56 protein-coding genes (2 of these 56 only partly in view) are annotated in these 56,776 nt (G+C 67.9%); 23 read left to right on the forward strand and 33 right to left on the reverse strand.

The window, feature by feature from the left end:
- Positions 1 to 459: the 3' portion of a hypothetical protein gene (locus tag EV643_RS45930; RefSeq protein ID WP_238165832.1), read on the forward strand. The gene continues 168 nt to the left of window position 1, outside the view; only the last 459 of its 627 coding nucleotides appear in the window; its start codon lies beyond the left edge, outside the window; its stop codon occupies positions 457 to 459.
- Here the strand turns inward: EV643_RS45930 and EV643_RS27080 are convergent.
- Positions 456 to 1,478 carry a 4-hydroxy-3-methylbut-2-enyl diphosphate reductase gene (locus EV643_RS27080; protein WP_133802966.1) on the reverse strand — a complete coding sequence of 341 codons (1,023 nt, stop codon included), beginning with the start codon at positions 1,476 to 1,478 and terminating at the stop codon, positions 456 to 458. The two genes, EV643_RS45930 and EV643_RS27080, sit on opposite strands and share 4 nt — an antisense overlap.
- Positions 1,479 to 1,860: 382 nt before the next feature.
- On the opposite strand from EV643_RS27080, the gene EV643_RS27085 reads away from it, so the two are divergent.
- The 3 genes from EV643_RS27085 to EV643_RS27095 all read left to right on the forward strand — a co-directional run bounded on the left by EV643_RS27085 (position 1,861) and on the right by EV643_RS27095 (position 6,548).
- A complete protein-coding gene (locus tag EV643_RS27085; protein WP_133802967.1) occupies positions 1,861 to 4,974 on the forward strand; it encodes a M14 family metallopeptidase in 3,114 nt (1,037 codons plus the stop codon).
- A gap of 132 nt (positions 4,975 to 5,106) precedes the next feature.
- Positions 5,107 to 6,327, forward strand: coding sequence for an exodeoxyribonuclease VII large subunit (xseA, locus tag EV643_RS27090; RefSeq protein WP_133802968.1), 1,221 nt, complete (start codon positions 5,107 to 5,109; stop codon positions 6,325 to 6,327).
- Positions 6,324 to 6,548, forward strand: a complete 225-nt coding sequence (locus EV643_RS27095) for an exodeoxyribonuclease VII small subunit (protein ID WP_133802969.1) — start codon at positions 6,324 to 6,326, stop codon at positions 6,546 to 6,548. Before xseA ends, EV643_RS27095 begins: the two co-directional genes overlap by 4 nt.
- A gap of 28 nt (positions 6,549 to 6,576) precedes the next feature.
- On the opposite strand, the gene EV643_RS27100 is transcribed toward EV643_RS27095, so the two are convergent.
- The 5 genes from EV643_RS27100 to EV643_RS27120 form a co-directional block, all read right to left on the reverse strand.
- On the reverse strand, positions 6,577 to 7,455 hold the full coding sequence (locus EV643_RS27100; protein ID WP_133802970.1) for a carbohydrate ABC transporter permease: 879 nt from the start codon (positions 7,453 to 7,455) through the stop codon (positions 6,577 to 6,579).
- Entirely contained in the window at positions 7,452 to 8,435 is a 984-nt protein-coding gene (locus tag EV643_RS27105; protein ID WP_133802971.1) for a carbohydrate ABC transporter permease, read from the reverse strand. The genes EV643_RS27100 and EV643_RS27105 overlap by 4 nt, the downstream gene beginning before the upstream one ends.
- Positions 8,432 to 9,505, reverse strand: coding sequence for an ABC transporter ATP-binding protein (locus EV643_RS27110; RefSeq protein WP_133802972.1), 1,074 nt, complete (start codon positions 9,503 to 9,505; stop codon positions 8,432 to 8,434). The genes EV643_RS27105 and EV643_RS27110 overlap by 4 nt, the downstream gene beginning before the upstream one ends.
- A gap of 10 nt (positions 9,506 to 9,515) precedes the next feature.
- Positions 9,516 to 10,916, reverse strand: coding sequence for an ABC transporter substrate-binding protein (locus EV643_RS27115; protein ID WP_133802973.1), 1,401 nt, complete (start codon positions 10,914 to 10,916; stop codon positions 9,516 to 9,518).
- Between the two features lie 104 nt (positions 10,917 to 11,020).
- Positions 11,021 to 11,644: a TetR/AcrR family transcriptional regulator gene (locus tag EV643_RS27120; protein ID WP_133802974.1), complete on the reverse strand. Its 624-nt coding sequence runs from the start codon at positions 11,642 to 11,644 to the stop codon at positions 11,021 to 11,023.
- A 38-nt stretch (positions 11,645 to 11,682) separates the two neighbouring features.
- Between EV643_RS27120 and EV643_RS27125 the strand changes: the two genes are divergently transcribed.
- The gene (locus tag EV643_RS27125) at positions 11,683 to 12,282 is read left to right on the forward strand and encodes a flavodoxin family protein (RefSeq protein WP_133802975.1); all 600 of its coding nucleotides are present in this window, start codon (positions 11,683 to 11,685) and stop codon (positions 12,280 to 12,282) included.
- Positions 12,282 to 12,602: a DMT family transporter gene (locus EV643_RS27130; protein WP_133802976.1), complete on the forward strand. Its 321-nt coding sequence runs from the start codon at positions 12,282 to 12,284 to the stop codon at positions 12,600 to 12,602. The genes EV643_RS27125 and EV643_RS27130 overlap by 1 nt, the downstream gene beginning before the upstream one ends.
- A gap of 24 nt (positions 12,603 to 12,626) precedes the next feature.
- Here EV643_RS27130 and EV643_RS27135 read toward each other — a convergent pair whose 3' ends face one another.
- Positions 12,627 to 13,286: a nucleotidyltransferase family protein gene (locus tag EV643_RS27135; protein ID WP_133802977.1), complete on the reverse strand. Its 660-nt coding sequence runs from the start codon at positions 13,284 to 13,286 to the stop codon at positions 12,627 to 12,629.
- A 146-nt stretch (positions 13,287 to 13,432) separates the two neighbouring features.
- Positions 13,433 to 14,266 (reverse strand): DUF4245 domain-containing protein, encoded by an 834-nt coding sequence (locus EV643_RS27140; protein ID WP_133802978.1) that lies wholly within the window; start codon positions 14,264 to 14,266, stop codon positions 13,433 to 13,435.
- Between the two features lie 68 nt (positions 14,267 to 14,334).
- Between EV643_RS27140 and glpX the strand changes: the two genes are divergently transcribed.
- The 5 genes from glpX (at position 14,335) to EV643_RS27165 (ending at position 17,973) form a co-directional block, all read left to right on the forward strand.
- Positions 14,335 to 15,369: a class II fructose-bisphosphatase gene (gene glpX, locus EV643_RS27145; protein WP_133802979.1), complete on the forward strand. Its 1,035-nt coding sequence runs from the start codon at positions 14,335 to 14,337 to the stop codon at positions 15,367 to 15,369.
- Complete coding sequence (locus tag EV643_RS27150) at positions 15,366 to 16,397, forward strand: carbohydrate kinase family protein (protein ID WP_133802980.1); 1,032 nt, start codon at positions 15,366 to 15,368, stop codon at positions 16,395 to 16,397. The genes glpX and EV643_RS27150 overlap by 4 nt, the downstream gene beginning before the upstream one ends.
- 2 nt (positions 16,398 to 16,399) lie before the next feature.
- Complete coding sequence (locus EV643_RS27155; RefSeq protein WP_133802981.1) at positions 16,400 to 16,891, forward strand: hypothetical protein; 492 nt, start codon at positions 16,400 to 16,402, stop codon at positions 16,889 to 16,891.
- A 92-nt stretch (positions 16,892 to 16,983) separates the two neighbouring features.
- Complete coding sequence (locus EV643_RS27160; protein ID WP_133802982.1) at positions 16,984 to 17,409, forward strand: hypothetical protein; 426 nt, start codon at positions 16,984 to 16,986, stop codon at positions 17,407 to 17,409.
- A 60-nt stretch (positions 17,410 to 17,469) separates the two neighbouring features.
- Positions 17,470 to 17,973, forward strand: a complete 504-nt coding sequence (locus EV643_RS27165) for a hypothetical protein (protein ID WP_133802983.1) — start codon at positions 17,470 to 17,472, stop codon at positions 17,971 to 17,973.
- A 12-nt stretch (positions 17,974 to 17,985) separates the two neighbouring features.
- Here the strand turns inward: EV643_RS27165 and EV643_RS27170 are convergent, their stop codons facing one another.
- Complete coding sequence (locus EV643_RS27170) at positions 17,986 to 18,807, reverse strand: DUF1707 SHOCT-like domain-containing protein (RefSeq protein ID WP_238165833.1); 822 nt, start codon at positions 18,805 to 18,807, stop codon at positions 17,986 to 17,988.
- A gap of 784 nt (positions 18,808 to 19,591) precedes the next feature.
- Here EV643_RS27170 and EV643_RS27175 point away from each other — a divergent pair.
- Positions 19,592 to 21,256, forward strand: a complete 1,665-nt coding sequence (locus EV643_RS27175; RefSeq protein WP_133802984.1) for a fumarate hydratase — start codon at positions 19,592 to 19,594, stop codon at positions 21,254 to 21,256.
- Between the two features lie 6 nt (positions 21,257 to 21,262).
- Positions 21,263 to 21,790, forward strand: a complete 528-nt coding sequence (locus EV643_RS27180) for a hypothetical protein (protein WP_133802985.1) — start codon at positions 21,263 to 21,265, stop codon at positions 21,788 to 21,790.
- A 31-nt stretch (positions 21,791 to 21,821) separates the two neighbouring features.
- Here the strand turns inward: EV643_RS27180 and EV643_RS44300 are convergent, their stop codons facing one another.
- The 7 genes from EV643_RS44300 to EV643_RS27210 all read right to left on the reverse strand — a co-directional run bounded on the left by EV643_RS44300 (position 21,822) and on the right by EV643_RS27210 (position 28,313).
- The gene (locus EV643_RS44300) at positions 21,822 to 21,977 is read right to left on the reverse strand and encodes a hypothetical protein (protein WP_166665594.1); all 156 of its coding nucleotides are present in this window, start codon (positions 21,975 to 21,977) and stop codon (positions 21,822 to 21,824) included.
- A gap of 120 nt (positions 21,978 to 22,097) precedes the next feature.
- Positions 22,098 to 22,799: a ribonuclease FAU-1 family protein gene (locus tag EV643_RS27185; RefSeq protein WP_133802986.1), complete on the reverse strand. Its 702-nt coding sequence runs from the start codon at positions 22,797 to 22,799 to the stop codon at positions 22,098 to 22,100.
- The gene (locus EV643_RS27190) at positions 22,796 to 24,199 is read right to left on the reverse strand and encodes a class II fumarate hydratase (RefSeq protein ID WP_133802987.1); all 1,404 of its coding nucleotides are present in this window, start codon (positions 24,197 to 24,199) and stop codon (positions 22,796 to 22,798) included. The genes EV643_RS27185 and EV643_RS27190 overlap by 4 nt, the downstream gene beginning before the upstream one ends.
- A gap of 71 nt (positions 24,200 to 24,270) precedes the next feature.
- Positions 24,271 to 24,918, reverse strand: a complete 648-nt coding sequence (locus tag EV643_RS27195; RefSeq protein WP_133802988.1) for a spermidine synthase — start codon at positions 24,916 to 24,918, stop codon at positions 24,271 to 24,273.
- A 7-nt stretch (positions 24,919 to 24,925) separates the two neighbouring features.
- Positions 24,926 to 25,621, reverse strand: a complete 696-nt coding sequence (locus tag EV643_RS27200) for an aggregation-promoting factor C-terminal-like domain-containing protein (protein ID WP_133802989.1) — start codon at positions 25,619 to 25,621, stop codon at positions 24,926 to 24,928.
- A 161-nt stretch (positions 25,622 to 25,782) separates the two neighbouring features.
- On the reverse strand, positions 25,783 to 27,117 hold the full coding sequence (gene phoH2 / locus EV643_RS27205; RefSeq protein ID WP_133802990.1) for an RNA 5'-3' helicase PhoH2: 1,335 nt from the start codon (positions 27,115 to 27,117) through the stop codon (positions 25,783 to 25,785).
- A gap of 416 nt (positions 27,118 to 27,533) precedes the next feature.
- On the reverse strand, positions 27,534 to 28,313 hold the full coding sequence (locus EV643_RS27210) for an isoprenyl transferase (RefSeq protein ID WP_133802991.1): 780 nt from the start codon (positions 28,311 to 28,313) through the stop codon (positions 27,534 to 27,536).
- Positions 28,314 to 28,625: 312 nt separating this feature from the next.
- On the opposite strand from EV643_RS27210, the gene trhA reads away from it, so the two are divergent.
- On the forward strand, positions 28,626 to 29,345 hold the full coding sequence (trhA, locus tag EV643_RS27215) for a PAQR family membrane homeostasis protein TrhA (protein ID WP_202869777.1): 720 nt from the start codon (positions 28,626 to 28,628) through the stop codon (positions 29,343 to 29,345).
- A 97-nt stretch (positions 29,346 to 29,442) separates the two neighbouring features.
- Positions 29,443 to 30,639 carry a phosphotransferase gene (locus EV643_RS27220; RefSeq protein ID WP_133802992.1) on the forward strand — a complete coding sequence of 399 codons (1,197 nt, stop codon included), beginning with the start codon at positions 29,443 to 29,445 and terminating at the stop codon, positions 30,637 to 30,639.
- Here EV643_RS27220 and EV643_RS27225 read toward each other — a convergent pair whose 3' ends face one another.
- Entirely contained in the window at positions 30,640 to 31,110 is a 471-nt protein-coding gene (locus EV643_RS27225; RefSeq protein ID WP_133802993.1) for a nitroreductase/quinone reductase family protein, read from the reverse strand.
- 44 nt (positions 31,111 to 31,154) lie between these two features.
- Between EV643_RS27225 and EV643_RS27230 the strand changes: the two genes are divergently transcribed.
- Entirely contained in the window at positions 31,155 to 31,643 is a 489-nt protein-coding gene (locus EV643_RS27230) for a hypothetical protein (RefSeq protein ID WP_238165834.1), read from the forward strand.
- 9 nt (positions 31,644 to 31,652) lie between these two features.
- On the opposite strand, the gene EV643_RS27235 is transcribed toward EV643_RS27230, so the two are convergent.
- The 6 genes from EV643_RS27235 to mca form a co-directional block, all read right to left on the reverse strand.
- Entirely contained in the window at positions 31,653 to 33,071 is a 1,419-nt protein-coding gene (locus tag EV643_RS27235; protein WP_133802995.1) for a M28 family peptidase, read from the reverse strand.
- Positions 33,072 to 33,167: 96 nt separating this feature from the next.
- Positions 33,168 to 35,243: a M4 family metallopeptidase gene (locus tag EV643_RS27240; protein ID WP_238165835.1), complete on the reverse strand. Its 2,076-nt coding sequence runs from the start codon at positions 35,241 to 35,243 to the stop codon at positions 33,168 to 33,170.
- A gap of 224 nt (positions 35,244 to 35,467) precedes the next feature.
- Complete coding sequence (locus EV643_RS27245; RefSeq protein ID WP_133802996.1) at positions 35,468 to 37,447, reverse strand: thioredoxin domain-containing protein; 1,980 nt, start codon at positions 37,445 to 37,447, stop codon at positions 35,468 to 35,470.
- A 47-nt stretch (positions 37,448 to 37,494) separates the two neighbouring features.
- On the reverse strand, positions 37,495 to 38,523 hold the full coding sequence (locus EV643_RS27250) for a CopD family protein (RefSeq protein WP_133802997.1): 1,029 nt from the start codon (positions 38,521 to 38,523) through the stop codon (positions 37,495 to 37,497).
- 239 nt (positions 38,524 to 38,762) lie between these two features.
- On the reverse strand, positions 38,763 to 39,122 hold the full coding sequence (locus tag EV643_RS27255; RefSeq protein WP_133802998.1) for a hypothetical protein: 360 nt from the start codon (positions 39,120 to 39,122) through the stop codon (positions 38,763 to 38,765).
- A gap of 40 nt (positions 39,123 to 39,162) precedes the next feature.
- Complete coding sequence (mca, locus tag EV643_RS27260) at positions 39,163 to 40,074, reverse strand: mycothiol conjugate amidase Mca (protein WP_202869778.1); 912 nt, start codon at positions 40,072 to 40,074, stop codon at positions 39,163 to 39,165.
- Here mca and EV643_RS27265 point away from each other — a divergent pair.
- Together EV643_RS27265 and greA are read left to right on the forward strand one after the other, a co-directional pair.
- Positions 40,062 to 40,478 (forward strand): DUF4307 domain-containing protein, encoded by a 417-nt coding sequence (locus EV643_RS27265; protein WP_133803000.1) that lies wholly within the window; start codon positions 40,062 to 40,064, stop codon positions 40,476 to 40,478. The two genes, mca and EV643_RS27265, sit on opposite strands and share 13 nt — an antisense overlap.
- 382 nt (positions 40,479 to 40,860) lie before the next feature.
- The gene (gene greA, locus EV643_RS27270) at positions 40,861 to 41,370 is read left to right on the forward strand and encodes a transcription elongation factor GreA (protein ID WP_133803001.1); all 510 of its coding nucleotides are present in this window, start codon (positions 40,861 to 40,863) and stop codon (positions 41,368 to 41,370) included.
- Positions 41,371 to 41,437: 67 nt separating this feature from the next.
- Here the strand turns inward: greA and EV643_RS27275 are convergent, their stop codons facing one another.
- Positions 41,438 to 42,277 carry an ABC transporter permease gene (locus tag EV643_RS27275; RefSeq protein ID WP_133803002.1) on the reverse strand — a complete coding sequence of 280 codons (840 nt, stop codon included), beginning with the start codon at positions 42,275 to 42,277 and terminating at the stop codon, positions 41,438 to 41,440.
- Positions 42,274 to 43,311, reverse strand: coding sequence for an ATP-binding cassette domain-containing protein (locus EV643_RS27280; RefSeq protein ID WP_133803003.1), 1,038 nt, complete (start codon positions 43,309 to 43,311; stop codon positions 42,274 to 42,276). The genes EV643_RS27275 and EV643_RS27280 overlap by 4 nt, the downstream gene beginning before the upstream one ends.
- A gap of 207 nt (positions 43,312 to 43,518) precedes the next feature.
- Here EV643_RS27280 and EV643_RS27285 point away from each other — a divergent pair, with 207 nt between their 5' ends.
- Positions 43,519 to 44,775 carry an MFS transporter gene (locus EV643_RS27285; protein WP_133803004.1) on the forward strand — a complete coding sequence of 419 codons (1,257 nt, stop codon included), beginning with the start codon at positions 43,519 to 43,521 and terminating at the stop codon, positions 44,773 to 44,775.
- Between the two features lie 99 nt (positions 44,776 to 44,874).
- Here EV643_RS27285 and EV643_RS27290 read toward each other — a convergent pair whose 3' ends face one another.
- The gene (locus EV643_RS27290; RefSeq protein ID WP_133803005.1) at positions 44,875 to 46,158 is read right to left on the reverse strand and encodes a hypothetical protein; all 1,284 of its coding nucleotides are present in this window, start codon (positions 46,156 to 46,158) and stop codon (positions 44,875 to 44,877) included.
- Positions 46,159 to 46,385: 227 nt separating this feature from the next.
- Positions 46,386 to 47,885 (reverse strand): MFS transporter, encoded by a 1,500-nt coding sequence (locus tag EV643_RS27295; protein ID WP_202869779.1) that lies wholly within the window; start codon positions 47,883 to 47,885, stop codon positions 46,386 to 46,388.
- 88 nt (positions 47,886 to 47,973) lie between these two features.
- Here EV643_RS27295 and EV643_RS27300 point away from each other — a divergent pair, with 88 nt between their 5' ends.
- Positions 47,974 to 48,405 carry a MarR family winged helix-turn-helix transcriptional regulator gene (locus tag EV643_RS27300; protein ID WP_238165836.1) on the forward strand — a complete coding sequence of 144 codons (432 nt, stop codon included), beginning with the start codon at positions 47,974 to 47,976 and terminating at the stop codon, positions 48,403 to 48,405.
- 69 nt (positions 48,406 to 48,474) lie between these two features.
- Here the strand turns inward: EV643_RS27300 and ilvA are convergent, their stop codons facing one another.
- The 5 genes from ilvA to EV643_RS27325 form a co-directional block, all read right to left on the reverse strand.
- Positions 48,475 to 49,677 carry a threonine ammonia-lyase gene (ilvA, locus tag EV643_RS27305; RefSeq protein ID WP_133803007.1) on the reverse strand — a complete coding sequence of 401 codons (1,203 nt, stop codon included), beginning with the start codon at positions 49,675 to 49,677 and terminating at the stop codon, positions 48,475 to 48,477.
- Positions 49,678 to 49,723: 46 nt separating this feature from the next.
- On the reverse strand, positions 49,724 to 50,527 hold the full coding sequence (locus EV643_RS27310; RefSeq protein WP_133803008.1) for an ABC transporter permease: 804 nt from the start codon (positions 50,525 to 50,527) through the stop codon (positions 49,724 to 49,726).
- The gene (locus EV643_RS27315) at positions 50,527 to 51,309 is read right to left on the reverse strand and encodes an ABC transporter permease (protein ID WP_133803009.1); all 783 of its coding nucleotides are present in this window, start codon (positions 51,307 to 51,309) and stop codon (positions 50,527 to 50,529) included. The genes EV643_RS27310 and EV643_RS27315 overlap by 1 nt, the downstream gene beginning before the upstream one ends.
- Positions 51,309 to 52,256, reverse strand: a complete 948-nt coding sequence (locus EV643_RS27320; RefSeq protein ID WP_133803010.1) for an ABC transporter ATP-binding protein — start codon at positions 52,254 to 52,256, stop codon at positions 51,309 to 51,311. Before EV643_RS27320 ends, EV643_RS27315 begins: the two co-directional genes overlap by 1 nt.
- A gap of 89 nt (positions 52,257 to 52,345) precedes the next feature.
- A complete protein-coding gene (locus EV643_RS27325) occupies positions 52,346 to 53,074 on the reverse strand; it encodes an SDR family oxidoreductase (RefSeq protein ID WP_133803011.1) in 729 nt (242 codons plus the stop codon).
- 161 nt (positions 53,075 to 53,235) lie between these two features.
- Between EV643_RS27325 and EV643_RS27330 the strand changes: the two genes are divergently transcribed.
- Together EV643_RS27330 and EV643_RS27335 are read left to right on the forward strand one after the other, a co-directional pair.
- Positions 53,236 to 53,790 carry a MarR family winged helix-turn-helix transcriptional regulator gene (locus tag EV643_RS27330; protein WP_133803012.1) on the forward strand — a complete coding sequence of 185 codons (555 nt, stop codon included), beginning with the start codon at positions 53,236 to 53,238 and terminating at the stop codon, positions 53,788 to 53,790.
- Entirely contained in the window at positions 53,787 to 55,388 is a 1,602-nt protein-coding gene (locus EV643_RS27335) for an MDR family MFS transporter (protein ID WP_133803013.1), read from the forward strand. Before EV643_RS27330 ends, EV643_RS27335 begins: the two co-directional genes overlap by 4 nt.
- Before the next feature lie 95 nt (positions 55,389 to 55,483).
- Here the strand turns inward: EV643_RS27335 and EV643_RS27340 are convergent, their stop codons facing one another.
- Positions 55,484 to 56,284, reverse strand: coding sequence for an oxygen-binding di-iron domain-containing protein (locus EV643_RS27340; RefSeq protein ID WP_133803014.1), 801 nt, complete (start codon positions 56,282 to 56,284; stop codon positions 55,484 to 55,486).
- 93 nt (positions 56,285 to 56,377) lie between these two features.
- Here EV643_RS27340 and EV643_RS27345 point away from each other — a divergent pair, with 93 nt between their 5' ends.
- Positions 56,378 to 56,776: the 5' portion of a TetR/AcrR family transcriptional regulator gene (locus tag EV643_RS27345; protein ID WP_202869780.1), read on the forward strand. The gene runs 198 nt beyond the window's last position; 399 of the gene's 597 nt are visible here — the first part of the coding sequence; it begins with the start codon at positions 56,378 to 56,380; the stop codon falls past the right edge of the window.

Here is a 56,776-nt window from a genome sequence, read left to right on the forward strand (position 1 = left end):
ATCGAAACCAGCACGGACACTCCGCCCCCGCCCCCGCCCCCGAGCGACACGCCTCCGCCAGCCGTGGAGCCGGTCAACGTGAGCCTGCAGCTGAAACCGACGATCAACCGCCTCACCGTGACGATGCAGTTCGCGGAATCAGGCTCCATGCTGGTGCCGATCATCGAGCGGACAGGCGAGTCGAAGCCGGCCGACAGTTGGCGGAACAACGTGTACATGACCGGATACACGTGGGGCGACGGCTCGCCGGGCGCAGGCGCGAACGCCGGCCTGCTGACCTGCAAGGGCGCCCACGAGCGGGTCAGCGGCAGCGGGACGGGCACGGCCAGGGAACCCCACACCTACGCCACCGGAGGCACCTACACCTTCACTTACACCTTCTACTACTGCGGGCCCGACGGAATCGAAAAGTCCACCAAGACCATGAAGCTGACGGTCAGTAGGGCAGACGTACCTTAGGCGTGGTCGGAGGTGCCGGTGGTGGGGAGGCCGGCGGCCTTGAGATCGGCGCGGAGTTCGCGAGGAAGCGCGAACGTGAGGCTCTCCTCGGCCGTGGTGACCTCCTCGACCTCGCCGTACCCGCGCTCGGCCAGCCACGAGATCACGTCGCGGACCAGGATCTCCGGCACGCTCGCACCACTGGTGAGGCCGACCGAGTCGACCCCGTCCAGCCAGGCCTCGTCGATCTCGGCCGCGAAGTCGACCAGGTACCCGGCCTTCGCGCCGTGCTCGACGGCGACCTCGACCAGGCGGACCGAGTTCGAGGAGTTGCGGGAGCCTACGACGATCATCAGGTCGGCTTCCGGCGCGAGCTTCTTCACCGCGGCCTGGCGGTTCTGGGTCGCGTAGCAGATGTCGTCGCTCGGCGGGTCCTGCAGACTCGGGAACCGCTCGCGCAACCGGCGTACGGTCTCCATCGTCTCGTCCACCGAGAGCGTGGTCTGGGAGAGCCAGACGACCTTCTCGGGGTCGCGGACGACGACGTTCGGCACGTCGCCCGGACCGTCTACCAGGTGGATGTGGTCGGGGGCCTCGCCGCTGGTGCCGACGACCTCCTCGTGCCCCTCGTGACCGATCAGCAGGATGTCGTAGTCGGTCGCCGCGAACCGCTTCGCCTCGTGGTGCACCTTGGTGACCAGCGGGCAGGTCGCGTCGATCGTCTTCAACTGCCGCGCGGCCGCCTCCTGGTGCACCACTGGGGAGACGCCGTGCGCGGAGAAGATCACGGTCTCGCCCTCGGGCACCTCGTCGGTCTCGTCGACGAAGATCGCGCCGCGCGCCTGCAGGGTCTGGACGACGTGCTTGTTGTGCACGATCTCCTTGCGCACGTACACCGGCGGCCCGTACAGGTCGAGGGCCTTCTCGACCGCCACCACGGCCCGGTCGACGCCCGCGCAGTACCCGCGAGGCGCGGCAAGCAGCACCCGCTTGGTCTTGAGTGCGGCGTTCGTACCAGAGGTCTCAGGCTGGACAGTCACGCCCCCATCGTACGGGCGCTGTCAGATTGCTGATTCATCGCCTCAGCCTGCCGCGCCGACGGGCCGTCAGATCGTCCCTGGTGTGAGTGGCCCTTGCTTGAAGGTCTCACTCAGGGCACGCAGCTGATTGCTATCGGCAACTATGGCGCCGCAGCGAACAGTTGCCTGAGGCAATTTATTGGCAGATCGAGGAGCCGCCCGCCCTGTCCGGGCGGCTCCTCTCCAGGAGGTGTTCACTGCCTCAAGGATGCGGCCCGACCGCCTTTGCGCGCAAAGGATTTTCCCCGCGCCCGGTGGACCGGTAAAGGGGTGCCCGCTGTTGACTTGGGCAGGAGGCCACTGGACTCTGCACGGAGATGCACTGTTGACCGGGGAGGGCGACATGCGTAGATCTCCTGTGTTCATCGCAGTACTGGCACTTGCCGCGGGGGCGCTGGCGGCGGGTACGTCGGCAACCGCCTCGCCGGCCACACCAGGCCAAGGAGGTGGGGGCGGCCTGGAGGTCTACGTCGGCGAACTGGCCCCAGACCAGCTGCAGAAGCTGGCCGCGCTCGGCCTGGACCACGAGGACGTCTCCACCGGAAAGACCGCGAACGGCAAGGTCCGGGTGGAGGCCATCATTTCCGACCTCCAGGCCGAGAAGCTCCGCAGCGACGGGGTCGAACTGACCGTCAAGCGGGTCAAGGGCAAGAAGGCCTCCGAGGAGGCGAACCGGATCGCGCTGGCCGGGAACACCGTCTACCGCTCGTACAGCGAGGAGGGCGGCATCCGCGACGAGCTGATCGCGACAGCGAACGCGAATCCCGGGCTGGCGAAGCTGGTCAACCTCGGCAAGTCGGTCAACGGCCAGGACATCCTCGCGGTCAAGGTGACCAAGGGTGCCCGCACGCTCAAGGACGGTAAGCGACCGGCGGTTTTGTACGCCGCCGCGCAGCACGCTCGCGAGTGGATCACGCCCGAGATGGTGCGCCGGCTGATGCACCACTACCTGGACGGCTACGGCAGCAACGCCGAGCTCACCGCACTGGTCGACACCACCGAACTGTGGTTCCTGCCGGTGGCCAACCCCGACGGTTACGACTTCACCTTCACCGTGGACAACCGACTGTGGCGCAAGAACCTGCGCGACAACAACGGCGACGGGGCCATCACCGTGGGCGACGGCGTCGACCCGAACCGCAACTTCGCCGTCAAGTGGGGTTACGACAACGAGGGTTCCTCGCCTGATCCGAACAGCGAGACCTTCCGCGGCACCGGCCCGAACTCCGAGCCGGAGACGAAGGCGCTCGACGCGCTCTTCCAGCGAATCGGCTTCGAGCACTTCATCAACTACCACTCCGCGGCCGAGCTGCTGCTGTACGGCATCGGCTGGCAGCAGAGCACCCCGTCACCGGACGACATCATCTACGAGGCGATGGTCGGCGACGACGCGAACCCGGCGGTGCCGGGCTACGACCCCGACATCTCCGCGGAGCTCTACATCACCAACGGCGACACCGACACCCATGCGACGGTCAGCTACGGCACCCTCGGGTTCACCCCGGAGATGACGACCTGCCAGACCGTCTCGGCATCGATCCCCGACGACGAGTGGCTGCCCGAGGACTGCGTCAGCGGCTTCAACTTCCCCGACGACGAGGAACTGATCCAGGCCGAGTTCGCGAAGAACATCCCGTTCGCGCTCTCCGTCGCGAAGTCGACCCACGACCCGGACGACCCGGTCTCGGTGGTCGGTCTCAAGGCGGCAGACCTGGTGGCCGACCCGTTCGCGGTCTCGCACGGCACCACCCAGCCGGTCGCGGTCACGGCCAAGCGCGCACTGCTGGACAAGCGGCTCAACTACCGGATCAACGGGGGCCGCACGGTGAGTACGACGGTCTCGGAGTGGGCCGGAGGTGAGCGGTACGGCGACACCCACGACGACTACTACGCCGAGTACCGCGGCACGGTGCGCGGCACGCGGCCGGGCGACTCGGTCGAGGTCTGGTTCACCGGAGTGAAGCCAGGACAGGGCCCCGCATCAAGTGCGCACTTCACCTACAAGGTCGCGACTGACATCGGCGGGGACGTACTGATCCTGGCCGCCGAGGACGTCACGGGCGCCAGTCCTGCCCAGGGACAGACGAGCGCCAAGTACGCCGACGAGTACGCCGCCGCGCTCACCGCGGCCGGCCGCACCTCTGACGTGTACGACGTCGACGTCAACGGCCGGACGGCACCGCATCACCTCGGCGTGCTGTCGCACTACAGGGCGGTGGTCTGGGAGCACGGCGATGACATCGTCACCCGCGAGCTCGGCCAACCTGGCGGTACTGCGGCCGAACTGGCGCTGGACCTCGAGCTGACAGTCCGGGATTACCTCAATGAAGGCGGCAAACTCCTCTACACGGGCAAGTACGCCGGCTTCGCCAGTGGCGCGGACGGGGTCTACTTCTACAACCCGTTCGAGGAAGAGCAGGGCGAGTGCACCGTCCGGGCGTACCCGTGCCTGCCGCTGCTGAACGACTTCCAGCAGTACTGGCTCGGCGCCTACAACTACGTCGACGACAGCGGCACCGACGCCGACGGCAACCCGTTCGCGGTGTCGGGTGTCGATGGCGCCTTCACCGGGTTCGCCGGCACGTTCAACGGCGCGGATTCGGCGAACAACCAGGACCACACGGCCGCGTTCCTGCTCACCTCGAGCTTCCTGCCACCGGCAGAGTTCCCACAGTTCGCCAGCTCGGCTGCCTTCAAGTGGCAGCGACCGGGTGCGGCGCCGTTCGAGCCGTTCACCGGTGACTGGTATCTCTACAGCCAGCGGGCGGACGTGAGCTACAAGCGGCTGACCCGCACGATCGACCTGACCGGAGCGACCAGCGGCGCGCTCTCCTTCAAGGCGTCGTACGACACCGAGCTCGACTGGGACTACCTGATGGTCGAGGCGCACACCGTCGGGCAGGACGACTGGACGACCCTGCCGGACACCGGTGGGCATACCCAGCAGGACACTGGCCAGAGTTGCCCTGCGGGGTGGGTGGAGGCGCTACACCCACACCTGGCGCACTACCAGAACGCGGCCTGCGAACCGACCGGCAGCAGCGGGTCCTGGAATGCCGCCACCGGCAGGAGCTCCGGCTGGCAGGACTGGAACGTCGACCTGACGGCGTATGCCGGCAAGCAGGTCGAGGTCTCGATCAGCTATGTCAGCGACTGGGCCACGCAGGGTCTCGGAGTCTTCATCGATGACGCCAAGGTGACGGCAAACGGCGTCACCGCGACCGAGACCTCATTCGAGACCGATCTGGGCGGCTGGACGGTATCCGGTGCGGCCGAGGGTTCCGCGGCGAACCCGAACGACTGGACGCGCACGCAGACAGCCTTCGAGGAAGGCGCAGGCGTGACCACACAGGACACGGCGTACGTCGGCTTCGGCGCCGAGGGACTCACGACCCAAGCGATGCGCAACGACCTGATCGGCAGGTCGATGACCCACCTGCTGGGGCCGGTTGGGTAGGCCTTGAGCTGACCAGAAGAGGCGAGGTCCTGCCCTCGCCTCTTCTTGGCCTACTCGTCACCTCATCGGCACCTGGCCGCGACACCCACAGGGGCTTCAAGGTTTGTCGGCGGGTGCCCGTAGAGTCGCCGCGTGGCTTTGGAGACCTCGCCGGATGCGCCCGCGGCCGTTCGCACGATCGCGAACGGGATCGCGAGCTGGATCAACCAGCTCGGCGCGGTGTGGGTCGAGGGGCAGCTGACGGACGTGTCGATCGGGCGCGGGACGACCACCGTGTTCGGCACGCTGCGGGATACCGACGCGGACATCTCGCTGCGGTTCACCTGCAACCGGCGCGTGTTCGAGGCGGTCGACCCACCGGTCACCGACGGGTCACGCGTGGTCGTGAACGCGAAGCCGAACTTCTTCGCCCGGCGCGGCACCCTGGCGCTCGCGGTCAACGAGATCCGGCATGTGGGGATCGGTGAGCTCCTGGCCCGGATCGAGCGCCTGAAGCAGCTACTGGCCGCCGAAGGACTGTTCGCGGCGTACCGGAAAAAGCGTCTGCCCTTCCTGCCGCACACGATCGGGTTGATCTGCGGGCGCGACTCGGCCGCCGAGCGCGACGTACTGGAGAACGCCAAGCGCCGTTGGCCGGCCGTCGCGTTCCGGATCGAGTACGCGTCGGTGCAGGGACCGGCCGCGGCCGGTGAGGTGATGACGGCGCTCCGCAAGCTCGACGCGGACGAATCCGTCGAGGTGATCGTGATCGCGCGCGGCGGCGGTTCGCTGGAGGACCTGCTGCCGTTCTCGGACGAGGGCCTGATCCGAGCTGTCTCACAGGCCCGTACGCCGGTGGTGAGCGCGATCGGGCACGAACCCGACTCGCCGCTGCTCGACCTGGTCGCCGACCTTCGGGCCTCCACGCCGACCGACGCGGCGAAGCGGATCGTGCCCGATGTCCGGGAGGAGCTGGACGGGGTTCGCCAGCTCCGTGAGCGCGGTCTCCGGGCGATCCGGGCCTGGCTGGACCGCGAAACCCATGCGCTCGCGGCGATCCGGAGCCGCCCGTCGCTGGCCGCGCCGACGTCGGATCTGCAGCGACGTTCGGATGAGGTCGCCGCCCTGCTCGACCGAAGCCGCCGTACCCTCACCCACCGACTCGACCGGGCGGGAGACGATCTGGCTCATCGGCTGGCGAGTGTCCGTGCCCTGTCCCCCAAGGCGACCCTCGAGCGCGGGTACTCCGTCCTGCAGTTTGCCGACGGCACCGCAGTACGGGAAGTGGATCAGGTATCACCCGGCGACCTCCTGCATGCCCGGGTGAGCGACGGCCGGTTCGACGTGGAAGTGACCTCGAAGGAGAGCAAGTGAGCGACACCCGACCGGAGATCTCCTACGAGCAGGCCCGCGAGGAACTGGTCGAAGTGGTCCGCAAACTCGAAGCCGGCGGCACCACCCTCGAGGAGTCCCTCGCCCTCTGGGAACGCGGCGAAGAACTGGCCGCCACCTGCCACCACTGGCTGGAAGGCGCCCGCCAACGCCTGGCCGAAGCCCAAGCCGCCCACCACACCGACGAAAAGAAGCCCGACTGACAGATCCGCCTTGTGCTGGAGGGCGGGTTCAGCCCTTGACGGCGCCGTGGGTGAAGCCGGCGATGAAGCGCTCCAGGAAGAGGTTGAAGACGAGCGCGATGGGCACCGCGACCAGGACCGTCGCGGCCTGCAGGGATTGCCAGAAGAAGACGTCACCGCGTACCAGCGCGGTCGGTACTCCGGTGCTGATCGGCTTCTCGGTTGACGGTGACACGAAGGCCAGGGCGTAGATGAACTCGCTCGCGGTGAGGGTGAAGGCGAACACAACCACGGCGACGACGCCCGGAAAGACCAGCGGCACAACGGTCCGGACGAACGCGCCGAGCCGGCTGTACCCGTCGACCATGGCCTGCTCCTCGATGTCCTTCGGGATCGCCCGCAGGAATCCCATCAGCAGCCAGACCGAGACCGGGATCGTGATCGTCGGGTAGACGAGCACCAGCGACCAGGTCCGGTCCTGCAGCCCAGCCGCGACAACCACCCGCGACAGCGACAGGAACAGCAGCGTCGGCGGCACCAGATAGACGAAGAAGATCGCGATAGCCATCGGACCCGACCACGGCCGGTCGAGCCGGGCCAGGCTGTACGCCGCGGGCAGGCCGAGCCCGAGCGTGATCGCGGTGACCAGCAGGCCGACCCAGAGCGTGTTCCAGACGAAGGTCGGGAACTCCGTCTTGGTGAACAGGTACTCGACGTGCTCGGTGGTCGGCGTCAGGTTGAACAGGAACGGGTTGTTGGTGCGCCGATAGAGGTCCCGATTTTGTTTGAAGGCCGTGATCCCGGCCCACAGGAACGGACCGGCCGCACCGAGCGCGGCCAGGACCGCCAACCCGTACACGGTGACCCGGGACGCGACGTGCCGCCGGCGCGCATGCCGCCGCAACTGCTCGACCTCGGCTGCCCTCATGAGACATCCATCCGCCGCACCGCGCGAAGGATCGCGATCGCCGCGGCCAGCAGCAACGGGAACAGGAACAGCGCGATCGCCGCCCCCTGCCCGACGTCACCGCCTTCGATACCGCGGAAGAACGCCCAGCTCGCGAGCACCTGCGTCGAGTTGGTCGGGCCGCCCCGGGTCAGGACGTAGACGACGGCCATGTCGGTGAAGGTCAGCACCGCGCCGAACAGCGCCGCGACCGCGATGATCGGCATCGTCAGCGGAATGGTGATCTCGAACATCCGCCGCCAGAAGCCCGCGCCGTCGACTGAAGCCGCCTCCTGGACGTCCTTCGGGATGGCCACCAGCCCGGCCATCATGATCACCGCCGCGAGCGGGACCAGCCGCCAGACGTGCACCACGATGACCGATCCGATGGCCAGGTCGGGCTTGCCGAGCCAGTACATGTTGACGTCGATCAGCCCCAGCTCACGCAGTACCCAGTCGATCGGCGAGAACACCGAGTCGAGCAGCCACAACCAGGCGATCGTGGACAGCGCGACCGGGGTCGTCCACGGCAGCAGCACCAGGAACCGGACCAGCCACTTGCCGTGGAAGTCGGCGATCAGTATGTTCGCCAGCACCTTGCCGAGCACCACGATCAGCAGCATCGAGACCGCTGTGAAGACGATGGTGTTGCGCAGCGACTGCCAGAAGACCGGATCGTCGAACACATTCTGGTAGTTGCGCAGCCCGGCCCAGTCGAAGCTCGGATCACCGGCCGTCACGTCACTGAAGCTGAACGCGATCGCCAGGAAGAACGGGATCGCCACCAGCGCGACGATGTACACGACGGACGGCAGCAGGAACAGCCACGCGAGCAGGCCGTCCCGATCCGCGAGACGCCGCCGTTCGCGCAGATCAACCGGCGGCGACGCATGCGGTACGCCGGTCACCTCCGGCGGACTCACCGATTGCCCGTGGGTTGGGTACAGAGCTGGATCGGTCATGACCCGGTCCGTACCGACACCGGCTCGGTGCGCTCCCCACTGTCGGCGTCGAAGAACCGGAGCCGATCAGCGTGTACTGCGAACTGGTGCTCCTCCCCCGGTTCGACCGGCGCCGTCACGGTCACGGGCAGCCGGGCGATCACTCTCGTCTCGGCACCGAGACCGCGGACCGTGCCGTACAGATGCCGGTCACCGGACAGGTGCTCGACCCGGTCGACCTGGAACGGAACCACCAATCGGTCGTCGCCGTGCACCAGCGTCTCCGGCAACAGGTGCTCGGGCCGGAAGCCGACCAGTACGCCGTCCCGCGGTACCAGGTTCATCGGCGGCGACCCGAGGAACGTCGCGACGAAGGTGTCCGCCGGATCGTCGTACACCTCGACCGGCGGACCGAGCTGGCGGAGCCGGCCTTCGTACATGACCGCGATCCGATCACCCAAACCCATCGCTTCGACCTGGTCATGGGTGACGTAGATCGTCGTCGTACGGACCCTCCGCTGGAACCGCTTCAGCTCGTCGCGTGCGCTCGCCCGGAGCTTGGCGTCGAGATTGGACAGCGGTTCGTCGAGCAGGAAGACACTCGGCTCGCGGACCAGCGCCCGGGCGAGGGCCACCCGCTGCCGTTCGCCACCGGACAGTTGGCGCGGTCTGCGGTCAAGCAGCGGACCGATACCGAGCAGCTCGGCCGCCCACTCTGTCTTCTTCGCCCGTTCCGTCTTGTCGATGCCCTGTGCCTTGAGCGGGAAGACGATGTTGGCGCGCACCGTCTTGTGCGGGTACAGCGCGTAGCTCTGGAACACCATGGCGACCCGGCGTGCCCGCGGCGGCAACTCGTTGACGACATGCCCGCCGATCCAGATCTCGCCGTCAGTTGGTTGCTCAAGGCCCGCGATCGTTCGGAGCAGGGTCGTCTTGCCGCAGCCGGACGGCCCCAGCAGCACGAGGTACTCGCCCTCCGACGTGGCCAGATCCACACCGTCGACCGCGTTCACCCGGCCGTGGCTGCCGCGACGGCGTGCCCGCCCGCCGTCGAACACCTTCCGCAATCCACGGACCTCGACGACAGCCACCGGAGTACACCTAGGCTCCGCCGACCAGACCGCGGCGCCGCCACTTGTCGAAGATTGGCTTGATCTGCCGCTCGGCATCGGCGACCGCCTGTTCCGGACTCAGCTCACCGCGGGCGGCCTTGGCGAACATGTTCGGGATGACGAACGTCGCGAACACCTCGCCCTCGGCCGTGTTCGCCGGGCCCGGATAGCCGATGTTCGTGCTCCACTCGATCGCGTTCTTGAGCACGGTCAGCTTGTTCGCCGGCTGGGCGCCGAACGGGTCCTTGTCCAGCCAGCTGCTCAGCTGCGGAACCAGCGCGGGGAAGGCCGGCAGGTCGTAGAGCTTCGAGTGGTACGTCGCGGACGCCCAGTTGGCGGTGTAGTGCAGGAGGAACTCCTTGGCCGCGTCGACGTTGCGCGCGTGGCTCGGGACGATCCAGTTGTACATCACGTGCTGGGCCGCGAGCGCTGCCTTCGGCCCCTTCAGCGCGGGCGTGAAGTAGATGTCGTCGGCAACTTCCGGGTTGGCCTCCTGAGCGGTGCGCCAGGCCGAGATCGAGTTCAGGATGTACGACATCTGACCGGCGATCAGCCCCTGGTTGTTCGAGGCCGGGTTCCAGGAGAAGACCTCGTTGGTCATCGTGTCCTTGAACAGCCGCTGCATGAACTCGACCGCGGCGACCGTCTCGGGCGAGTTGATCACCACCTGCTCGTCCTGGTTCTGGATCGACGCACCGTAGGACCACATCAGCGCCCGGCCGGCCATGTTCGAGTCGATCTCCTGGGACATGCCCAGGCCCATCTGGATGTTCTTGCTCTTCTTGATCTCGGCACCGCCGCGGAGCAGGTCCTCCCAGGAGGTCGGGCCGTTGGCCAGGCCGACCGACTCCCACAGGCTCTTGCGGTAGTCGCCGGGATCGGGCACCCAACCAGGCGAGTAGGCGTAGTGCTTGCCGGTCGCCGGGTTCTGGCTGGACTTGACGCACAGTGCCAACTGCTCGCCGTGCCGCTTCCCGGCCTCCTCGGCGACGTCCTTGAGGTCGACCACGCTCGGCTCGAACTGCGACAGCGGTGCGATGTACTGGATCAGGTCGTGACCCTGTCTGGCCTGGATCTCGGCCGCTGTCCTGGCAACGATCTCGGTGTTGTTGATGTGGTCGACGGTGACGTTGACCCCGGCCTGCTGGCCCCAGCTCTTCGCGAACGGGTCGAACCACTCGTCGTGACTCGGCACGAAATGGCTCCAGAGCAGGATCTTCAGGTCACCGGACAACGTCGCGGTCGGATCGGTGAAGGTGGGGCTGGGCGCCGGGACGGTCGCTTCCGGCGGCCCGGCATCGTCGCCGGTGTCACCACAGGCCGCTGCGGCAGCTGCCACTGCGGTCAACCACAACAGACCACGACGGGAGAGATAAGTCGGCTCGTTCATCGCCAACCTCCACAGGGAGGGCGCTCTCCTCACCACAGTAAGACTGTTTTCCGGAATCCGGACCAGTCAGGAACTCGGAAATCCGGAGCCGGTCAGTTCCCCGCTCAGCCCAGCATGGCCGTTGCGACCTGGCGGAGGCCGGTCTTGAGGCGATCCAGGTCGAAGCCTTCGGTGCGGAGGGCATGGTGGAGGTCGGCGGCCAGCGGAGCCAGGATCGTGTGGGCGGCGTAGTCGGCGTCGAGCTCCGGTTTCGCTTGTTCCACCAGCATCGCGATGTGGCGGTGCCAGAGGCGGTAGGAGCCGATTCGGTAGCGCGCGCCGTCTGAGGCGTTCTCACTGTCCATGAAGAGCTCGACGTGGCGGTCGAGGAGCTCGAGGTAGGCGTCGAGGAACGCGACGACGCGATCGACGGCGGGCGCACCCGGACCGAGCGGTGGTGGGCCGGAGAGGATCTTGGCCTGGAGTTCTTGCTCGCGTTGGTCCAGCAGGGCGACAGCGAGGCCGGCGCGATCGCCGAACCGGCGGAACACGGTTCCCTTCCCCACCCCGGCGGCGGCCGCGATCGCGTCCAGCGACACGTTCTTGACGCCCTGTTCGGCGAACAGCCGCTCGGCCGCCTCCAGCACCTTCAGCCGATTCCGGCGCGCGTCGGCACGTTCCGGGCGCGGTTCGCCCAGCAGCGGAAGATCCCGTTGAGAAGCGGACTGCGGTCCGGTACTGTCGTTCATAGAACGGACTGTAGTCCGCTAAACCGCATGGAGGAAGCATGAGCAACACCACCGCCCGGATCGCCGTCGCCTATCACTCGGGCTACGGGCACACCGCGAAGCAGGCAGAAGCTGTCGCGGCCGGGGCGTCCGCAGTACCGGGGGCCCAGGCCGACCTGGTTCCGCTGGATGAGTTGACGGATGAGGTGTGGGAGCGGCTTGCGGCGGCGGATGCGATTGTGTTCGGGGCGCCGACGTACATGGGTAGTCCGAGTGCGGTGTTCAAGGCGTTCGCCGAGGCGAGCGCGAAGGTGTGGGGCGACAACCTCGGCTGGCGGGACAAGATCGCTGCCGGGTTCACCAACTCGAAGGCGATGTCCGGTGACAAGCTGAACAGTCTGGTCGACTTCGCCGTGTTCGCCGCGCAGCACGGGATGATCTGGGTCGGCCTGGACGAGTACCCGGGCTGGGCCGAGTCGACCGCGAGTATCGAGGACCTCAACCGGCTCGGCAGCTGGCTCGGCGCGATGGCGCAGTCCGACGCCGACCTGTCAGCCGAGAAGGCGCCGCCGGAGACCGACCTGAGGACGGCTGCCGCGCTCGGCACCCGAGTCGCGACCGTGACCCTGCGGCACCTGCGCGGTTCGTTGGCAGCCTGATGGCTTGGTTGGTACTGCTCGCGGCCGCGGCGTTCGAAATCGCGTTCGCACTCAGCCTCAAACCCAGCGAGGGGTTCAGCCGATTCTGGCCGACCGTCGGCGTACTGGTCTTCGGCGTGATCTCGGTGGTCCTGCTCTCGAAGACCCTCGACCGCCTCCCCGTCGGTACCGCGTACGCCATCTGGACCGGCCTCGGTTCCGTCGGCGTCGTCACCCTCGGCATCGTCCTCTTCGGCGAACCCCTCACCCCGGCCCGCCTGGCCTGCATCGCCCTCATCGTCACCGGCGTCATCGGCCTCCACCTCGCCGGCAGCCACTAGTCGTGGGGACCGTGAACAAGAGTGCTAGGTGTGGGTGCCGCGGGCAGGGTTGCGGCGAAGGGGACGGGCGCGCGTGGGGACCAGATCGGGGGTGGTGTCGAGCGGGCTGGAGAGGGGATGGCCGAGGAGGGACTGGTAGTCGTCCCAGCTGTCGACGTGGGCGGGGACGTTGCCGATGGCATCTACATCGGTGACGGGGTGCGGGCCGGTGTCGATCAGCGCCCAGATGTCGTCGTCGCTGCGGAGTTCGCGCAGTGAGCCGAACGTTTCGCGGGTGAACCACAGCGGCAGGCTGCGGCCGTTGTCGTAGCGCGCGACGCCGATCGGGGTGGCGGCCTCGGCGACCAGGGACCAGACCGTGGCGGAGCTGACGCCGGGTTGGTCGCCGAGCATCACCACGATGCCGTCGGTACGCCGGTCGATCGCGTCCAGCGCGGGCACGATCGATGAGCTGCCAGTGTCGGCGTGCGGCGACTCGACCACTCGGGTGCCGTCGAGGTCTACCCGTTCGCGGATCTGGTCCGAGGCGATCCCCAGGGTGACCACCAATTGGTCGAAACCGCAGGCGCGGGCGGTATCCAGCGACGCACCCAGCAACGTCCCGCCTTGGTAGGCCAGCAATTGTTTGGGCACGCCGAGTCGCGGCGAACCCTCGGCGGCGAGCACCAGACCGGTGACGAACATCGCCGCATCAACCCCCGACCTGGAATGGACGCATCATTGCCAGGCTCCTTCCGATCCGTCGATAGAACCGCGAAGGCGTACGCCGTGTCAACAGATGCGCATTCTCAACCCTGTAAGGCGAATCCGCTCAAATGAGCACCCGGAATTCAGCGCAGGGTTGCAGCGAGCGTTTCAAGCGCGGGATAGCCGGCATCGCCGACGACGATCGTGGTGACGCCGGAACCGGTCAGCACCAAGGCGGTCTCGTCCTTGCGGTCGAGCAGTTTCTTGCGCTCCCAGACCACGCCCGCCACGGTCGACGTACCGTCGTCCTCGGTTTTCCCAAGTTCGTCGCGCTGGAAGGTGGCGCCGGTGACGTTCGACTGTTCCACGCCGACGTATTTCCGGTCGTTAGTGATGATGCCGAGGTGCCAGGTGATCGGGCTCTGTTCGGGGGTGCGGAATTCCACGCTGGTCGCGGTCCAGCCGGCCGGCATCGGCGCCGGGCCGCGGACCCAGGGGGCGACCTTCTTGGCGTCCTCGAGCTGGGCGGTGTACGGGATCGCGTTGATCTTCTCCTCCTTCGGCCGCCAGGTCACGACAAAGAGGAACGCGACCACGATGAAGCAGGCCAGCAGCGCCCAGAACATGTTGGTCAGCGTCCGCGCCTTGGCCCGGTTCGCCCGGTTCTCCGCCTGGTACGCCGCCGCCTCCGCCCGTACCCGAGCCCGCTCCCGCGCCTCGGGATCCACCGGCACCTCAGCCGAGATGTCCGTACTGCGATCCGCCGAGCCTGACTCGTCCCCGGAGCCCGTACTGCGATCCGCCGCGCCGGCAGTACCCCGATCCGCCGGACCCCCGGCGTCCGCAGTACCGCGATCCGCCGCGCCCGCGCCGTCCGCCGTACTGCGGTCCGTTGCCGGGTCGGCGGAGCCCGTCGGGGAAGCGTTCTCCTCGGCGTCGGGGTTCACGGGGGTCGGCGGCTGACCTGCTGGACTCATGGCACCAGTGTCTCGCGGGCCCGATCTCGCCCGAACACCCCGGTCGGCCGTTGGCTACGATCCGTCCCATGAGCGACCCCAGCACCCCACCAGCCCATCTCGAGGTCGACGCGCACGCGCCGGACCGGAACCTGGCCCTCGAACTGGTCCGGGTGACCGAGGCGGCCGCGATGGCGGCCGGCCGCTGGGTCGGGCGCGGCGACAAGAACGGCGCCGACGGCGCGGCCGTGAACGCGATGCGCACCCTGATCGGCACCGTCGGCATGAACGGCGTGGTGGTGATCGGCGAGGGCGAGAAGGACAACGCCCCGATGCTGTACAACGGCGAGCAGGTCGGTTCCGGCGAGGGCCCGGCCTGTGACGTCGCGGTCGACCCGGTCGACGGCACCACCCTGGTCGCCAAGGGCATGGCCAACGGCATCGCCGTGATGGCGGTCTCGCCGCGGAACACGATGTACGACCCGTCCGCGGTGTTCTACATGGAGAAGCTCGTCGTCGGTCCCGAGGCGGCCGACGTGGTCGACATCCGGCTGCCCGTCGCCGAGAACATCCGCCGCGTCGCGAAGGCGAAGGGCTCCAGCGTCGACGACGTGACCGTGGTCCTGCTGGATCGCCCGCGGCACGAACAGCTCGCGGCCGAGATCCGGGCGAGCGGCGCGCGGATCAAGTTCATCAGCGACGGTGACGTGGCCGGCGCGGTCGAGGCGGCGCGACCGGACACCGGTCTGGACATGCTCATCGGCATCGGCGGCACCCCGGAAGGGATCATCGCCGCCTGCGCGATGAAGTGCGTGGGCGGTCTGATCCAGGGCCGGCTCTGGCCGCGCGACGACGCCGAGCGGCAGCACGCCCTCGACGCCGGCCACGACCTCGACCGGGTGCTGACCACCGACGACCTGGTCGGCGGTGACGACTGCTTCTTCGTCGCCACCGGCATCACCGACGGCGAACTGCTCCGCGGTGTCCGGTACGGCGGATCGACCGCGCGGACCCATTCGCTGGTGATGCGATCGCGCAGCGGCACGATCCGCAGCATCGAGAGCGTGCACCAGCTGGCCAAGCTGCGTGCGTACTCCGCCATCGACTTCGAGCACGCCCGATGACGGCACCCGTCCTCGTCATCGGCGAGGCACTCGTGGACATCGTCGGCACCGCGAACAGCTCCGGCAGCGGCCCGGGCCACGGCTCGGGTGGCGGCTCGGGCAACGGACCGGCCGGCGGATCAGGCAACGGCCCAGCCAACGGTTCCGGCCGGAGCAACGGGAAGAACCACATCAAGGCGACCCCCGGCGGCTCCCCCGCGAACGTCGCGGTCGGCCTGGCCCGCCTCGGCGTCCCGACCGAACTGGTCACCCGCTTCGGCACCGACCCGTACGGCGACCAGCTCGGCGCACACCTGTTCGGCAATGGAGTCCAACTCGCCCCGGGGTCGGTGGATCCCAGTTTCCGGACCAGTACGGCGACCGCGACCCTCGACGCCGCAGGCGTTGCGTCGTACGAGTTCGACATCAGCTGGGAACCGCCGGCGCTGACCCTCTTGCGGGGTTGCCCGGCTGTCCACACCGGTTCGATCGCAACCGTGCTCGAGCCGGGCGCCGAGGCGATCCGGAAGTTCCTCGGCACGCTGGTCGACCAGCCCGTCACCGTGACACTCGACCCGAACGCGCGCCCCACGATCACGCCCGACCCGGAAGCGACCTGGTCCGCAGTAAGGGCCCTTGCCGCGTTGTCCGATCTGGTGAAGCTGAGCGACGAGGACTGCGAGTTCCTCCGGCCTGGGTTGACGCCGGACGAGATCGCGGCCGAACTGCTCTCGGTGGATCGGACCAAGGCAGTCGTGATCACGCTGGGCGGCGAAGGCGCGCTCGGTGTCACTCGGACGGCCCAGGTCGAGGTCACCGCGCCCACGATCGACGTGGTCGACACTGTAGGTGCGGGTGATTCGTTCATGTCCGCGTTGATCGCGGGATTGCACGCGCGCGACCTGCTCGGCGCAGTACGGCTGGATGGTCTCGACGAGGTGGCCCTGCGGGACGCGGTCGACTACGCGGTGAAGGCGGCCGCGATCACCTGCACCCGGCACGGCGCCGACCCGCCGACCGCCGCCGAGCACGCATCGACCTGGGGCTGATGATGAGTACTGCGACCACCTGGACCACCGAGTTCGACACCGCGGGCCAGGTGGTCTTCCCCCAACGCCGCAACCGTCTCCTGGTCCGCCTCGCCATCGGCGTCGTCCTGCTCGGCAACTCGATCTGGTCGAACATCGAGCACATCCGCGACGACGACATGTCCGGCGCGCTGGGCGTACTACGGGTCACGGCGCTGGCCGCGTTCGTGTACATCGTCGGCCTGACTCTCTGGCAGCTGATCACCCGCCGACCTGTCGTCACGGTCGACGCGACCGGTATCAAGGCCGGCCTCACCAGACGCAGCCTCGACTGGCACCAGATCAGCCGCATCGACGACCCGGCCGGCATGTCCCCCTTCACCACAGTCCAGCTCCACCCCACCGACCGCTTGTCCCGCGCCGTCCACATCTCCAAGGACAACGTCCTCGAACTGACCGAACTCTCCCCCTGGCTCCGAACCCTCCAAGCCCGCCACCTAACCCACGACACATGACCCCCGCCAACTGGAACCACGAACTCGATCGAGGCGGCCAGGTCCGCTTCCCCATCCGTCGCCGGGCGCTCCTTCCGCGGCTGGCGGTCCCGGTGATCGGCCTGATCAGCACGACCGGTTCCCTCATCCAGGCGATCCGAGGCGACCGCCCCTGGGGCTGGTGGGAGATCGGCTCCGTCGTCATGGTGCCGATCCTTCTGGCCTTGGGCTACGTGACCGTTTCGAGCTTGATCACCGCCCGCCCCGAGCTGATCGTCGACCGCACGGGCCTCACTATGGACAAGCAATACCTTGCCTGGAACGAGATGACCGCGATCAAGCGAACAGACGGCCTGCGCCATCTGACTCCGTGGGCCATCACCGTCGTCCCGCGCGACAAGCCACGCCGTCGCAGCCTCGGGATTCCTCCCTACAACATCAGCGCCCCGGACATGGTCGCCGACTGGCTGACCTCTCTCCTCGACCAGCACCGGGCAACCGAGTCATCGACGCCGTCCCAAGATGAACCGGGCAGTTGAACACCCACCGCGACTACGATCTGCCCCACGCAATGACGAACTGGGGGCGGGATGGTCGTGATGGGGGATTTGTCCGAGGCCGATTGGGCCGCGGAGTTGGAGGCCAAGGGGCAGGTGGTATTCCGGCAGCGTCGGCGGCCTGTGGTCGTTCGGCTGCTGATTGCGTTCGTGCCGCTGCTATTCACGCTCCCAGGGACCGTGGACAGTTGGTTGGGCGATGCCGGACCCGGCATCCTTGTCTTCCGGTCTATCGCCCCGGCGCTCTACCTGCTCCTGATCGGCGTGTTCGCCTGGCAGTCCATCGCCCAGCGCCCGGTGCTGACTGTCGACCGGGATGGCGTCAGACCGAGAGGGCGCTGGAACGGGCTCCCCTGGACTGAAGTCGGCGGGATCGGGATCCCGTCCGGGCCGAAGGGGTGGCGGACCTTGATGGTGTTCCCGACGAACGTCTGGGGTCGGCAGCTTACGGTGACGCAGGATGCGGTGCGGGACGTCGCGGCGTTCGCCCGGTGGCTCGGCGTACTGCTGGAGGAGCACCGGCGGACTGCACCCGCCGACCGCTGACCCAGGGAGCGGTCAGGTTAGGCGGAGGCGTTTGGAGAGGCGGGGGCCTCGTTTGATCTTGATGTCGCCGAGGATGGCGGTGCCGCGGATGTGGAAGGTCTTGGGTGGGGTGGTCGCCGGGTCGACGACACCGCCGAAGCCGGCTTCCTGTTCGGTGACGGAGCCGAGGATCGGGTTGCTGTCGAGGTGCACGATCGCGTTCTGCGGGACCCGGATCTTCACGTCGGCGAGGATCGACTTCACGTCGATGTACACCACGTCGTACGGGAGCTGCGCCTCGGTGTAGTCCAGCGTCACGTCGCCGAGGACGGCGTTGACCTCCTGGCGCTGCGGCGCGAGCCAGCCGCCGGTCCGCTTCGCCTCGGACAGGAACGCGTTGATCACCGGCGCGGTCTGCGCGACCTCCGCCCCGTATTGCGGGCCGTACTGCGCCCCTGGTTGCGGCGCCGGTGTGTTCGGTACGGACGGTCCACCCGGGAGATCGGCGGTGATCTCGACCAGTTCGCCGTACGTCTTGGCGGAGTACAGGGTCTCCAAGCGCTCCTCGAGCTCGCCGTAGCTCAGCCGGCCGTCACCGGCGGACTCGCGGAGCACGTCGGCGACCTCCTCGCGTTCCATGTCGGACACCCGCCGACGCAACGCCAACTCATCCGCACTCGGCTGCTGCTGCGGTGCCGGCACACTCGGCACCGGCCCGTTCGGTGCCGGGTCGTTCGGCGGCTGCCCCGCCGGGTCCTTCGGCGGCTGCCCCGCCGGCTCGTACGGCGCCTGCCCCGCCGGCATGTTCGGCCGGTCCTGGGGCCTGTCCTGCTGCGAGTTCTCGTCCTCAGCCACGAAAGAACCTTACGCGCCAGACCGCCCGCCCGCAGATGAGTTATCCCCCCGATTCCACCCTGATCCACCCCCTGAAACCCGCACCCGCCCCCACACCAAGTGCCACTTTGTGCACCACCCGTCCACCGACACGCCGGGCGATACGACCAGGCGGTGCACAAAGTCGAGGGCGGCCGCGCGAATGCGCGGGGCCGGGCGGCCGGCTGGAGCCAGGGCGGAGGCGGGTGCGCCCGGGGTGTTGGCGCGGGCTCACCCCTTCCCGCCCCGACGCCAAGAGCCACTTTGTGCACCGCCCGTCCACCGACGCGCCGGGCGATACGGCCAGGCGGTGCACAAAGTCGAGGGCGGCCACGCGAATGCGCGGGACCGGGCGGCCGGCTGGAGCCAGGGCGGAGGCGGGTGCGCCCGGGGTGTTGGCGCGGGCTCACCCCCTCCCGCCCCGACGCCAAGAGCCACTTTGTGCACCACCCGTCCACCGACACGCCGGGCGATACGGCCAGGCGGTGCACAAAGTCGAGGGCGGCGGCGCGGGGCGCGACGGCGCGCGGCCGCGCGGGGAGGACGGCGCGGGATGCGCTGGGCCGGGGCACGGGGTGGGCGGGGTGGGGTGCGGTGGGGTGCGGTGCGGTGGGGTGCGGTGCGGTGGGGTGCGGTGGGGTGCGGTGGAGTGGGGTGCGGTGGGCGAGGTGGGGTGGGAGCGGTGGGCTTGGGGTGTTGGCGCGGGTGGCGGCGGGGCGTTCTAGGCTGGGGGCGAATCTCAGACCACTTGCCTGGAGGTACGACGGTGTCCGCCGACTTCACCTACTCCGATCTGCTTCCGCTCGGGAAGGACGACACGGAGTACCGGCTGCTCACCACCGAGGGTGTGAGCACGTTCACCGCGGGCGGGCGGACGTTCCTGCAGGTCGATCCGGCCGTGTTGCAGGCGCTCACCGCCGAGGCGATGCACGACATCTCGCACTACCTGCGCACGGCCCACCTGACCCAGCTGCGCCGGATCATCGACGACCCGGCGGCGTCCGGCAACGACCGGTTCGTAGCGCTCGACCTGCTGAAGAACGCGAACATCTCGGCCGGTGGCGTGCTGCCGATGTGCCAGGACACCGGTACGGCGATCGTGATGGGCAAGAAGTCCGAGGGCGTGCTCACCGGCGTCGTCGACGAGGAGTGGATCAGCCGGGGCGTGTACGACGCGTACACCAAACTCAACCTGCGCTACTCACAGATGGCGCCGCTGACCATGTGGGACGAGAAGAACACCGGCTCGAACCTGCCCGCCCAGATCGAGCTCTACACGACCCCGGGCAGCACCGACCCGGCGTACAAGTTCCTCTTCATGGCCAAGGGCGGCGGCTCGGCGAACAAGTCGTTCCTGTTCCAGGAGACCAAGGCGGTGCTCAACCCGGACGGGATGATGCGGTTCCTGGACGAGAAGATCCGCTCGCTCGGGACGGCCGCGTGCCCGCCGTACCACCTGGCCGTCGTGGTCGGCGGGACGTCCGCGGAGTACGCGCTGAAGACCGCGAAGTACGCGTCGGCGCACTATCTCGACACGCTGCCGACGACCGGATCCCCGCTCGGGCACGGATTCCGCGACCTCGAACTGGAGGAGCGGGTGTTCGAGCTGACCCAGCAGTTCGGGATCGGCGCGCAGTTCGGCGGCAAGTACTTCTGCCACGACGTCCGGGTGATCCGGCTGCCGCGGCACGGCGCGTCCTGCCCGGTCGCGATCGCGGTGTCCTGCTCGGCCGACCGGCAGGCGCTGGCGAAGATCACGCCCGAGGGGGTGTTCCTGGAGCAGCTCGAACGCGACCCGGCCCGGTTCCTGCCGGACACGACCGACGAGCACCTGGACGACGAGGCCGACGTGGTCCGGATCGATCTGAACCGGCCGATGAGCGAGATCCGCGCCGAACTGTCCAAGCTCCCGGTCAAGACCCGGCTCTCGTTGAGCGGCCCGCTCGTGGTCGCCCGGGACATCGCGCACGCCAAGATCAAGGAACGCCTCGACGCCGGCGAGCCGATGCCGGCGTACCTGCGCGACCACGCCGTGTACTACGCGGGTCCGGCGAAGACGCCCGAGGGCTACGCGTCGGGATCGTTCGGGCCGACCACGGCCGGCCGGATGGACGCGTACGTCGACCAGTTCCAGGCCGCGGGTGGTTCGTTCGTGATGCTTGCCAAGGGCAACCGGTCGGCGAAGGTGACGGCGGCGTGCAAGGAGCACGGCGGGTTCTACCTCGGCTCGATCGGCGGCCCGGCGGCCCGGCTGGCGCAGGACTGCATCAAGTCCGTCGAGGTGATCGAGTACGCCGAACTCGGGATGGAGGCCGTCTGGAAGATCCAGGTCGAGGACTTCCCCGCGTTCATCGTCGTCGATGACAAAGGCAACGACTTCTTCACCGACACCGCCAAACCAGTCCCGCTGACCGTCCGCCCCCGCAGCTGATCCCGCGTGATCCCAACCAATCCAACTGCTGACCTGCGGGCTCTGCTGCTCACAGGCGGTGGTGGCGCCGGGAGGACCACGGTCGCCCAGGCGATCGGCCGCATCCTGACCTCGCAGAACCTGCCGACGGCCGTCGTCGACCTCGATGCGCTGGCCCAGTTCGGACCGAACACCGGGCCCGCGATCTACGACCAACTTCGGAGCCTGAACCTCGCCGCCCTGTGGACCAACTACCGCGACGCCGGTGCCCGGCACGTCATCGTCTCCGGGGCGATCGACAGCCCGGCCCAGCGCACCCTGTACGCAGGCTGCCTGACCGGCTGCGACATCCAGATCGCCAGGATCGTCACCACACTCGACCTAGTCGTCGAGCGAACCACCGGGACCAATCGTGGACCGCGGTGGAACCTCCAGAGCGCGCTCGATTCCCACCAGCAGATCGCAGACGCCGCGCTGGAGGACTTCAGCGTCACCAACAACCTCGAACCAGCCGACGCCGCCCAGGAGATCCTGACCCGAGCGGGCTGGCTCTGATCCCGCAACCGCTGACTGTGGCGGGTGGGTTTCAGGCGGCCGAGTCGGCGGGTTCGGGGAGCTGGAGCAGCAGGGTCTTGGCCGCCCGAAGCAGATCTGCCTCGTTGTGACCGAAGGCCTGCAGATACGACCCCAGTGCGGATCGCAGTACTCGCAGCTGATCGTCATCCAACTCGATGGTGTGCATGTTTTCACGGTAAACCCGCCACGAAGGAAAATGACCAGCCCGCAACCAACCTGTTGCGGTCCCGAGCGGCCCCCGCTGAAGGGCGAACACATAGCGTGCTCGCCCTCAACGGGACCACCGTCAGCTGAGCAGCTCTTCGGCGACGTGGGCGACCTGGAAACCGACCGGAGCCGTGGGCAGCCGCCAGTCGGGCGGAGCGGACCAGTCCCGCCAGCCGTCGGCGAACGGGGACGTCCAAGCCTCGATCTCCCGTACTGCGGATCGGGCGTCGGCGATGATCCGGTCGGACTCGGCCGGCGTGAACCGGCCGGCCGCGACGGCACCTTCGAGCTCGTCCTCGTCCTTCCACTCGATCGTGCGGTCAGGTCTGATCCACAGGTCGAGAACGTGATCGACGGTGCTGGTACGGCGTGCTTCGGCGTCGCGGACGTGTTCGGCCTCGAGGTTCACGTACCAGCCGCTGAAGGAACCGTCCTCGTGCCAGAAGTGCCAGACCGACCAGGGTTTGCCAGTGGGCGAGACCTTGAGGATGCCGGTCCCGTGCCAGATGTCGAGCTTCAGCACCCGCTCCTCGGTGAACATCGCCACTGGACCGGCGTGCCGCATCTCCCGGCCGTCGGTGAGCACCGGCCTGATCAGCGGTGTCCCCGGAGCCAGCCAGGCGACCAGACCGTCCGCGTCGTCCCGGATCACCGTCATCGGCCGCACGTTCGGCTTGTCCCGATGCCGCCCGGTCCCCTCGTACACCCACTCGATCCCGGTCCCCGGCTGCCAGAACCCCTCAGCCCCGACCTCCGGGCTCGCGGCCGCCCCCGCCGTCACGCCTGGGCCGGACGGGTCATGGAGAGGACGTCTAGAGCGGCCTCGAGCTGCTCCTCGGTCAGGTCTCCCTTCTCGACGTGACCGTTCTCGATCACGACCTCGCGGATCGTCTTGCCCTGCTTCAGGGCGCTCTTCGCCACCGCGGCCGCGTTCTCGTACCCGATGTAGCGGTTCAGCGGGGTGACGATCGACGGCGACGACTCGGCCAGCGCGCGGGCGTGCTCGACGTTCGCGGTGATGCCGTCCACGCAGCGATCCGCGAGCAGCCGGGACGCGTTACCGAGCAGCTCGATCGATTCCAGCAGGTTCCGCGCGATCACCGGGAGCATCACGTTCAGCTCGAAGTTGCCGCCGGCACCGGCCACCGTGATGGTGGTGTCGTTGCCCATCACCTGCGCGGCGACCATCAGGGTGGCCTCGCAGATCACCGGGTTCACCTTGCCCGGCATGATGCTCGATCCCGGTTGCAGGTCGGGCAGCGCGATCTCGCCGAGCCCGGCCCGTGGTCCGGATCCCATCCAGCGCAGGTCGTTGCAGATCTTGGTCAGGCTGACCGCGACCGTCTTCAGCTGACCCGACAACTCCACCAGGCCGTCGCGGGCACCCTGTGCCTCGAAGTGGTCGGACGCCTCGGTCAGCTCCAGCCCGGTCCGTCGGTTCAGCTCGGCGATCACCTTCGCCGCGAACCCGGGTGGCGTGTTGATCCCGGTCCCGACCGCGGTCCCGCCCAACGGCAGCTCGGTCACCCGGGGCAACGTGGCCCGCACCCGATCCGCACCCCGGCGTACCTGGGCGGCGTAGCCGTTGAACTCCTGGCCGAGCGTCACCGGCGTCGCGTCCATCAAGTGGGTCCGGCCGGACTTCACCACCTCGGCGAACTCGGATCCCTTACGGGACAGGGATTCCGCCAGGTGCTCGAGCGCGGGCAGCAGCTCGTTGACGACGCCGGCGGTCGCCGCGACGTGGATCGCCGACGGGAACGTGTCGTTACTCGACTGGCTCGCGTTCACATGGTCGTTCGGGTGGACGTCGGAACCCAGGTCGCGGGTCGCCAGCGTCGCGAGCACCTCGTTCACGTTCATGTTGGTGGACGTGCCGGAGCCGGTCTGGAACACGTCGATCGGGAACTCCGCGTCGAACTCGCCCGCGGCGACCCGGCCTGCCGCCGCGACCACGGCGTCCGCGACCTTGCTCTCCACCACCCCGAGCTCGGCGTTCACCACCGCGGCCGACGCCTTGATCTGCGCCAGCGCGTGCACGAGCGCCGGCGCCAGCGGCCGGCCGGAGATCGGGAAGTTCTCCACCGCACGCTGGGTCTGCGCCCGCCACAACGCGTCGCGGGGCACCTTGACCTCGCCCATCGTGTCGTGCTCGATCCTGAATTCCTCGTCGTCACCCATACCTTGAGAGTACTTCGATCGGACCTGTCCGCCGGATCCGATCGACCCCCCTGTGGACAACGCCACAGCGACTACGAGCCACCCTGATACACGTAGTACAACTCGTCTCGCCCCTGCAGCTTCACCGGCACAGGCGAGACCGCACACCCGCCGAAGACAGCCCGTACGGCGGTCTCCAGCGCCGAGGACGCCGACGACGACCACACCGTCAGTACGCCGCCCGCGCGCAACTTCTGCCGGCACACACCCAGAAACCCAGACGAGTAGATCGCGGAATTCTCGTTGTAGACAAGGAAATCCGGCCCGTTGTCCACATCCAGCAGAATCCCGTCCAACGCCCCATCCCCCTGCGCCGCGACCACCGCCCGTACGTCGCCCACGGCAACCACAACCCGCGGATCATCCAGCACCGATGGCACCACCCCGGCGCGCATCCACTCGACCAGAGCCGGCTCGATCTCGGCGACCACAACAGAGCGCACCCGCGAATCCCGCAGCAACGCCCGCACCGTATAGCCGAGCCCCAACCCACCCACCAGCACCCGCGACGGCGACGCAGTACCTGACAACGCAACGTCCGCCAACAGTTCCTCGCTGGACGTCTCCCGATCGTCCATCACGAACACCCCGTTGACCCGCAACTCCAACGCCCCATCACCCCGCCGCCGCAGTACGAGCTCCCCACGCTCGCTAACCGCCTGCGCCACGACCGAACTCACACGGGTATTAGTACCAGCCCTTGGCCTTTGAGTGGGACCAGGCTTCGCAGGGGGAGCCGTATCTGTCCTCGATGTAGTCCAGGCCCCACTTGATCTGGACCACCGGGTTCGTCCGCCAGTCGGCGCCGTACGACGCCATCCGGTTGCCTGGTAGCGCCTGTGCGATGCCGTACGCGCTGGAGGTCGGGTTGTCCGCGGTCACCCGCCAGTTCGACTCCTTGGTCCAGAGCTTGTCCAGACAGGTGAACTGGTCTTCTTTCCAGCCGTGGTTGTCGAGCAGGTTGAAGGCGATCTCCTTCGGAGTGCCTTCCATCTCCTTGCGGGCGGCGTCCCGGCTGGCGCGCTCCTTGCGGGAGTCCGAGTTCGTCTTCTGCAGCGCCTGGTAGCGGGCCAGCGCGGCGTTCTTCGCCTTGCGGCGGAGCGCGGCCTGGTCCTGCGACGCCTTGCGGGCCGCCTCGACGGCCTCCATCTGGTTCCGCAGCCGGGTGACTTCCTTGGCCTGCTCGGCAGCCGTCAGCGGTTTGGCCGACGGCTTGGTCTGCCGGCCCTTCTCGCTGTTCAGTACGGCGAGCTCGGCCCGGCCGGACACCGGGTCGGAGGCCGCGGTGCTGGTGGGGGTGGTGAAGAGGTCCATACCTGCGACGAAGGAAACAACTGCGATCCCACTCACCGCGAGGACCGCGACGGAGCGCTTGGCTTTCATCTGTCCTTCCGAGAGACCCGACCCCCGTCGGCTGCAACAGGAACATACTCTGGCGTAAACGGACCGTCATCACAAGCAGGTCACGAACCAAAGGTGCGGCCACAGAGTCTGTGGCCGCACCTAATGGAACGGAAGTATTACAAGGCCTTAACAGAGGCCTGTCACAGTTGCACGTCCTCCAGCATCTCGGTGACCAGCGCGGCGATCGGCGACCGCTCCGAACGGGTCAGCGTCACGTGGGCGAACAGCGGGTGTCCCTTCAGTTTCTCGACCACCGCGACGACGCCGTCGTGCCGGCCGACCCGCAGGTTGTCGCGCTGGGCGACGTCGTGGGTGAGCACCACCCGCGAGTTCGCGCCGACCCGGGACAGCACGGTGAGCAGCACGTTGCGTTCCAGCGACTGGGCCTCGTCCACGATCACGAACGAGTCGTGCAGCGACCGGCCGCGGATGTGGGTCAGCGGCAGCACCTCGAGCATGCCGCGGTCCATCACCTCGTCGATCACGTCACTGCTGGTCAGCGCGCCGAGCGTGTCGTACACCGCCTGGGCCCACGGCTGCATCTTCTCCGACTCGGATCCGGGCAGGTAGCCCAGTTCCTGACCGCCGACGGCGAAGAGCGGCCGGAACACGACCACCTTCTTGTGCTGCCGCCGCTCCATCACCGACTCCAGCCCGGCGCACAGGGCCAGGGCCGACTTGCCGGTGCCGGCCCGGCCGCCGAGCGACACGATCCCCACGTCCGGGTCGAGCAGCAGATCGAGGGCGACCCGCTGTTCCGCGGACCGGCCGCGGATCCCGAACGCCTCCCGGTCGCCGCGGACCAGCCGGATCCGCTTGTCCGGCATCACCCGGCCGAGCGCGCTGCCCCGGTCCGACAACAGGACCAGACCGGTATGGGTCGGGAACTCGCCGGCCTGCCGCAGTTCCAGTACGCCGTCCTCGTACAGCGCGTCCACATCGGCGGTCTCGGCCTCGACCTCGCTCATCCCGGTCCAGCCGGACGACAGCGCCAGTTCCGCGCGGTACTCCTCGGCCATCAGCCCGCAGGCCGACGCCTTGACCCGCATCGGCAGGTCCTTCGAGACCAGCGTGACGTCGCGGCCCTCGGCCTTGAAGTTGCACGCGACCGCGAGGATGCGGCTGTCGTTGTCGCCGAGCCGGAAACCGGCCGGCAACGTCTCCGGATCCGTATGGTTCAGTTCGACCCGGAGGGTTCCACCCTTCTCCCCCACTGGCAGGGGTGCGTCCAGACGTCCGTGCAGAATCCTGAGCTCATCCATCAGGCGCAGCGCGGTGCGAGCGAAGTAGCCGAGCTCAGGGTGATGCCGTTTGGCCTCCAATTCGGTGACGACGACAACCGGAATGACCACCTCGTGCTCGTCGAACCGCAGCAATGCGTGCGGGTCGGAGAGGAGCACCGAGGTGTCCAGCACGAAAGTGCGCTGGTCCGGTGTGGATGAGGTACTTGACGCCTTGGCGTGGGTGGCAGCCATGTCGCACGTCCTCTCGGGCCGCGACGTGCACCACGCCCGGCCCACCAGTGGTTAGGTGTTGGACCGGGATTGAGGGTGTCTCCCCCCGTCCCGGAGGTCTGGTGCAGACCCCCTCCGGCGCACCGCACGAGCGTCGCCGGGGACCAGCGAGATCGAGACCCAAGGTCTCGGGCACTCCGTTCTGCCCCTCATGGGGCGACCGGCTGGCGAACGATTCTCATCTGATCGGGCCTCCCGGACAGCCGGCTTCCCCTCCGACCGTCACTCAGAAGGGTAGGTCGGTCCTGGTAACCCCGCAGCCCGACACGCCCGCCTACGGCGGTTAACGGCTTGTTACACCTTGCCCCCACCCAGGCAAGCCACACCGAGGCCCGTACTACGCGCCGCTGCGGGCGTCGTACGGAGCCGCGTAGTGCTCAGGTGCCGAAGCGGCGTTCGCGTTGGGCGTAGTTGCGGATGGCCCGGAGGAAGTCGACGTGCCGGAAATCCGGCCAGAGCGCCTCGCAGAAGTAGAACTCGCTCAGCGCGCTCTGCCAGAGCAGGAACCCGCCCAGCCGCTGCTCGCCCGACGTGCGGATGACCAGGTCCGGATCCGGCTGGCCCTTGGTGTACAGGTGCTCGGCGATGTGCTCGACGTCGACCCGCTCGGCCAGCTCCTCGATCGAGATGCCCTTCGCGGCCTCCTCCAGCAGCAGCGAGCGGACCGCGTCGGCCAGCTCGCGCCGGCCGCCGTACCCGACCGCGACGTTGACCAGCATGCCGTCGACGGTGTGAGTGGCCGTCTCGGCGCCCTTGAGCACCTCCGCGGTGTTGCCCGGCAGCAGGTCGAGCGCGCCGACCGGGTGGACCCGCCAGCGGCCGATCGAGGCGAGCTCCTCCACCGTCTGCTCGATGATCCGCAGCAGTGGCTCCAATTCCTCGGCCGGCCGGGTCAGGTTGTCGGTGGACAGCATCCAGACGGTGACCACCTTGACGCCGACCTCGTCGCACCAGTCCAGGAACTCCGAGATCTTGCTCGCGCCGGCCTCGTGACCGCGCGACACCGGGTCGCCGGCCGCCCGGGCCCAGCGCCGGTTGCCGTCGATGATGACGCCGATGTGCCGCGGCATCCGGTCCGGCGACAGGGATCGCGCCAGCCGGCGCTCGTAAAGGCCGTAGACCGCGTTGCGCAGGCGCTGTTTCCCAGGTGTCCGCATAGGCAGATGCTCTCCTCGCCGAAACTCTCTCAACCAGGGCCGTCTGCCGTCGCGTGCAGGCGTGCCCCAACGAGGCTAGCCGAGATTCGCGGTGGCGGAGAGCGCTCGGCGAACATCCAACTTTCGGCCCGTTCCAGGCGTCGAACCAGGCGTGAGCTGTGTCCGGTCGATCCACAGCCGTCTCACAGACACTCCGGGAAGGCCGTTTCACCCCGTGATTTGGCCTACATTTCATCCTTACGGACCATTGAACCTACGGAACCGTAGGTTACGGTTGCGTAGGTACAGTTCCCAGCGCTCGAGAGGATGGCGATGACGGCCAGGACCGCGAACAGCGAGACCGCGACCAGCACCTCACCCCACGAACTCGGGCACCGGATCTCCGGCAAGCTGGCCCCGCTGAAGCCGAAGCTGCGCGGCTGGCTGCACGCCGGCACGTTCCCGTTCGCGACCGCGGCCGGCATCGTGCTGATCTGCCTGGCCCCCAGCGCGAGCGCCCGCTGGGCCGCGGCCGTCTACACGCTCGGCTCGATGCTGCTGTTCGGCATCTCCGCGCTGTACCACCGGTTCTACTGGGGCCCGACCGGCGAGGCGATCCTGCGCCGGCTCGACCACAGCAACATCTTCCTGCTGATCGCCGGCACCTACACGCCACTGGGCATGGTGCTGCTGCGCGGCGACGACCGGATCCTGCTGCTCAGCATGGTCTGGGGCGGCGCCCTGCTGGGGATCCTGTTCCGGATCTTCTGGGTGCACGCCCCGCGCTGGCTGTACACCCCGATCTACCTGGCCCTCGGCTGGGTGGCGATCTTCTGGATGGGCGACTTCTACACGCTGGGCGGCGCGTCTGTCGTCACCCTGCTCGCGATCGGCGGCGGCCTGTACTCGATCGGCGCGGTCATCTACGGGACCAAGCGCCCCAACCCGTCGCCGCTGTGGTTCGGCTTCCACGAGATCTTCCACGCCTGCACGGTGGCCGCCTTCATCTGCCACTACATCGCCGTCAGCATCGCGACGTACCGAGCGGGCTGATCGTCCAGCCCGATCAGGCCGGGGGGACCGGTACCTGAAGACTGGCTGAAGAAAGCGCGGCAACATGGTGTCAAAGCCACGTTGACCGGGGGGCATCATGAGCACGACCACACCAGACGAGGCGTTCGCGCCGTTGGGGCGAGACGCCCTCGACGACCAGGAGTACGCCGACCTGGTCCGCACCGTCACCGGACAACCGGACGCCGAACCGGCCGACGTCCGGGTCGAACCGGTCAACTACCTGATCGGTACGCCGAGTACGGAGGCGCTGCTCCGGGTCTTCGGCACCGCCAGACTCGCGGACGGTACGACGACCCGCTGGTCCTGCTTCGTGAAGAAGCTCCAGTCGCCCCGGCACTGGTCCCAGATCGAGCTGGTACCCGAACACATCCGGGAGAAGTTCATCCAGAACCTGCCGTGGCGGCTGGAGATCGCCGTACACGAGGGCGACCTGAAGGCGCTGCTGCCGGAAGGAATGCGGCTGCCCACGCTCTACCGGACGGACGTGCACGACGACGAGCGGGCTGCCCTCTGGATGGAGAACGTCGACCAGGCGCCGGGTCCGTGGCCGCTGGAGCGGTTCGAGCGGGCGGCCTACCTACTGGGCAGGTTGTCGGCGCGACGCCAGCCGCATCTGGTCAAGCCACTGCTGCCCCGGGGAGACGTCGAGACACCCGGCGTCGGGCTGCGGTACTACACGAACGGCCGGGTGATGATGGGTGCTCTGCCGGCCCTGGCCGACGCCGACACCTGGCGGCATCCGCTGCTGGCGGCCGCCGTCTGCAGCACGGGCGACCACGGGCTGAAGGACGATCTGCTCGAGCTCGCGGAACGGCTGCCCGTAGTACTGGACGCGCTGGACGCCTTGCCGCAGACCTATCAGCACGGGGACGCGAGTCCGCAGAACCTGCTGGTCACCAAGGACAACGAGGACGAGTTCGTGGTGATCGACTGGGGCTTCGACTGCCCACAGGCGGTCGGATTCGACCTCGGCCAGCTACTGGTGGGCCTCGCCCACGCCGGCGAGCTCGCACCGAGCACGCTGCCCCTGATCCACCGGGCCATCGTGGCGGCGTTCATGCAGGGTCTGGCCGCCGACGGGATGAGCGTGTCCGAGGAAGAGGTGCTGTACGGCTACCTCGGGTCGCTGATGTGCCGGGCGACGTTCACCGCGCTGCCGCTGGAGATCCTCAACAAGACCGGAGACGCGGCGACGCTCGCCATCTTCGAGCAGCGCGTCGAGCTCACCCGCGCACTGGTCGACCTGGTCCGCCCGATCAGCCAGAAGAACTGATCAGCTGGGAGTGAGGACGAAGACCCGGATCGCGCGGCCGCTGCGTTCGACGTACGTGTCGTACGCAGGCCAGACCCGGATGACGAGAGGCCAGACCCGGTCCCGCTCCGCCCCTTCTGCCAGGGCGGCGCGGACCGGGATCTCGCGGCCTCCGGCCAACGAAACCGTGGCTTCGGGTGAGGCGAGCAGGTTGGCGGACCATGCCGGGTGATGCTGCTGGCCCCAGTTCGACGCTGTCACGACGAATGCGTCCCCGTCGGGTGCGTACAGCAGCGGCACGGTCCGCGGCAGGCCGGACTTCCTGCCGTTGGTCGTCAGAAGCAAGGTGGGCAAGGCAGTACGGCCGATGACGGTGATCCGGCCGCCGGTCTTTCGTTGCAGCCAGCGATCAACCGGTACGGCAGCGCGACCGACGGTAGCGAACCACGGCCGGTGCCCTAACGACCGGATGACATTCGTGTACCAGCCCATGCACGAAGTCTGCCGTCACCCCGCGGGCGGGTATGCATGAGGGTGTGAAGAGCATCCGGTACGCAGCACTGGCAGCCGTCGCCGGCCTGGTCCTGACCGGGTGTGGCGACGAGCCCGACTCAAACAGCGGAAGCAATCCAACCACCAGCGCACCGACAAGCAGCAGTACTACGACCGGCGGGTTGCCGCTGACCGTAACCCGCACAGGTGGTTTCGCCGGTTTCGACGACCGCGTCGTACTGGGCGCGGACGGCATCGCCAGCGTCAGCAAACGCGGCAAGGACCCCGTCCGGTGCAGGCTGGACGCCGGCCTGCTCACCACCATCACCGATGCGGTCAAGCAGATCGACTGGACCGATGTCGGCACGACCAAGCCGACCGTCCGGTATCCCGACGACATGATCATCGCCGTCGCCGCGAGCGGTGGACTCACCCGCCTCGAAGACCCGAAGGTGAAGCCGTTGGTGACTCCGGTGAGCCAGCTGCTCACCGAAGCCACCGTGCCGCCCGGCAAGCTCTGCAAGGCGGTCTAGCGGACGGGCCTAGCTCGTCGTCAGCGCCACATCGTCGATCACGAAGCTGGTCTGCAGCGACGAGTCCTCCTGGCCGAGGAACTTCACCGTGACGGTTTTCCCCTTGTAGGCAAGGACGTTCAGCGTCTTCTGGACGTACGACGTGTTCTTGTTCAGGTTCGAGTACGTCGCCAGCGTGGTCGTGGTCCCGCTGTCCACGATCTGCACCTTGACCGTGTCGTACACCGTCGAGCCGGTCGTCTCGGCCGTGTCGATCCGGATCCACAGGGACAGGGACGCGGCCGTCGCCGAGGCCGGGATCCCGACGGACTGGCCGATGTTCTCCGTGGAGGTGCTGCCGTTTCCCTGCAGCCAGGCCTTCCAGCTGCCGGTACGGGCTGGCCGGCCGGTGTTGTTGGTGATCGGGCCCGACGTTCCGGTCCAGTTCACCGCACCCGATTCGAAGCCCGGGTTCAGGATCAGGTTGTTCCCGGTCGGCGGCTCGGTGGTGCCGTAGTCCTTCTGCGCGTAGTTCCAGATCATGTGACCGATCGCGTCGATCTGGCGGTCCAGCGAGGTCAGGTTCAGGTTGCTGATGTTGTCGCAGGACCGGTGGTAACACGGGTCGAACGCCTGCCCGGCCGTGCCGCCCCATTTGGTGGCCTGCGCGGACGACTTGGTCCCCTCGGCGCCCGAGAACGTCCCGGCCGTGGGGATTCCGAGCGACCGGAACGCCGCATGGTCCGAACGCCCTTGGACGTCGATGAACTCGGTCTGCACGCTCTTGCTGGTGAAGTAGCTGACCAGATCGTCACGAGCACCATTGCCGGCCGGATTGTCGTCGTACACGAAGTAGCCCGGGTTCGGCGACGCGATCATGTCGAAGTTCAGGTACAGCTCGATCTTGTCCCGATCGGCCGATGGCAGGTTGTTGACGTAGTACTTCGACCCGAGCAGCCCGAGTTCCTCAGCTCCCCAGAAGCCGAAACGCAATCGGTTTTTAGCCGTTTGCGTGCTGGCAGCGTAGGCAAGTGCGGTCTCAAGTACGCCGGCGCTACCAGAGCCGTTGTCGTTGATCCCCGGACCGGAACTGACGCTGTCCAGGTGGGATCCGGCCATCACGACGTGGTTCGCGTCGCCGTGCGGCCATTCGGCGATCACGTTGTACGACGTACCGGCCGAGGTGGAGAAGGACTGCAACGTGGTGGCGTAGCCGGCCGTGTCGAGCTTGGCCTTCACCCAGTCGGCGGACGCTCGGTACCCGGGCCGGCCGGTGTACCGGTTGCCGCCGTTGTTCGTGGCGATCGACTGGAACTGGTCCAGATGGGCCTTGGCGTTGGTGACGGAGATATCGGGCGACTCGACCGCCGTCGCCGTACCGCCGGGGACGACGAGGACGGTGGCGACCAGGACAGCGCCGAGCGCGCCGTACCGGAGGGACTTCAGCATGGGGACACTCCTTTGCCTCACAAAGGAATCCGGGACACACAGCCTGGGCGGAGGCCGTGTGCCCCGGACTGGATCACAGCGGGACTGATCCCTTGATCAGCTCGTGGTCAGCGAGGTGTCGTCGACCACGAAGCTGGTCTGCAGCGAGGAGTCCTCGTTCATCAGGAACTTCACCGAGATCGTCTTGCCCTTGTAGGCGGTCACGTTGAAGGTCTTCTGCACGTAGGTCGGGTTCTCGCTCAGGTTCGAGTACGTCGCCAGCGTGGTCGTGGTGGACCCGTCGACGATCTGGATCCTCGCGGTGTCGTACACCGTCGAACTGGTCGTCTCCGAGGAGTCGATCCGGATCCAGAACGAGAGCGTGGCGCTGGTCGCGGTCGCCGGGATGGAGACCGACTGGGCCTCGTTCTCGGTGCTCGTGGTGCCGTTGCCACCCAGCCACATCTTCCAGGTGCCGGTGCGGGCCGGACGCCCGGTGTTGTTGGTGATCGGGCCCGAGGTGCCGGTCCAGTTCACCGCGCCGGACTCGAAGCCCGGGTTCAGCAGCAGGTTGCCGCCGGTGGGCGGCGGCTCGGTGCCACCGGTGCAGGCAGCCGCGCCGGCCGGGACGGAGATGCCGTTGAACGCGGCCTCGATGCCCTTGCACTGCGTGGAGTCCGCGCCGTACAGCTCCTTGGCGGAGTTGATCGCACCTTCGCGGGCGTCCTTGTACGTGCTGCCCGAGCTGAGCTTGGTGCTCAGCGTCCGGTACCAGACCTTCGCGGCCACGTCACGGCCGACCGGCGTGATGGTGGCGCCGTTGCAGGCGGTGCTGCTGTGCGTCACGCCACCGATGACCTTGCTGCCGGTGCCCTCGGAGGCAAGGTAGAACCAGTGGTTCAGCGGGCCGGACGAGTAGTGCGGGTCGAGCCCACCAGTGCTGGTCGACCAGCAGTCCACGCTGCCACGGCCGTCCTTGGACGGCTTGTCCATATAGCGCAGCGGGGTGCCGTTGCCGTTGATGTTGATCTTCTCGCCGATCAGGTAGTCACCCGGGTCGGACGAGTTGTTCGCGGAGAACTCGACGGCGGTGCCGAAGATGTCCGAGGTGGACTCGTTCAGGCCGCCCGCGTCACCGGAGTAGTTCAGGTTGGCGGTCGCCTCGGTGACACCGTGGCTCATCTCGTGGCCGGCCACGTCGATCGAGGTCAGCGGCCGCGCGTTGCTCGCGCCGTCGCCGTACGTCATCTGGCTGCCGTCCCAGAACGCGTTCACGTACGCGTTGCCGTAGTGCACGCGGGACCGCGCACCCTGGCCGTTGTTGAAGATGCCGTTCCGGCCGTGGACGTTCTTGTAGTAGTCCCAGGTCAGCTGCGAGCCGTAGTGGGCGTCGACACCGGCGGTCTGCCGGCTCGAGGTGGCGCCGTTGCCCCAGGTGTCGTCGGGGTCCGTGAAGGTGGTGCCGCTGCCGGAAGTGGCGCCGTTGAGGTCGGTGGTCCAGTTGCCACCGCGGCTCGGGTCGGTCATCGAGTAGCTGCCCGAGGTACCGATGCTGACGGTGCCGGAGTACATCGAGTTGCCGGTACCGGTCTTGACCTCGTCGTCCTGATCCAGCAGCGCGCCGGTCTTGGCGTCGATGAAGGAGTGCAGCACCGAAGGGGTCTGGTCGGCCTTGACGCCGGTGGTGACCACCTCGTAGGCGAGCACCGGCTTGGCCGGCGTCACGAACACGACCAGCGTGCCCTTGTTGGAGGTCGCCTTGAAGTCCGCCGTCTTCGCCGCCTTGGTCAGCGCAGCCGACTGGGACAGTGTCGGCTTGGTCGCGACCCCGACGGACTTGGCGCCGCGGTTGTAGGTCACCTCGCCAATGACCTCGCCCTTGCGCTTCACGATCAGGTCACCGCCGACGACCTCCAGACCGTTGTAGGTCCGGTCGTAGCGGACGTACTCGGTGCCGTCGGCATCCTTGACGACGTCGCGGACCTTGAGCACCTCACCACTTCCCAACCCGAGCGCGGTCGCCGTCTTGGCGGTCAGCGCCTGCTCGGCCTGGACGGCGGCCGGCTGGTTGAACCCGGAAGCCGGAAGTGGAGCGGCTCGGTCTGCGGCACCGGCGGGCGAACCGGTGAATGCCCCAGCGAGTCCCGCTGTTGCGACGATGGCCACCGCCCCTGCTGATGTCAGTCGTTTCAAGACAACATCTCCTCACGGTGTGGTCGCTGTTTGGGCGCAGCGACCGATATCAAATGGGGACGCCGGATGTGTGGCCCATCAGTGCCACTGCTCAGTTGTGACACTATGTGTCAAGACATGCGAGATCTGTTACATCCGACTGTTGGAGGACTCTGGCCCCCGGCGGGGGCTGAGTCAAGGGAAACTGCTGAAACGACAGGGAAAACCCGCACTGACGCGCGTTGTCAGCGGGCGGTCCGCAACTCCCGCCGAAGGTCTTCCGGCAACACGACCGGCAGCCGGCAGGTGAACTTCTGACACACGTACGCCGCGGCGCGGCCGCCGACCAGATCCCGGCCGGCCAGCAGCGGTACGTCGGATCCGGGCCGGCCGGACACCACCGCGGTCCCCCAGGGAGCATCGGTCAGAGCGGTGCGGACCAACTCGGCCGAGTCGCCGACGATCGCGATCTCCAGCGGTCCCGCTTGCTGGGTCTCGGCCACGGCCAACGCACGACCTGCGAACCTCGGTGCCCGATCAGCCAGGGCCGCAGACGCCCTGAGTCCCGCCGTGGCGGCTTCCTCGTAGCGGGCCGATCCGGTCACCGAGGCGAGAGTGGTGAACGCCTCGGCCGCGAGCGACACCCCGGACGGGCTCGCGTTGTCGGTCGGATCCTGCGGTCGCCAGACGAGCGGCTCGGCGTCGGCCGCCGTGTCGAAGAAGGTGCCATCAGCAACGAACTGGTCGAGCACCCGTCGCAGCAGGCCTTCCGCGATCTCCAGCCACTGCTCGCCATTGGTTGTTGCCAGCAACGTGAGGCAGGCCTGGGCATAGGCGGCGTAGTCCTCGAGGACGCCGTGCGCGGTACCGACCTGACCATCCCGTGAGGTCCGGTGGAGTCGCCCGGTCTCGTCGAGGTGGACGTCCCGGATGAGTTCGGCCGCCGTTACCGCCGCCTCGACGTACTCGGGCTTCTCCAGTACTACGCCCGCCCGGGCCAGCGCGGTGATCGCGAGCCCGTTCCATGCGGCGACCACCTTGTCGTCGCGGCCGGGATACGTGCGGCGCGCGCGGGCGGTTCGCAGTACGGTGCGGGCCCTTTGCCAGCCGTCCGCGTCGTCCGGATCCTGGCGGAGCTGGAGGACCGAGGTGCCGTGCTCGAACGTGCCGGTGACGTCGCAGAGGTCGATCACCCAGTCGGCGTCGTCGTTGAGGATTTGGCGGAGCTCATCGGGGTGCCAGACGTAGTACCGGCCTTCTTCGCCCTCGGTGTCGGCGTCGAGCGCGGAGGCGAAACCGCCCTCCGGAGTGCGCAGCTCCGCGAGCAGGAAGTCGGCGGTCTCGGTCGCGATCCGCTTCGCCAGCGGGGTGCCGGTGACGGCCCACCAGTGCGTGTAGACGTCGAGCAGCAGGGCGTTGTCGTACAGCATCTTCTCGAAATGCGGCACGACCCACTGCCTGTCGACGCTGTACCGCGCGAACCCGCCTGCCAACTGGTCGTACATGCCGCCCCGGGCCATCCGCTCACAGGTCTGCGTGACCATCCGCAGCGCGTCCTCGTCCCCGGTCCGGCGGTGATGGCGGAGCAGGAAGTCGAGCACCATCGACGGCGGGAACTTGGGCGCCTGGCCGAATCCCGCATCCACCGGATCGAAGTCCACCTTGAGCAGCGCGACCGCCTTGGTCAGCGTGGCTTCGTCGATGGCACCCTGACCTACAGCCTTGCGGGCGCCGAGCTGCTTGACGACGGACTCGCCGATCCCGTCGATCTGCTCGCGCTTGGTCCGCCATGCGTCGGTCAACGACTCCAGCACCTGCCGGAACGACGCCATCCCCATCCGCGCCTGGGCCGGGAAGTACGTGCCGCAGAAGAACGGCTCCCCCGCCGGCGTCAGGAACACCGACATCGGCCAGCCGCCCTGCCCGGTCATCGCGACCGTGGCCTCCATGTAGATCGCGTCCACGTCCGGACGTTCCTCGCGATCCACCTTCACGCTGACGAAGTGCTCGTTCAGGTACGCCGACGTCTCGTCGTCCTCGAACGACTCGTGCGCCATCACGTGACACCAGTGGCAGGCCGAATACCCCACCGACAGGAACACCGGCACGTCCCGCTCCCGCGCCTCCGCGAACACCGGCTCCCCCCACTGCTTCCACGCCACCGGGTTGTCCGCATGCTGCCGCAGATACGGAGAAGTCGAGGAACCGAGCTCGTTGGTGCCCATGGCAGCAACGGTATGCGGTGCCGGGCGGGCCGCTCGGTCGAGGTCCGTCAGTTGGTTTGTTCGAGGGCTACCGAGAGGCCGATGGCGGCGGCCATGATCACCAGTTCGACGATCACGAGTTGCCAGAAGCGGGGACCGGGTTCGATCAGGTTGGTGACGACCTGACGGCGGTGGATCCAGCCGCCGATGATGAGGAGCAGGAAGATCGCGGTCTTGGCCAGCAGCAGGCCGCCGTACGCGTTCGAGGTCACGACGTCCAGGACGTTGCCGAAACCACCGCCCATCGCGGCCAGCCGTGCGGCGGCGCTGAGCAGGCCGCTGAGCAGGACGGAGATCGACGAGATCAGGGCGACCTGGTTGTACCGCTCCAGCACATACGGCAGACCGTTGCGGCTCGCGCGCCCGTACCGAACCAGGCCGGCCAGTCCGCCGACCCAGCACGTCGCGGCGACGACGTGGATGACCAACGCGGCGCCGGCCAGCACGACGTACGACTCGTTGTTCGGGTACGCGGTCAGGGCGGTCGGGACCAACGCGGCGATAGCGACCAGTACACCGAGGCCGGCGGCGGACGAGGTCTGCACGCGGCGGATGCCGACCGCGAGGGCGACGACGAGAATGCCGGTGATGAGGAGGGACTTCACCTCGGGTACGCCGAGCGCGTCGTCCAGCCGGAAGCGCAACAGGTTGACCGGCGTATCGAGCAGGATCGCCGCGGTCACGACCGCACCGGCGAAGGCCATGACGGCCCAGATGATCGCGGAATTGCTGGCATCCCGGACCGCCCGGCGACCCTGCGGACCAAGCGAACCGCCGTCCGTGCGCAGCAACGCGACGGCGGCGAGCAGGGCGCCCGCGCAACCGACGGTCGCCATCGTGGAGACCAGCCGGAAGAACGGCTGCAACCAGGACACGAACAGGCCCGGGCCGCCGATACCCAGGACGTTCTCCTGCGGCTCGCTGTTGGCCGCGAGCATGGCGACGACCATCGCCAGCGAGGCGACCAGCACCGCGATCAAGCCGCCCGCGACCAGACGTCCGGGCATCCGGTGCCGGGCGGCGCGGGTCGCGGTCACTGAGCGTTCCCGCTATCGGCACGGTTGGACACGCGCTCACTATAGGGTGAGCTTTGTCACGACCGTCGCCAGCGACACCATCTCGTAACCACCGCATCGGGAACGGTTGCGCAGGCGTGACCTTCGCATCCAGGCAAGCAGATCCGGGCGTCATCGAACCCACTGCGCTTGCCGTCGGCATCGACCCCGTTCGGGCTCAGTGCTTTGCGTTTGGGCTCAGCGCATGTGTGCGTTCGGGCTCAGTGCTTGGTGTGCACGGGATCGTCCGCGTCGGCCTCATCGACTTGCTCGGCCTTGTCGGCCTGCTGGTCAGCCTTCGGCGCCGTCGACCCGGCAGCGCCAGCCGGGGCCGGTGAGCTGTCCGCCGACGACGGGCCGCCGGACCGTGCTGGGCCGTCCGCAGTGTCTTCCGGCGGAACCGGCTGTCCCCCGGTGGGGTCGTCGAAGTCGATCTTCTTCAGCTGCTTGCCCATGTTGCGCCACAGCAGCACCGTGGCGGCACCGAGCGCCAGCACGATGAGCAGGGCGACCCAGCCGGGACGCACCGTGTTCGGGTCGATCTCGCCCATCGGGAGTGCGGTCGTCGGAGGAAGGGTCATCGCGATCACCTGGCCAGTGTCTCACCGTTCCCGCCCGCCGTCAGCGCAGCCCTGCGAACAGGTCGTCCTCGGGGAGTTCGGCCTCCACCACACTCCGGGCCAACTCGTAGTCCTCCGTCGGCCACGCCTCCTGGTGAACCTCCAGTGGTACCGCGAACCACGCGCCGTCCGGGTCGATCTGGGTCGCATGCGCGAGCAACGCCCGGTCCCGCGTCTCGAGGTACTGCGCACACTCCACCCGGGTGGTGATCCGCCGCTCGTTCTCCGGGTCCGGCTTCCAGTCTTTCAACCGATCCGCGTACGGCGACTCCAGGCCGCGCGCGAGCATCGCATCGTGCAACGCCTTCATCCGCTCACGGTGGAAGGTGTGGTGGTAATACAGCTTCAACGGCTGCCACGGCTCACCGAGCTCCGGGTACGCATCCGGGTCGCCGGCCGCCTCGAACGCGGCGACGCTGATCTGGTGGCACATCACGTGATCCGGGTGCGGGTAGCCGCCGTTCTCGTCGTACGTCGTGACGACCTGCGGGCGGAACTCCCGGATCAGCTTCACCAACGGCGCCGCGGCGTCCTCCACCTTGAGCGCGGCGAAGCAGCCCTCCGGCAACGGCGGCGGCGGATCGCCCTCGGGGAACCCGGAGTCGACCCAGCCGAGCCACTCCTGCCGGATACCGAGGATCTCGCGCGCGGCGTCCATCTCCTGGCGGCGGATCTCGGTGATGTTCGCGAGTACTTCGGGCCGGTCCATCCGTGGATTCAGGATCGAACCCCGTTCGCCACCGGTACAGGTGGCCACCATCACATCGACACCTTCGGCCACGTACTTGGCTGTCGAAGCGGCGCCCTTACTGGACTCGTCATCGGGGTGGGCGTGGACATGCAGCAGGCGAAGATCTCCGGTCACAAGACACAATGGTCCTCCAAGCCCGAGGAGAACCGTTGACCGACCCATCCGCAACCGACCTGGACGCCCGTTACGGCCGCCGCTCGCGGACCCGCAAACCGCTGGTCTACGGCCTGGTCGGCCTGCTCGCAGTGATCGCCCTGATCTGGTTGCTCCGGGTCGCGTTCATCGAGTCGACGCCCACGGTCTCGTCCCGGCTGCTCGCCTTCTCCATCACCTCGGACACGTCGGCCACCGCCACCATCCAGGTCGACCGCCGCAAATCGGTCGAGGCCTCCTGCCGCCTCCAGGCCAAGGCCGCCGACTTCTCCATCGTCGGCGAACTGACCCTCACGGTCCCCGCCGACTCCCCACGCCAGCAAACCCTTCCCGCCACCCTCACCACCCAACGCACCGCCACCTCAGTAGTCCTGATCGGCTGCACCACCCCCGACTCCCCCCGCCCCCACTAACCCCTTCGCCGCCCGCCGGCTGGTCGCTTGTGGGGACCTTGAACAAGTTGTCGTGCCCTCGGTCATGCTGTGCGGTGTTGACGGTCCCGCGATGTTGTTCAAGGTCCCGGCGCTGTCCCGCCCGCACCCTCACGACCCGCGCCCGCCCGGCGCCCCGCAGTACCGGCGCTTTGTCCATTCCTCGGACAACGTGAGTCCCATCCGACCCCGCCGCGAGAGCAGCCGATTACACCGAGCCGCGAGAAATCGCTTTCCGGCAGGTTGAGAAGAGGCAGAGCTGTGGGGTTCTGAGCCTCTTCTTGCTACGCTCGATGGATTGGTCGCCGTCGACGACGGCGGCCAGAGGCTTTTCTACCCATCCCATCGACACAAGGAGCAGCCCGTGACGCAGAACATTCAAGACAGCGTTGTCTGGCTGACACAGGATGGCTACGACCAGCTGAAGTCTGAGCTCGAGCACCTGAAGGGCCCGGCCCGCGCGGAGATCACCCAACGGATCAGCGAGGCCCGGGACGAGGGCGACCTCAAGGAGAACGGCGGCTACCACGCGGCCAAGGACGAACAAGGCAAGATCGAGCTCCGGATCCGGCAGCTCGAGGACATGCTGCGCCGGGCCAAGGTCGGCGAGACACCCAAGGGCAAGGGCGTGGTCGAGCCAGGCATGAAGGTTTCCATCAAGTTCGCCGGTGACGACGAGGTGGAGACGTTCCTGCTCGGATCCCGCGAGCTGCTGGCCCTGGACTCGTCGGTCGACATCGACGTGTACTCGCCGCAGTCGCCGCTCGGTTCGGCCATCCTCGGCAAGAAGAAGGGCGACCGGGCCACCTACGAGGCCCCCAACGGCAAGGACGTCACAGTCGAGATCGTCGCCGCCGAACCCTTCACCGGCTAACCGCCACCAGCGCTGCAAGCGCCCCCGGCGGACAACCCGCCGGGGGCGCTTCTTTCGTCTGTACCTCTCAGTGGCCGGCGGTCAACCGGTACTTCCGGACGGCAAGCGGAGCGAACACCCCGATAATCACCGCGCACCAGATCAGACTGAGCCACACCGGATGCTGCGCCGGGAACCCATCCGGACTCGCGAACGGCGACGGATTGCCGAACAAATGCCGGCATGCCGCGACGATCGACGAGATCGGATTCCACTCCGCCACCGGCTGCAAACCACTCGGCAGATTCGGCGTCGGCACAAACGCATTCGACAAGAACGTCAACGGGAACAACCAGATCAACCCCGCCGACGCCGCAACCTCGGGACTCCCCACCGACAACCCGATCAACGCCCCCACCCACAGCATCGCGAACGCGAACAGCAACAGAATCGCGAACGCCGCCAACGCCTGACCGATCCCGTTGTGCCACCGCCAGCCGACGATGAACCCGCAGATCACCATCACCAGCATCACGAACGCGTTGAACACCACGTCCCCGATCACCCGCCCGGCGATCACCCCGGACCGTGCCATCGGCAACGACCGGAACCGGTCGATCAGCCCCTTCGACATGTCGTCCGCCAGCCCGACACTCGCCGACGCGACCGCGAACGCCATCGTCTGAGCGAAGATCCCGGACATCAGGAACTCCCGGTACGCCCTCGCCCCCGGGAAGCCCGGGATCGGGATCGCGTTGCCGAACACGTACGCGAACAGCAGGACGAACATGATCGGCTGGATCGTCGCGTAGATCAGCATGTCCGGTGTCCGCGGGATCCGCTTCAGCGTCCGCCAGGCGAGGATCCCCGCGTCGCTCACGGCCTGGCCGATCGGGCTCACCTTGGCCGACTCACGCGTCGTACTCATGCCTTTGCCTTCTTCCTGCTCGCCGGGCGACCGGCGGCCTCGTCGCTGTCGGTGGCGGTGTCGGTGTCACGGTTGTCGGTGGCGTGCCCGGTGAGGCTGAGGAACACGTCGTCCAGTGTCGGCCGGCGCAACGCGATGTCGGCGATCCGGATCCCGGCGCCGTCGAGGGTGCGGATGACGTCAACCAGCGCGGACGATCCGCCGGGCGCGGGGATGGTGAGCCGCTTGCTGTTCTTGTCCAGCGAGGTCGCCTCCGGATCGCTGATCTCCAGCGCCGCGGTGAGCAACTCCAGCGCGCGATACGACTCGTCCGGGTCGTGCGTGACCACCTCGATCCGCTCGCCGCCGACCTTCGCCTTGAGCTCGTCGGCAGTCCCGCGCGCGATCACCGAGCCGTGGTCGACGACTGCGATGCTGTCGGCCAGCTCGTCGGCCTCTTCCAGGTACTGCGTGGTCAGCAGGATGGTCACGCCTTCGCTGACCCGGTCCCGGATGATCTGCCACAGATCGAGCCGGCTCCGCGGGTCGAGCCCGGTGGTCGGTTCGTCGAGGAACAGCACCTTCGGGTGCGCGATCAGCGAACCGGCCAGGTCGAGGCGCCGCCGCATACCGCCGGAGTACGTCTTCAGGATCCGGTCCGCGGCGTCGGTCAGGTCGAAGATCTCCAGCAGTTCCTCGGCACGCTGCTTGGCCTGCTGTGTGGTCAGCCGGTACAGCCGGCCGAACATCCACAGGTTCTCCCGGCCGGTGAGCAACTCGTCGACCGCCGCGTACTGGCCCGACAGCCCGACCAGCTTGCGAACGGTGTCGGCCTCCTTGATCACGTCGTGGCCGAGCACCCGTGCACTGCCCTCGTCCGGCCGCATCAGGGTGGTGAGCACGCGGACGGTCGTGGTCTTGCCCGCGCCGTTCGGCCCGAGCAGGCCGAGCACACTCCCTTCCGGCACCTCCAGATCGATCCCGTCGAGGGCCCTGACCGTGTTCTTCCTGGCTCTGAACGTCTTCACGAGGCCTGTCGCCTCGATGGCAGCCATCCCAGCTGCTCCTTCCTCGATGTGATGCGGGTCATCCTGACTGAGCCCGCTGACAGAATGCGAAGGATTTTGTCTCTGGCTAAATACGTTAGCAGCTATATAAGCCATAGCAACAATACGAGCTTCGTGGCTTGGACTTGAGTCGATCAGACTCAACTGTTGCCCGTTGAGTCGACAAGGCTCAAGTCTGCGATCTACCGTCCCAGCATGACTTCGCCCGGCATCCTCAGTCATCCCGATTTCCGCCGCTTGTGGATCGCCGATCTGCTGAGTCAGCTCGGCGCCCGGCTCGGCATGATCGCCTTTCCCCTGCTCGCCCTGCTCACCCTGAACGCCTCGACCCTGCAGGTCTCGCTGCTGCGAACGTGTGAGACCGCCGCTTGGCTGGTGCTCGGGTTGTTCGCCGGCGCCTGGGTCGACCGGATCCGCTGCCTGCCCGTCCTCGTCGCTGCGGATCTCGGCCGCGCGGTGCTCTTCGGTTCGATCCCGGTTGCCGCCGCGTTCGACGTACTGACACTGACCCAGCTGTACGTCGTACTGACTGCCGCCGGACTGTTGACGGTGCTGTTCGACGTGGCGCACAGCTCGTACCCGCCCCGGTTGCTGTCGCCGGAACAGCTGCTGCCCGGCAACGCGCGACTTGCCGGGAACCACTCGGTCGCCGCAGTGGTCGGCGCCGGAGCGGGCGGTGTCCTCGTCCAGTGGCTCAGTGCGGCGGTGACGATCGGTCTGAATGCCGTTGGTTTCCTCTGGTCCGCACTATGGCTCCGCTCCATCCGTACGCCGGAGGTGCGGCCGACCGCACCGGAACACCGCAACCTGCGACGGGAGATCGTCGAGGGCCTCCGCTACGTGTTCCGCCATCCACTACTGCGACCGATCGCGCTGAACACCGCGACCACCATGTTGTTCCAGGCTGCCAACGGGGCGGTGATGATCGTGTTCCTGGTCCGGGAGATCCACCTGTCACCCAGCACCATCGGCCTGCTCAGCATGACCGGACTGCTCGGGGCGTTGGCCGCCTCCGCACTCACCGAACGCCTCAGCAACCGCATCGGCGACGCCCGTGCTTTCCTGCTCGCCACGATCGGGATCGGCGTCGCCTTCACCCTGCAGGCGCTGACCGGCCCCGGCTGGGGACTCGCCTGGTACGTCGGGGCGATGTTGCTGGCCGGAAGCTGCATCATCGTCGCGTACATCGTCCAGGTGAGCACCCGGCAACGGGTCTGCCCACCTGACCTGCAAGGCCGGGTCAGCGCGACGATGAGCTTCGTCGGCTGGGGCGCGGCCCCGATCGGCAGCTTGCTCGGCGGTCTCCTCGGCACGACCTTCGGCCTCCGTCCAACCCTCTGGATCGCCGGCATTGCCACCCTCCTCGGCTCCGCCTGGCTCGTCCTCTCCCCCTTCCGCACCCTGCGGACCGTCCCGGATGCCAGCTTCGAGAGCGGTCCGTCTCACCGCTGAGGACTTGTTTCACCACTGGGGTGCATGTGTCACCGCTGGCGGGTTATAACACGCCAGCGGTGCGGATAGCCGCCAGTGACGCGACCAGGCCAGTCGTAGTCAGTCGGAGGCGATTTGGGCTTGGCCTACCAGGACTTCTACGTCGAGGGCGGCGCGGCCTCGGCCGATCTCGACGTCCTTGGACTGGCCGCTGACAGCGCCGGTCCAGGTGACCCGGCCGAGCTGGGACTCGGTGTGGACGCGGACGTCGGAGCCCCGGCGGAGGTTGACGGTGGCGGTACCGGATTCGACCCGGACCCGGGAACGCCCCTTGGTGATCTGGGCGTCGAGGTTCGCGGAACCGGCCTGGACGAGCAGGTCGATCGGGCCGTCGACATCGGTGACCTTCGCGGTGCCGGCGGTGACGCGGACCCGGGTCAGGCCGGGCAGGCGTTCGGCCGCGACGCTTCCGCCGGTGACCTCGATCTCGACCTCGAGCATCGGGTTGACCCGGATGGACAGTTCCCTGGCGAATCCGTTGACGTGCGACTTGAGGTCGCCGACCGAGCGGGTGCGGAGCATGCTGAAACCGTCGATCGAGACGCCCATGTCGCCGTCGCTGGTGATCGCGAGGGTGTCGCCGTCGCGCTTGATCACGTGCGGGCCGTCGACCGCGACGCCGTTGATCGCGGGTTCGCCGATCAGGCGTACCCGGCGGCCGACCGCGCGGATCGTCACCCTGCGCACCCCGGACGGCATCGGCACGTTGCTGTGGTCGGCCTCCCGCTCCTCTTCGGTCGGCTCCGCATCCGACGGCTCGTCCACGAGTGCACCCTCAATCGGCGCATCGTCGACCACGCTGTCCAGGGTCTCGTCGGCACCCTCACCAGCAGCACCGGCCGCGGCTCCCGCAGTACCAGCAGTCGGCTCGGTGGAGGCAGAGTCGGCGGTGGCGCCAGATGTCGACGCACCGGGAGCGGAATCGGTGGACGAGGAGGCCGCGGAGTCGGCGGTGGGGCCGGACGCGGGCGCGCCGGGAGTGGAATCGGTGGAGGTGGCGGCCGCGTGCTTCGGGCCGGGGGCCTGGTCGGCTGCGTCGGGAGAGTCGACTGCGTCTGCCCAGACGGATGCGGATGGCACATCCTCGGGCCAGCCGACGCGCGAATCAGCGTCCGCCGCCGAGTCGGCATCCGGCGACCCGGCACCCGTCGGCTCGGCGTCGGGGGTCGGGGTTGCGTCCGGGGTTGCCTCGGGTGCTGACGCTGGGGTGGTCCCGGCTGCCGGTGTGGCGTCGGGCTTGGTGAGGGCTGCGATCAGTGTCGCGGCCTCGTCGCTGGTCAGGTGGCCCCTGGCGACCCGGTCGAGGACGTCCTTGACCCGGCGCTCGTAGTCGCTCTCGCTCATGTCCACAGTCCAGCACTCCGGCGGGGCCAAACCAATAAGGGATCGCCCCGAACTCTCCCGCGCACGAAACAGTGCGGGCCCCGGCGGAGTAGCCCGGGACCCGCACTGCGATTTCTCTCTATGTACTTCACGCCCCCTCGCGGGACCGGTTGTCGCCGTACTACGCGGTCGCTGGAGGGACCGGTGTCGCTGTATTTCGTGGTTCCCCGTGGTGAGCCCCGTACGGATCAGGCGGCGGGGGTCATTTCCTCTTCGGCTAGTTCGCGCTGGACGGACTCGAGTTCGGCTGTCTCCTGGGCTTCGGTGGCGCGGCGGGCCTTGAGGCCGATCAGGCCGGTGAGGGCGACCAGCAGGCCGACCGCGGCGATGCCCGTGACCACCCCGAGAGCCGGCTTGTACGCCGACAGCATCCCGGCGGGCGTGGTCACGCCGACCGACTGGCTGCCGATCACGGCGGTGACAACGGCGAGCATGATCGCGCCGCCGACCTGGTTGGAGGTGTTGAAGAGACCGGACGCGAGACCCTGTTCGTGGTCCTCGACCCCGGAGACTGCCTGGATATTCAGCGCCGGGAACGCGATCGCGAACCCGAGGCCGATCAGCATGATCGTCGGGAAGACGGTCGCGAAGTACGCCGACTCCGGGCCGATCCGCAGCGACAGGGCGTACCCGACGACGAACAGCGCCATACCGGCGATGATCATCCGCTCGGTGCCGATCCGGTCGGCCAGCTTGCCCGCGTTCGGGGAGAGCGTCGCGACCAGCAGACCGGCGGGCAGGAAGGCCAGCGCGGTCTCGAACGAGGACCAGCCGAGCAGGTTCTGCAGATAGAGCGTGCCGATCAACTGGAAGGCGACATAGGCACCGAACACGGTCAGGATCGCCAGGTTCGCCCGCCGCAGGGACGGGGTCCGCAGGATGCCGAGCCGGACCAGCGGGTGCTTCGACCGGCGCTCGACGATCACGAACGTGGTCAGCAACGCGGCCGCCAGAACGAACAGCCCGATCGTCTGGACCGAGACCCAGCCGGCGTGTTCGGCGCCGACCACGGCGTACACGAGAGACAGCATGCCGGCCGTGACGGTGACCGCGCCGGGGATGTCGTACCCGCCGGCGGCGTCGTCGCGCGGGCTGTTCGGGATGAGCTTGAGGGCGAAGAAGAAGACCAGCAGGGCGACCGGGCCAGGCATCAGGAAGGTCCAGCGCCAGCCGACCTCGGTCAGCGCGCCGCCGAGGATCAGGCCCATCGAGAAGCCGCTGGCGGCGCAGGTGGTGAAGATGCTGAGGGCGCGGTTACGGTCCGGGCCCTCGTGGAAGGTCGTGGTGATGATCGAGAGTGCGGCCGGCGCGGTGAACGCGGCGGCGACACCCTTCACGAACCGCGCGGCGATGAGCAGTTCGGGGTTGGTGGCCAGGGAGCTCAGCATCGAGACCACGGCGAAGACAGCCAGCGCGATCAGGAAGACCCGGCGGCGGCCGAGCAGGTCCGCGGTCCGGCCGCCGAGCAGCAGGAAGCCGCCGTAGCCGAGCACGTAGCCGGTGACGACCCACTGCAGGGACGAGAGCTGGACGTCGAGGTCCGCGCCGATGGAGGGCAGGGACATGCCGACCATCGACACGTCCAGGCCGTCGAGGAAGATCACGCCGCAGACCACGAGGAGGGCGCCCCAGAGGCGCGCGTCCCAGGTCATGCGGGCCGGTGATGTGGTGTGCGTTGTCTGTGTCACGAGGGGAGACTATTCCATGCGTGTGCATCTAATGTCTAGGCATTAAATGCGTTTGCATAGAATGCGCATGCATGATAACGTCCCCTCCATGACCGCCACGAAGGTCAGCGTTGGGACTGGTGAGACCAGCGCCGATGTCCGCGAATGGCGCGAGCTGCTGGCTCGCCACGCAGACCTGACCTGCGCACTTGACCGGGCGCTGCAGTCCTCCCACTCGTTGGGCATGAGTGAGTACGAGGTGCTCGAGCGGCTCGCCGAGCTGCCCGAGCAGTCCGCGAAGGTGCAGAAGATCGCGAAGTCGGTGCACCTGAGCCAGAGCGCGTTGTCCCGCGTGATCGGCCGGCTGGAGACCGCCGGCCTGGTTGAACGGCACATGTGTCCCGAGGACCGCCGCGCGGTGAAAGTCCGCCTCACCGAGGACGGCCTGCGCCGCCAGACAGAGGCGAAGCCCACCCAGCGTCAGGTTCTCGCCGAGAAACTGCACGCTCCCCTCGTCAAGGCCTGCGACCCGCTCGACTGAGCACGACGTCCGAAGAAACGTGGGCTATGACCCTCGGTTCTTCGGACGCAACGACGGGGGCGATCATCCTCAGTTGAGCGTGTACGTGTAGCCGTTGGCGGTGAGGCTGGCCAGTACTCGGTCGCGGTGGTCCTCGCCGCGTAGTTCGAGCTGCAGGGCGACCTCGACCTCGTCCAGGTTGAGGGTCTCCGAGATGCGTTCGTGCAGTACCTCGATGATGTTCGCGTCCATCGCCGCGAGCTGCGTCAGCAGAGTCGCCAGGCCGCCCGGCGTGTCCGGGATCCGCACCCGCAACGACAGGTACCGGCTGGCCGCGGCCATACCGTGCTGGATCACCCTCATCAGCAGAATCGGGTCGATGTTGCCGCCGGACAGCACCACCACGACGGGCGGCTTGAACCGTTTCGGCTCGTCCAGTACGGCGGCGACTGCGGCGGCGCCTGCCGGTTCGACCAGGAGCTTCGCCCGTTCCAGCACCAACAAGAGGGCCTTGGACAACGAATCCTCGGAGACAGTCCGCATCTCCCCGACGTACTGCTGGATCGCCTCGAACGGCACCTTGCCCGGCAGCCCGACCGCGATCCCGTCCGCCATCGTGCTCATGTGTTCCAGCTGGATCGGCTCGCCGGCCGCCAGCGAGGCCGGGTACGCCGCAGCGCCCGCAGCCTGTACGCCGACCACGTCGATCGGCATCCCGTCGCGCTGCACCGCGGCCGCGATCCCGGCGATCAGCCCGCCACCACCGGTCGGTACGACGACCGTCCGCACCTGCGGGCACTGCTCCACGATCTCCAGCCCGACCGTCGCCTGCCCGACCACGATGTCCGGGTGATCGAAGGGATGGATCAGGATCGCGCCGGTCTCCGCCTCGAACTCGCGGGCAGCCCGCAGGCAATCGTCGATCGACGTCCCGACGAAGCGGATCTCGGCGCCGTACGCGCGGGTGGCCTTCTCCTTCGGGATCGGTGCGCCGTGCGGCATGAACACGGTCGCCTTGATGCCGAGCAACTGTGCCGCCAGCGCCACCCCCTGCGCGTGGTTGCCCGCGCTCGCCGCGACCACACCACGCGCCCGTTCGGACTTGGACAGCCGGGCCATCCGCACATACGCACCGCGCAGCTTGAACGAACCGGTCCGCTGCAGGTTCTCGCACTTGAGGAACACGTCGCCGCCGACCAGCTCACTCAACCAGCGCGAGTACTCCAGCGGCGTCGGCGCCACCACGTCGTGCAACAGATCCGCCGCCCGCGCGATGTCCTTGGCACTGATCACTCCCAAACCCTACGGCCGTATCCACCCACCGGCCGGTCATTTGCGGCTACTTGAGCAGGAGTTTGCCGAGGCGGCGGGAGGCGACGTACATGCCGAGGGTGCCCATCGCGGCGAGGTAGAGCGCGTTGCCGAACAGGGACCAGCCGACCGTCCCGGTGGTGAACGCGCGCTCGAGGACGACGCCCTGGTAGAGCGGCGTGATCTCGACCAGCCAGCGGATCGCGTCCGGGTAGGTCTCGACCGGGTAGAACGTCGCCGAGAACAGGAACATCGGGATCACCGCCAGCTGGACGAACTCGAAGTCCTGCCAGCTGCGCATGAACGTGGTCAGCGCCATCCCGGCACCGGCGAACGCGAAGCCGATCAGCACCGAAGCCGGCAGCGCGACCACCGCCCACCAGGACTCGACCAGCCCCATCGCCAGCATCACCAGCAGGAACATCGCCGAATAGCAGGCACCCCGCAGCAACGCCCAGGTCACCTCGCCGGTCGCGATGTCCCACGGCCGCAGCGGCGTCGCCAGCATCGAGTCGTAGAGCTTGGCGTACTTCATCCGGAAGAAGATGTTGTACGTCGAGTCGAAGATCGCACCGTTCATCGCCGAGCTGGCCAGCATCGCCGGCGCGACGAAGGCGGCGTACCCGATCGTGGTGCCGTCGGACAGGGTGAAGTCGCCGACCAGCTGGGCGACCCCGATACCGATCGACAGCAGGTAGAACACCGGCTCGAAGAAGCCGGACAGGAAGACGATCCAGGAACGCCGGTAGAGCAGGAAGTTGCGCTCCACGATGTGCCGGCCACCACCGAGGCGAACCGGGACCGGAACGACCCGTGCGGTGAGTGTTGCCATCAGCCGATCAACCTCCGGGTGAAGGCGCGCACGGCGAGCCAGCTGCCGATCAGGAACCAGGCCAGCAGGTACCCGACGTTGACGAGCGCCAGCCACGGCTCGACCGTGCCCAGGCTCAGGTCGCGGGACAACTCGACCCCGTGCCACAGCGGGCTGACGTACGCGAGCCACTCGATCCAGTTCGGCAGCTGCGAGACCGGGAAGAACGCGCCGGAGAACAGGAACGCCGGGACCACGCCGAACCGGAAGATCATCGCGAAACCGGCGTCGTTGTCCAGCTTGGCGGCATACGCGGCGACCGGGCCGGCGGCGGCCATCCCGACCAGCAGCGCGACCGGCAGGGCCAGCACGCCGAGCGGAGACCCCAGCCCACCGAAGGCGGCGATCACCACCAGGAACACCGCGCAGGTACTGGTCACCCGGAACGCGATGAAGGCCAGCTGACCGAAGACGACGTCCGCCGGGCGCAGTGGGGTCGCGATCATCGAGTGGAAGAACTTCTGCCACTTCAGCCCACTCATCACCGGGTACGTCGCCTCCCCCACGGCGATCTGCAACCCGGTGGCGGCGAGCAGCCCGGGCGCGATGAACTGCAGGTAGCTCACGCCACCGAGCTCGCCGGTCCCGGTGCTGTCCACGAACGAGCCGAGGCCGATGCCCATCGCGGCCAGGTAGAGCAACGGCAGCAGGAAGCTGCTGATCAGCGTGCCCTTCCAGGTGCGCTTGTAGACGGTGACCCAGTAGTCGAACTGGCGACGCCCGTTCTCCAGTGCGAGCGCCATCAGTCGACCAACGTCCGGCCGGTCAGTCGCAGGAACACGTCCTCCAGCGTCGACCGCCGTACCAGCACCGCCGCCGGCTCCAGACCACGCTCGTGTACGGCGGCGACCGCGTGCTCACCGTCATCGGTGTACAGCAGCAGGCGATCCGGCAGTACCTCGATCCGCTCGGCCAGGTCGGCCACCTTGCCGGCCAGCGCGTCGTGGTCGGAGAGCATCACCTCCGGACCGAACCGCAGCTCGGTCACCTCCCGGGTCGAGTAGTCGCGGATCAGCTCGGCCGGTGAACCCTCGGCCGCGATCAGCCCGCCGTCCATCACCACCAGCCGGTCGCACAGCTGCTCGGCCTCGTCCATGTAGTGGGTGGTGATGATCAGCGTCACGCCGGCCTGTTTCAGCCGGAACAGCTTGTCCCACAACAGATGCCGCGCCTGCGGGTCGAGACCGGTCGTCGGCTCGTCGAGCAGCAGCAGGTCCGGCTTGCTCACCAGCGAGCGGGCGATCGTCAGCCGGCGCTTCATCCCACCGGACAGCTCCTCGACCTTGACCTTCGCCTTCTCGGTCAGCGCGACGAACTCGAGCAGCTCGTCCGCCCGCTTCCCGCACTCGGCCCGGCTCAGCCCGAAGTACCGGCCGTAGATGGTCAGGTTCTCCCGCACCGACAATTCGGTGTCGAGTGTGTCGTCCTGCGGGCAGACGCCGAGGCGGGCCCGGATCGACGGCCCCTCGGTGGCCGGATCCATCCCGAGGATCCGCAGCGTGCCCCCGCTGGTCGGCGAGACCGCACCGATCATCCGCATGGTCGAGGACTTGCCCGCGCCGTTCGGCCCGAGGAACCCGAACGCCTCGCCGCGGAACACGTCCAGGTCGATCCCGCGGACCGCCTCGAAGTCGCCGTACGACTTCTTCAGCCCGCGGACATGGACCAAGGACTCCCGCTGCTCACTCACGGCCTCGACCCTAGACGGACCGGCCGACACTTTCTTGTCGTTTTGGGCGGCTCCACGTTCCGACCGTAGAACCTCAATACGACTGGAGGTCAACCGCGACCGACGTACGGCATGCCCGCGGCCATCACAGTCAGGGTCGGTACCGCCACCGAGGTCGGCAACTGGGCGATCCGGACCACGAAGTCCGCGACGATCTTGGGATCGAACGTCGGCTCGACCGCGATCGACCCGTCCGGCTGGAGCACGCCTTGTGCCATCCGCTCGGTCATCTGGGTGGCGGCGTTGCCGATGTCGATCTGGCAGGCGGTGATCCCGTGCGCGCGCCCCTCCAACTCGAGTCCCTTGGTCAGGCCGCTGATCGCGTGCTTGCTGGCGGTGTACGCGATCCCCTGCGGCCGCGGTACGTGCGCCGAAATCGAACCGTTGTTGATGATCCGCCCGCCCTTGGGATCCTGCCGCAGCATCAGCGCGAACGCGGCCTGCGCACACAGGAACGACCCGGTCAGATTGGTGTCCACCACCCGCCGCCAGTCCTCCTCCGACACCTCCGGTACGGCGGCCGCCGGCGACCCCGTGCCCGCGTTGTTCACCAGTACGTCGATTCGGTCGAGGCCGGCGAAGAAGTCGCGCACGGCAACCCCGTCCGAGACGTCGAGGACCGCGATCCCGATCTCCTCCTCGGCCCCGGCGACCGTTTCGCGCAACTTCGCCTCGGTCCGCCCGGTGATCGTGACGCGGAACCCGGCCGCCGCCAGCGCGTGCGCCATCTCCCGTCCGAGCCCGGACCCACCCCCGGTCACCACCGCCACCCGATCCATTCGCCCATTCCTCTCATCGTCGGCGGCAGCCATTCTGGCCGACTGCCGGCGCGTTGCCGGGGCGTGACCGGCGGGTCACGGGGAGTTAACGACTTGCGGCGTACATGAACTCCTCGGAAACTCATTTGCGTGTATCACGCAACCATGTATATGCTTGCAGCATGCAAGTAAATGACGCGTACACAGCGCAGACCCCGATCGAAGGGGTCCTGCACGCGTTCACCCGGATCGGCCGGCGGCTGAAGTCCAAGCAGCCCGGTGACACGATCGACCACAGCGTCCACGTGGTCCTGTTCGTACTCCGGTGCCACGGGGCGATGCGGTTGTCCGACCTCGCCGCCAAGCTGGAGCTGGACGCCTCCACCGCGAGCCGGCACGTCCGGTCGCTGGAGCAGCTCGGCCTGGTCCGCCGCTCGGCCGACCCCGACGACGGCCGCGCCTTCCGGGTCGAGCTGACCGAGCAGGGCACCGAGGAGTGGGAGGCCGCCTCCAAACGGCGGATGCAGTTGCTGGCCCAGGCGATGGACGGCTGGACCGATGCAGACATCGAGACTTTCGAACGGCTGATGACCCGCTTCGCCGAGGGCGTCACCAGCATCGTCGACGCGCGCGGCGGCGACACCAAGGCCTGGGCGGATCGCGCCTGGGCGGACAAGGGCTGGGCCGCGATCGCCGCGCGGAAGAACACCGAAGAGAACGTGGAGAGCACCAGATGAGCACCACCGAGCCCGCCGTCTCCGGCGGGTCTTCATCAGCGCCGGAACCGAGCTACCTGTCCCACAAGCAGATCCTGGTCGTGCTGGCCGGTCTGATGGCGGGAATGTTCCTGGCAGCGCTCGACCAGAGCATCGTCGGCACGGCGCTGCCGCAGATCGTCAGTGAGTTCAACAGCCTGGACAAGCTGTCCTGGGTGGTCACGGCGTACCTGCTGACCTCGACCGCATCCACTCCGCTGTGGGGCAAGATCTCCGACCTGTACGGCCGCCGCCCGCTGTTCATCGCGGCGATCGTCACCTTCCTGGCCGGCTCGGTCCTGTCCGCGCTGGCGCAGAACATCGAAGAGCTGATCGGCTTCCGCGCCGTCCAGGGTCTGGGCGCCGGCGGCCTGATGTCGCTCGCCTTCGCCACCATCGGCGACGTGATCCCGCCCCGCGAGCGCGGTAAGTACATGGGGTACTTCGGCGCCGTGTTCGGCCTGTCCTCGGTGGCCGGCCCGCTGCTCGGCGGTCTGCTCACCGACGGTCCCGGCTGGCGCTGGATCTTCTGGATCAACCTGCCGATCGGACTCGTTGCCCTGGGCATCGTCGCGGCGGTGCTGAAGCTGCCGCACGTGAAGCGGTCGCACAAGATCGACTACCTGGGCGCCAGCGTGATCACCGCGGCGGTCACCACCCTGCTGCTGGCCATCTCCTGGAGCGGCCCGGACAACGGCTGGGGTTCCGGTACGACGATCGCGCTGCTGGTCGCCGCGGTCGTGCTGTCCGTCACCTTCGTCTTCGTCGAACTGAAGGTGGCCGAGCCGATCATCCCGATGGACCTGTTCAAGGGCCGGATCTTCTCCGGGTACGCCGGTTACGCGTTCCTGCTCGGCTTCGCGATGTTCGGGGCGCTGATCTTCCTGCCGCTGTACCTACAGGCGGTCAAGGACATGTCGCCGACCCGGTCCGGGCTGGCCCTGTTGCCGATGATCGTCGGTATCTTCAGCGCGTCGATCCCGAGTGGTCAGCTGATGAGCAAGACCGGCCGGTACAAGATCTACCCGATCATCTCCGCGGTCCTGGTCGGCGGTGCGATGGTGATGCTGTCCACGATCGGGATGGACACGCCGTACTGGCAGCTGGCGATCTACATGTTCGTGATGGGCGCCGGTCTGGGTCTGTCGATGCAGATCACCGTCACAGCCGCGCAGAACAGCGTGCCCCGGCAGCACATGGGCACCGCGACCTCGACGATGACGTTCTTCCGCTCGATGGGTGGCGCGATCGGTACCGCGGTGTACGGCGCGGTGCTGACCAGCCGGCTGACGGACCACCTGGGCGACATCGTCCCGCAGACCGCGCAGAACATGGTCGGCATGCTCGCCAAGGCGGCGAACAGCGTCGACGCCCTGCACGCGCTGCAGCAGCCGATGAAGGGCTGGGCGCTGCTCGGCCTGGTCCAGGCGATGGGCGACGTCTTCCTGGTCTCGCTGCCGTTCCTGGTGATCGCGCTCGTACTGGCGATCATCACCCCGGAGCAGCGGCTGGCCGGCCGCAACGACAACCAGCCGAAGGACGAGAACATCGAGGCCTCGGCCGCGGCCGCGATGCACTGACGCACCACTTCGAAACAACAGCCGCCCCTGGGAATCCCGGGGCGGCTGTTGTTCTCCAGGCGGCCCGCACCCGGCGGACGCCGTACGGGCTGTGCTCAGGCCGGCTCGAAGCTGGCCAGCATCTGCATCAGCCCCTCTTGATCAGGCCCGACGAACGGATCGGCGGCCGGCGCCTCGGTCAGCATGTCGAAGAAGGTCCCCACACCCCCGGGCGCGGGCGGCAGGTGACTGCTCAGCACGATCTCAGGCTCCATCGCCCGCAACGGCTGAATCGTCGCCATGAACTTGTCCGGATCGACCGTGTGCACCCACGGGCTGTCGATCGTGGCCCACAGCAACTGCCCGGCGCGGACCTGATCGGTCGGCAGAGCTCGGACGTCATTGCAGCCGGCCGATTCGGCGTCAGGCATCGGCGCGCCGAAGCAGTCCGAACTGAAGAGCGCCCGGGCCCGGTCGTCGTAGAAGCCGACCGTCGCCGGGTTGTCGAACAGCGGCGGCCGGAACGCCGTCAGCTTCCGGTCCCCGACGTCGAGCGTCTGCCCCGGGTTGAGCAGGAAGACCCGGTCCATCGGCAACGGCTGCGCGACCGACATGATCCCCATCCCGATGAACGTGGTCACCACCTTGGCCTGCGGCGCGGCCTCGAGCAGGTCGAAGATGCCGCCGGTGTGGTCCCGGTCCGGATGTGTCAGCCAGATCCACCGGACGTCCGCCGGATCCATCACCGAACCAAGTGCTTCCAGGAAGTTCCGGTCCGGCAGGCTCAACCCCGTGTCGATGACCACCGGCTGCTCTGACTGGATCACGAAGGCGTTGACCGGCAGGCATCCGGCGCCCGGTACCGGCACCTGGTCGTTCAACACGCTGATCCCATGCCCCATCCGATGGATCTCCATAACTCCTCCCCCTTCACCCTTCCCCCTTGTACGCTATTCAATGAACAGCGCCGTTCCATCAAATGTGTGCCTGGGGAGATTCGGTGTCAAGAGTTGACTGAGCAGAAGCAGTCGCCGAACTCACGCCCGTACCGGATGCAACGGCGGGCGGAGCAGGTCGACGAGACCCGGCAGCGGATAGTCGACGCTGCCGTCCACCTGCACGGCACGGTCGGCCCGTCCGGCACCACGATTGCCGGCATCGCCGCCGCGGCGGGCGTCACCCGGCTGACCGTCTACCGGCACTTTCCCGACGACCTCGCCTTGTACTCCGCCTGCTCGGCGCACTGGTTGTCTCAGCAGGTCGTCCCTGATCCGGCCCGTTGGGAGCAGTACGCCGATCCCGCCGAGCGGCTCCGAGTCGGTCTGGCCGACCTCTACCGCTTCTACCGGGACGGCCAGGCGATGCTGCTCGGCGTCTACCGGGACAAGGCGTTGCTGCCCGAGGCGATC

Source organism: Kribbella caucasensis, assembly GCF_004361855.1.
In the GTDB taxonomy this organism is placed as follows: domain Bacteria; phylum Actinomycetota; class Actinomycetes; order Propionibacteriales; family Kribbellaceae; genus Kribbella; species Kribbella caucasensis.

Bases quoted from the DNA above. Each gene is read 5' to 3' on its own strand.
- EV643_RS27085 (WP_133802967.1), top strand. From the start codon at position 1,861: ATGCGTAGATCTCCTGTGTTCATCGCAGTACTGGCACTTGCCGCGGGG.
- EV643_RS27100 (WP_133802970.1), bottom strand. From the start codon at position 7,455: ATGAGGGCAGCCGAGGTCGAGCAGTTGCGGCGGCATGCGCGCCGGCGG.
- EV643_RS27105 (WP_133802971.1), bottom strand. From the start codon at position 8,435: ATGACCGATCCAGCTCTGTACCCAACCCACGGGCAATCGGTGAGTCCG.
- EV643_RS27115 (WP_133802973.1), bottom strand. From the start codon at position 10,916: ATGAACGAGCCGACTTATCTCTCCCGTCGTGGTCTGTTGTGGTTGACC.
- EV643_RS27120 (WP_133802974.1), bottom strand. From the start codon at position 11,644: ATGAACGACAGTACCGGACCGCAGTCCGCTTCTCAACGGGATCTTCCG.
- EV643_RS27125 (WP_133802975.1), top strand. From the start codon at position 11,683: ATGAGCAACACCACCGCCCGGATCGCCGTCGCCTATCACTCGGGCTAC.
- EV643_RS27130 (WP_133802976.1), top strand. From the start codon at position 12,282: ATGGCTTGGTTGGTACTGCTCGCGGCCGCGGCGTTCGAAATCGCGTTC.
- EV643_RS27135 (WP_133802977.1), bottom strand. From the start codon at position 13,286: ATGTTCGTCACCGGTCTGGTGCTCGCCGCCGAGGGTTCGCCGCGACTC.
- EV643_RS27140 (WP_133802978.1), bottom strand. From the start codon at position 14,266: ATGAGTCCAGCAGGTCAGCCGCCGACCCCCGTGAACCCCGACGCCGAG.
- glpX (WP_133802979.1), top strand. From the start codon at position 14,335: ATGAGCGACCCCAGCACCCCACCAGCCCATCTCGAGGTCGACGCGCAC.
- EV643_RS27150 (WP_133802980.1), top strand. From the start codon at position 15,366: ATGACGGCACCCGTCCTCGTCATCGGCGAGGCACTCGTGGACATCGTC.
- EV643_RS27155 (WP_133802981.1), top strand. From the start codon at position 16,400: ATGAGTACTGCGACCACCTGGACCACCGAGTTCGACACCGCGGGCCAG.
- EV643_RS27165 (WP_133802983.1), top strand. From the start codon at position 17,470: ATGGGGGATTTGTCCGAGGCCGATTGGGCCGCGGAGTTGGAGGCCAAG.
- EV643_RS44300 (WP_166665594.1), bottom strand. From the start codon at position 21,977: ATGCACACCATCGAGTTGGATGACGATCAGCTGCGAGTACTGCGATCC.
- EV643_RS27190 (WP_133802987.1), bottom strand. From the start codon at position 24,199: ATGGGTGACGACGAGGAATTCAGGATCGAGCACGACACGATGGGCGAG.
- EV643_RS27200 (WP_133802989.1), bottom strand. From the start codon at position 25,621: ATGAAAGCCAAGCGCTCCGTCGCGGTCCTCGCGGTGAGTGGGATCGCA.
- phoH2 (WP_133802990.1), bottom strand. From the start codon at position 27,117: ATGGCTGCCACCCACGCCAAGGCGTCAAGTACCTCATCCACACCGGAC.
- EV643_RS27210 (WP_133802991.1), bottom strand. From the start codon at position 28,313: ATGCGGACACCTGGGAAACAGCGCCTGCGCAACGCGGTCTACGGCCTT.
- trhA (WP_202869777.1), top strand. From the start codon at position 28,626: ATGACGGCCAGGACCGCGAACAGCGAGACCGCGACCAGCACCTCACCC.
- EV643_RS27220 (WP_133802992.1), top strand. From the start codon at position 29,443: ATGAGCACGACCACACCAGACGAGGCGTTCGCGCCGTTGGGGCGAGAC.
- EV643_RS27225 (WP_133802993.1), bottom strand. From the start codon at position 31,110: ATGGGCTGGTACACGAATGTCATCCGGTCGTTAGGGCACCGGCCGTGG.
- EV643_RS27235 (WP_133802995.1), bottom strand. From the start codon at position 33,071: ATGCTGAAGTCCCTCCGGTACGGCGCGCTCGGCGCTGTCCTGGTCGCC.
- EV643_RS27245 (WP_133802996.1), bottom strand. From the start codon at position 37,447: ATGGGCACCAACGAGCTCGGTTCCTCGACTTCTCCGTATCTGCGGCAG.
- EV643_RS27255 (WP_133802998.1), bottom strand. From the start codon at position 39,122: ATGACCCTTCCTCCGACGACCGCACTCCCGATGGGCGAGATCGACCCG.
- mca (WP_202869778.1), bottom strand. From the start codon at position 40,074: ATGGGTCGGTCAACGGTTCTCCTCGGGCTTGGAGGACCATTGTGTCTT.
- EV643_RS27275 (WP_133803002.1), bottom strand. From the start codon at position 42,277: ATGAGTACGACGCGTGAGTCGGCCAAGGTGAGCCCGATCGGCCAGGCC.
- EV643_RS27280 (WP_133803003.1), bottom strand. From the start codon at position 43,311: ATGGCTGCCATCGAGGCGACAGGCCTCGTGAAGACGTTCAGAGCCAGG.
- EV643_RS27285 (WP_133803004.1), top strand. From the start codon at position 43,519: ATGACTTCGCCCGGCATCCTCAGTCATCCCGATTTCCGCCGCTTGTGG.
- EV643_RS27290 (WP_133803005.1), bottom strand. From the start codon at position 46,158: ATGAGCGAGAGCGACTACGAGCGCCGGGTCAAGGACGTCCTCGACCGG.
- EV643_RS27300 (WP_238165836.1), top strand. From the start codon at position 47,974: ATGACCGCCACGAAGGTCAGCGTTGGGACTGGTGAGACCAGCGCCGAT.
- EV643_RS27310 (WP_133803008.1), bottom strand. From the start codon at position 50,527: ATGGCAACACTCACCGCACGGGTCGTTCCGGTCCCGGTTCGCCTCGGT.
- EV643_RS27315 (WP_133803009.1), bottom strand. From the start codon at position 51,309: ATGGCGCTCGCACTGGAGAACGGGCGTCGCCAGTTCGACTACTGGGTC.
- EV643_RS27325 (WP_133803011.1), bottom strand. From the start codon at position 53,074: ATGGATCGGGTGGCGGTGGTGACCGGGGGTGGGTCCGGGCTCGGACGG.
- EV643_RS27330 (WP_133803012.1), top strand. From the start codon at position 53,236: ATGCAAGTAAATGACGCGTACACAGCGCAGACCCCGATCGAAGGGGTC.
- EV643_RS27335 (WP_133803013.1), top strand. From the start codon at position 53,787: ATGAGCACCACCGAGCCCGCCGTCTCCGGCGGGTCTTCATCAGCGCCG.
- EV643_RS27340 (WP_133803014.1), bottom strand. From the start codon at position 56,284: ATGGAGATCCATCGGATGGGGCATGGGATCAGCGTGTTGAACGACCAG.